The 57,671-nt window shown below is 37.0% G+C and carries 44 protein-coding genes, 1 tRNA gene and 1 other RNA gene (2 of these 46 only partly in view); 24 read left to right on the forward strand and 22 right to left on the reverse strand.

Going from position 1 to position 57,671, the window contains the following annotated elements; genetic code table 11:
- A protein-coding gene (locus HSM_RS05205; protein WP_011609256.1) for an ammonium transporter crosses the window boundary here: on the forward strand, positions 1–89 show its end. The gene continues 1,210 nt to the left of window position 1, outside the view; only the last 89 of its 1,299 coding nucleotides appear in the window; the start codon falls outside the window, past its left edge; its stop codon occupies positions 87–89.
- Positions 90–958: 869 nt separating this feature from the next.
- Here the strand turns inward: HSM_RS05205 and HSM_RS05210 are convergent.
- Positions 959–1,034 (reverse strand) — tRNA-Gly (locus tag HSM_RS05210).
- Positions 1,035–1,133: 99 nt separating this feature from the next.
- Positions 1,134–1,688 (reverse strand): oligoribonuclease, encoded by a 555-nt coding sequence (orn, locus tag HSM_RS05215; RefSeq protein ID WP_012340205.1) that lies wholly within the window; start codon positions 1,686–1,688, stop codon positions 1,134–1,136.
- Between the two features lie 69 nt (positions 1,689–1,757).
- Here orn and rsgA point away from each other — a divergent pair, with 69 nt between their 5' ends.
- The 7 genes from rsgA (at position 1,758) to lpdA (ending at position 12,092) form a co-directional block, all read left to right on the forward strand.
- Positions 1,758–2,810, forward strand: coding sequence for a small ribosomal subunit biogenesis GTPase RsgA (gene rsgA / locus HSM_RS05220; RefSeq protein WP_012340206.1), 1,053 nt, complete (start codon positions 1,758–1,760; stop codon positions 2,808–2,810).
- A 222-nt stretch (positions 2,811–3,032) separates the two neighbouring features.
- Positions 3,033–3,290 carry a phosphocarrier protein Hpr gene (ptsH, locus tag HSM_RS05225; protein WP_011609253.1) on the forward strand — a complete coding sequence of 86 codons (258 nt, stop codon included), beginning with the start codon at positions 3,033–3,035 and terminating at the stop codon, positions 3,288–3,290.
- 104 nt (positions 3,291–3,394) lie between these two features.
- Entirely contained in the window at positions 3,395–5,122 is a 1,728-nt protein-coding gene (gene ptsI / locus HSM_RS05230) for a phosphoenolpyruvate-protein phosphotransferase PtsI (protein WP_012340207.1), read from the forward strand.
- 62 nt (positions 5,123–5,184) lie between these two features.
- Entirely contained in the window at positions 5,185–5,685 is a 501-nt protein-coding gene (gene crr / locus HSM_RS05235) for a PTS glucose transporter subunit IIA (RefSeq protein WP_012340208.1), read from the forward strand.
- 294 nt (positions 5,686–5,979) lie between these two features.
- On the forward strand, positions 5,980–8,643 hold the full coding sequence (gene aceE / locus HSM_RS05240; protein WP_012340209.1) for a pyruvate dehydrogenase (acetyl-transferring), homodimeric type: 2,664 nt from the start codon (positions 5,980–5,982) through the stop codon (positions 8,641–8,643).
- A 54-nt stretch (positions 8,644–8,697) separates the two neighbouring features.
- The gene (gene aceF, locus HSM_RS05245; RefSeq protein ID WP_012340210.1) at positions 8,698–10,584 is read left to right on the forward strand and encodes a pyruvate dehydrogenase complex dihydrolipoyllysine-residue acetyltransferase; all 1,887 of its coding nucleotides are present in this window, start codon (positions 8,698–8,700) and stop codon (positions 10,582–10,584) included.
- Between the two features lie 83 nt (positions 10,585–10,667).
- Positions 10,668–12,092, forward strand: coding sequence for a dihydrolipoyl dehydrogenase (lpdA, locus tag HSM_RS05250; RefSeq protein ID WP_012340211.1), 1,425 nt, complete (start codon positions 10,668–10,670; stop codon positions 12,090–12,092).
- A gap of 88 nt (positions 12,093–12,180) precedes the next feature.
- Here lpdA and HSM_RS05255 read toward each other — a convergent pair whose 3' ends face one another.
- Entirely contained in the window at positions 12,181–12,633 is a 453-nt protein-coding gene (locus HSM_RS05255) for a LexA family protein (protein ID WP_012340212.1), read from the reverse strand.
- Positions 12,634–12,891: 258 nt separating this feature from the next.
- On the opposite strand from HSM_RS05255, the gene sstT reads away from it, so the two are divergent.
- Together sstT and trpR are read left to right on the forward strand one after the other, a co-directional pair.
- Positions 12,892–14,133: a serine/threonine transporter SstT gene (sstT, locus tag HSM_RS05260; protein WP_011609246.1), complete on the forward strand. Its 1,242-nt coding sequence runs from the start codon at positions 12,892–12,894 to the stop codon at positions 14,131–14,133.
- Positions 14,134–14,446: 313 nt separating this feature from the next.
- Positions 14,447–14,767, forward strand: a complete 321-nt coding sequence (gene trpR / locus HSM_RS05265; RefSeq protein WP_012340213.1) for a trp operon repressor — start codon at positions 14,447–14,449, stop codon at positions 14,765–14,767.
- A gap of 173 nt (positions 14,768–14,940) precedes the next feature.
- Here the strand turns inward: trpR and tsf are convergent, their stop codons facing one another.
- The 7 genes from tsf to HSM_RS05300 form a co-directional block, all read right to left on the reverse strand.
- Positions 14,941–15,792: a translation elongation factor Ts gene (tsf, locus tag HSM_RS05270; RefSeq protein ID WP_011609244.1), complete on the reverse strand. Its 852-nt coding sequence runs from the start codon at positions 15,790–15,792 to the stop codon at positions 14,941–14,943.
- Between the two features lie 122 nt (positions 15,793–15,914).
- The gene (gene rpsB, locus HSM_RS05275; protein ID WP_011609243.1) at positions 15,915–16,634 is read right to left on the reverse strand and encodes a 30S ribosomal protein S2; all 720 of its coding nucleotides are present in this window, start codon (positions 16,632–16,634) and stop codon (positions 15,915–15,917) included.
- 254 nt (positions 16,635–16,888) lie between these two features.
- Complete coding sequence (gene ppiD / locus HSM_RS05280) at positions 16,889–18,745, reverse strand: peptidylprolyl isomerase (protein ID WP_012340215.1); 1,857 nt, start codon at positions 18,743–18,745, stop codon at positions 16,889–16,891.
- Between the two features lie 291 nt (positions 18,746–19,036).
- Positions 19,037–20,476: a pyruvate kinase gene (gene pyk, locus HSM_RS05285; RefSeq protein WP_012340216.1), complete on the reverse strand. Its 1,440-nt coding sequence runs from the start codon at positions 20,474–20,476 to the stop codon at positions 19,037–19,039.
- Between the two features lie 285 nt (positions 20,477–20,761).
- Positions 20,762–32,011, reverse strand: a complete 11,250-nt coding sequence (locus tag HSM_RS05290; protein ID WP_012340217.1) for a YadA-like family protein — start codon at positions 32,009–32,011, stop codon at positions 20,762–20,764.
- Between the two features lie 522 nt (positions 32,012–32,533).
- Complete coding sequence (gene pgsA, locus HSM_RS05295; protein ID WP_012340218.1) at positions 32,534–33,100, reverse strand: CDP-diacylglycerol--glycerol-3-phosphate 3-phosphatidyltransferase; 567 nt, start codon at positions 33,098–33,100, stop codon at positions 32,534–32,536.
- Positions 33,101–33,190: 90 nt separating this feature from the next.
- Positions 33,191–34,063 carry a ferritin-like domain-containing protein gene (locus tag HSM_RS05300; RefSeq protein ID WP_012340219.1) on the reverse strand — a complete coding sequence of 291 codons (873 nt, stop codon included), beginning with the start codon at positions 34,061–34,063 and terminating at the stop codon, positions 33,191–33,193.
- Positions 34,064–34,190: 127 nt separating this feature from the next.
- Between HSM_RS05300 and ffs the strand changes: the two genes are divergently transcribed.
- An RNA gene (gene ffs / locus HSM_RS10430) (signal recognition particle sRNA small type) lies at positions 34,191–34,289 on the forward strand.
- A gap of 65 nt (positions 34,290–34,354) precedes the next feature.
- On the opposite strand, the gene HSM_RS05305 is transcribed toward ffs, so the two are convergent.
- From HSM_RS05305 to pflA, 5 genes are all read right to left on the reverse strand, one after another.
- Positions 34,355–34,696 (reverse strand): carboxymuconolactone decarboxylase family protein, encoded by a 342-nt coding sequence (locus tag HSM_RS05305; protein WP_011609306.1) that lies wholly within the window; start codon positions 34,694–34,696, stop codon positions 34,355–34,357.
- 104 nt (positions 34,697–34,800) lie between these two features.
- Positions 34,801–36,531, reverse strand: a complete 1,731-nt coding sequence (gene cydC, locus HSM_RS05310) for a heme ABC transporter ATP-binding protein/permease CydC (RefSeq protein ID WP_012340220.1) — start codon at positions 36,529–36,531, stop codon at positions 34,801–34,803.
- On the reverse strand, positions 36,531–38,294 hold the full coding sequence (gene cydD, locus HSM_RS05315; protein WP_012340221.1) for a heme ABC transporter permease/ATP-binding protein CydD: 1,764 nt from the start codon (positions 38,292–38,294) through the stop codon (positions 36,531–36,533). The genes cydC and cydD overlap by 1 nt, the downstream gene beginning before the upstream one ends.
- A gap of 65 nt (positions 38,295–38,359) precedes the next feature.
- Positions 38,360–39,313: a thioredoxin-disulfide reductase gene (trxB, locus tag HSM_RS05320; protein ID WP_011609303.1), complete on the reverse strand. Its 954-nt coding sequence runs from the start codon at positions 39,311–39,313 to the stop codon at positions 38,360–38,362.
- Between the two features lie 128 nt (positions 39,314–39,441).
- A complete protein-coding gene (gene pflA, locus HSM_RS05325) occupies positions 39,442–40,182 on the reverse strand; it encodes a pyruvate formate lyase 1-activating protein (protein WP_012340222.1) in 741 nt (246 codons plus the stop codon).
- Positions 40,183–40,446: 264 nt separating this feature from the next.
- Here pflA and HSM_RS05330 point away from each other — a divergent pair, with 264 nt between their 5' ends.
- The 7 genes from HSM_RS05330 to HSM_RS05360 all read left to right on the forward strand — a co-directional run bounded on the left by HSM_RS05330 (position 40,447) and on the right by HSM_RS05360 (position 46,751).
- Positions 40,447–41,400 carry a tagatose 1,6-diphosphate aldolase gene (locus tag HSM_RS05330; protein ID WP_012340224.1) on the forward strand — a complete coding sequence of 318 codons (954 nt, stop codon included), beginning with the start codon at positions 40,447–40,449 and terminating at the stop codon, positions 41,398–41,400.
- Positions 41,401–41,413: 13 nt separating this feature from the next.
- Positions 41,414–42,679: a tagatose-bisphosphate aldolase subunit GatZ gene (gene gatZ, locus HSM_RS05335; RefSeq protein WP_011609300.1), complete on the forward strand. Its 1,266-nt coding sequence runs from the start codon at positions 41,414–41,416 to the stop codon at positions 42,677–42,679.
- Between the two features lie 12 nt (positions 42,680–42,691).
- Complete coding sequence (gatA, locus tag HSM_RS05340; protein ID WP_011609299.1) at positions 42,692–43,138, forward strand: PTS galactitol transporter subunit IIA; 447 nt, start codon at positions 42,692–42,694, stop codon at positions 43,136–43,138.
- Between the two features lie 23 nt (positions 43,139–43,161).
- Complete coding sequence (gene gatB / locus HSM_RS05345; protein ID WP_012340225.1) at positions 43,162–43,446, forward strand: PTS galactitol transporter subunit IIB; 285 nt, start codon at positions 43,162–43,164, stop codon at positions 43,444–43,446.
- Between the two features lie 4 nt (positions 43,447–43,450).
- Positions 43,451–44,809, forward strand: coding sequence for a PTS galactitol transporter subunit IIC (locus HSM_RS05350; RefSeq protein ID WP_011609297.1), 1,359 nt, complete (start codon positions 43,451–43,453; stop codon positions 44,807–44,809).
- 13 nt (positions 44,810–44,822) lie between these two features.
- Entirely contained in the window at positions 44,823–45,866 is a 1,044-nt protein-coding gene (gatD, locus tag HSM_RS05355; protein WP_011609296.1) for a galactitol-1-phosphate 5-dehydrogenase, read from the forward strand.
- A 93-nt stretch (positions 45,867–45,959) separates the two neighbouring features.
- Positions 45,960–46,751 (forward strand): DeoR/GlpR family DNA-binding transcription regulator, encoded by a 792-nt coding sequence (locus tag HSM_RS05360; RefSeq protein WP_011609295.1) that lies wholly within the window; start codon positions 45,960–45,962, stop codon positions 46,749–46,751.
- A 249-nt stretch (positions 46,752–47,000) separates the two neighbouring features.
- Here HSM_RS05360 and HSM_RS05365 read toward each other — a convergent pair whose 3' ends face one another.
- The 6 genes from HSM_RS05365 to focA form a co-directional block, all read right to left on the reverse strand.
- The gene (locus HSM_RS05365; protein WP_012340227.1) at positions 47,001–47,717 is read right to left on the reverse strand and encodes an HvfC family RiPP maturation protein; all 717 of its coding nucleotides are present in this window, start codon (positions 47,715–47,717) and stop codon (positions 47,001–47,003) included.
- Positions 47,702–48,622 (reverse strand): DUF692 domain-containing protein, encoded by a 921-nt coding sequence (locus tag HSM_RS05370; RefSeq protein ID WP_012340228.1) that lies wholly within the window; start codon positions 48,620–48,622, stop codon positions 47,702–47,704. The genes HSM_RS05365 and HSM_RS05370 overlap by 16 nt, the downstream gene beginning before the upstream one ends.
- 45 nt (positions 48,623–48,667) lie before the next feature.
- On the reverse strand, positions 48,668–48,901 hold the full coding sequence (locus tag HSM_RS05375) for an HvfA family oxazolone/thioamide-modified RiPP metallophore (protein WP_012340229.1): 234 nt from the start codon (positions 48,899–48,901) through the stop codon (positions 48,668–48,670).
- 22 nt (positions 48,902–48,923) lie between these two features.
- Positions 48,924–49,382 (reverse strand): HvfX family Cu-binding RiPP maturation protein, encoded by a 459-nt coding sequence (locus HSM_RS05380; RefSeq protein ID WP_012340231.1) that lies wholly within the window; start codon positions 49,380–49,382, stop codon positions 48,924–48,926.
- A gap of 134 nt (positions 49,383–49,516) precedes the next feature.
- A complete protein-coding gene (gene pflB / locus HSM_RS05385) occupies positions 49,517–51,841 on the reverse strand; it encodes a formate C-acetyltransferase (protein WP_012340232.1) in 2,325 nt (774 codons plus the stop codon).
- Between the two features lie 94 nt (positions 51,842–51,935).
- Positions 51,936–52,787: a formate transporter FocA gene (gene focA / locus HSM_RS05390; protein WP_012340233.1), complete on the reverse strand. Its 852-nt coding sequence runs from the start codon at positions 52,785–52,787 to the stop codon at positions 51,936–51,938.
- A gap of 243 nt (positions 52,788–53,030) precedes the next feature.
- Here focA and hinT point away from each other — a divergent pair, with 243 nt between their 5' ends.
- The 5 genes from hinT to metF all read left to right on the forward strand — a co-directional run bounded on the left by hinT (position 53,031) and on the right by metF (position 56,432).
- Positions 53,031–53,381 carry a purine nucleoside phosphoramidase gene (gene hinT, locus HSM_RS05395; RefSeq protein ID WP_012340234.1) on the forward strand — a complete coding sequence of 117 codons (351 nt, stop codon included), beginning with the start codon at positions 53,031–53,033 and terminating at the stop codon, positions 53,379–53,381.
- Entirely contained in the window at positions 53,381–53,737 is a 357-nt protein-coding gene (locus HSM_RS05400) for a YcfL family protein (protein ID WP_012340235.1), read from the forward strand. Before hinT ends, HSM_RS05400 begins: the two co-directional genes overlap by 1 nt.
- A gap of 6 nt (positions 53,738–53,743) precedes the next feature.
- Complete coding sequence (nagZ, locus tag HSM_RS05405) at positions 53,744–54,790, forward strand: beta-N-acetylhexosaminidase (RefSeq protein WP_012340236.1); 1,047 nt, start codon at positions 53,744–53,746, stop codon at positions 54,788–54,790.
- 28 nt (positions 54,791–54,818) lie between these two features.
- Positions 54,819–55,337: a ClbS/DfsB family four-helix bundle protein gene (locus HSM_RS05410; protein WP_012340237.1), complete on the forward strand. Its 519-nt coding sequence runs from the start codon at positions 54,819–54,821 to the stop codon at positions 55,335–55,337.
- Positions 55,338–55,547: 210 nt separating this feature from the next.
- Positions 55,548–56,432, forward strand: coding sequence for a methylenetetrahydrofolate reductase (metF, locus tag HSM_RS05415; protein WP_012340238.1), 885 nt, complete (start codon positions 55,548–55,550; stop codon positions 56,430–56,432).
- An 86-nt stretch (positions 56,433–56,518) separates the two neighbouring features.
- On the opposite strand, the gene HSM_RS05420 is transcribed toward metF, so the two are convergent.
- Positions 56,519–56,983, reverse strand: a complete 465-nt coding sequence (locus HSM_RS05420) for a single-stranded DNA-binding protein (protein WP_011609284.1) — start codon at positions 56,981–56,983, stop codon at positions 56,519–56,521.
- A 178-nt stretch (positions 56,984–57,161) separates the two neighbouring features.
- Here HSM_RS05420 and uvrA point away from each other — a divergent pair, with 178 nt between their 5' ends.
- Positions 57,162–57,671, forward strand: partial view of an excinuclease ABC subunit UvrA gene (gene uvrA, locus HSM_RS05425; protein WP_012340239.1) — the beginning only. 2,322 nt of this gene lie beyond the right edge of the window; the window shows 510 of its 2,832 coding nt (coding positions 1–510); its start codon is at positions 57,162–57,164; its stop codon lies off the right edge, out of view.

Consider the following 57,671-nt stretch of genomic DNA (forward strand, 5'->3'; position numbering starts at 1 on the left):
TAATTGACAAAACCGTAGGGTTACGAGTGGAGCGAGATGAAGAACGTCAAGGTTTGGATTTAAGTTGCCATGGTGAAAGAATAGAATAGTTAAAAAATGACCGCACTTTACGCTTTATAAAGTGCGGTCAGATTATAGTAACTATATAATTTGAAGATGAAATTCGAACACCTATTATTTGGTGTTAATTAAATAATTTTTCCCTCCAGTATCCAAATTCTTTTAACAATTGTGAGTTTATATTCAAAGAAATTGCTTGTATTTGTACTTAAATCGTGAAGTTAGTCGTTGATGGTTGTAGAAAAAATAAAAGTTACATTCTAAAAGAAGATCCAAAATTTAAACACGTGATAGATAGTTTTGAATGGACAGCTTAGCCTGTGGGTAGGGGCTTGTCACCGTTCTCTGTTTTTTGCTATCAACCTATTTTCAGGTAAATACAGAGAACCCTTCTCGACTAGTTTGGATTTACTGAGTAATCAATAAGGGTATATGCCTGAAAAAATGGTTCATTTCTTAATTGTTAGCATACTATTATCAAGCTGCATGAGTACTGCCATAAAATTTTAGGATAATTTAGGATAATAATGGGGTAACTCTCTCAAAAAGAAGCTAAAATTTTTGATCAATGCCAAGAGGGGGTAATCAATTAAAAAGTAATAACAGATTTAACCATTAACTTTTAATTTACGGAGATATATGATGAACAGCGTGAACAACTCAATTTTTTAACGAACTAACCCATTCGTCAAATGTAATATCACTCAAATTAAGAATTTTGAAAAAGATTTTTCAATCAAAAGCCCTGAAGATTATAGAAATTATTTATGCTATTTAATAATAGCGGAGCTAGTGTTCATCATATGTATGGATTGCATAATTATGAGACATGTAGATTTTGAATGGAAAAAGGCATATTGGAGTATGAACAGGGAACTTTATATCGGTTATTATGATTTGGAGCGGGAAACGAGGCTCGAACTCGCGACCCCGACCTTGGCAAGGTCGTGCTCTACCAACTGAGCTATTCCCGCTTATTCCTGAAGAACGGAGCGTATTATACAAATATTTTACTAAGAAGCAAGGTTAAAATTTAAAAAAATGCAACCTTGCTTGATTATTGGTTGAATTAATTATTTGTTTGTTAAGTTAATAAAGGTATTCCTATAATGAGCTAATTCAGCAATGGATTCACGAATATCATCTAACGCCAAATGTGAATTCTTTTTTTCAAAGCTATTTAGAATTTCAGGTTTCCATCTTGATGCGAGTTCTTTTAGTGTGCTTACATCTAAATGACGATAGTGAAAGTATTCAGCTAATTCAGGCATGTAGTTGATTAAAAAACGTTTGTCTTGAGCAACGCTATTTCCACAAATAGGAGAAACACCTTTAGGAACCCATTTTTTTAGAAAATCCAAGGTTTGTAATTCTGCAGCCCGTTCTGTTAATTTGCTGTTTTTTACCCGTTCGATTAAGCCGTTAGATGTATGAGTTTTCACGCACCATTCATTCATGTTATTGAGAAGTTCGTTTGATTGATGAATGGCTAAAACAGGACCTTCAGCTAAAATATTGAGATCTTTATCTGTTACAATTGTTGCGATTTCAATAATCCGTTCTTTATCAGGATCTAAGCCTGTCATTTCCAAGTCAATCCAAATAAGATTTTGTTTATCTAATTGCATAATAAGAGTATCCTATACAAGATTTCTTATATTCTAACTGAAAAATGACCGCACTTTAAGGATTTCTCTTTGAGCAAACGTAAATTAACCCAAAATCAACAACGTCGAATTCAATCTAATAATGCAAAAACATTACATCGTCATCAACATCGGCACAAATCAGATATTGATTGGCAAGATGATATGCTTGGTGATTTTCAAGATGGAACGGTTGTGACAAGATATGCTGTTCATGCAGATGTAGAAAATGAGCAAGGTGAAATTATTCGTTGTAATTTACGCCGCACATTGAAAAGTGTCGTTGTGGGCGATCGTGTCGTTTGGCGTAAAGGAAAGGAACAACTGCAAGGTGTAAGAGGTGTCATTGAAGCTGTTCAACCACGACATAATCAGATTGTACGCCCGGATTATTATGATGGTTTAAAGCCGATTGCGGCTAATATTGATCGTATTATTATTGTTTCAGCGGTATTACCAAATTTATCTCTCAATATTATTGATCGTTATTTAGTTGTTTGTGAAAGCTCGAATATTCCAGCCGTTATTGTTGTAAATAAAGCAGATTTATTGAGTAGTGAAGCTCGAATAGAAGTTGGCTTACAACTCGAAATTTATCGGAAAATAGGGTATGAAACGTTATTAATCTCTGCCAAGAGCGGTGAGAATATGGAGAAACTGACCGCACTTTTGTCTGAGGGGACGTCTATTTTTGTTGGGCAATCAGGTGTGGGTAAATCAAGTTTAATTAATTATATTTTGCCTGAAGTGAATGCACAAACTGGTAAGCTCAGTCAAGTATCTGGTCTAGGTCAGCATACCACAACATCTTCTCGCCTATATCACTTATCACAAGGAGGAAATTTGATAGATTCTCCCGGTATTAGAGAGTTTGGTTTATGGCATTTAGATCGAGAGCAAATCACGAACGGTTACCGAGAATTTCAGTATTTTTTGGGAACTTGTAAGTTTCGAGACTGTAAACATTTGCATGATCCGGGGTGTGCTATTCAGCTTGCAGTGAAAGAAGGAAAAATCGATCCTTTACGTTTTGAAAATTATCATAGACTAATTACAAGTTTGTCCGAAACTAAATCTCAACGGCATTTTATATCGGCGAATTAAGTTAAAGAAGATATTTTGTATACTTAATAAACAACTTGGAGCTTTTTTTGTGATGTAGTTCAAATTTTAATGTGGTTTACCTTGATTATTCTGATTTGAAACTTGATACTATGCCTCTGATTTATTTTTTTATTTAAAATAAATATGAACTGACACTAACGAATTGTTTTTGAAGCGTTAGGATACTACATGTAGAATGATTTAAATTAAGAGGATACAGTTATGTACTCAAAAGATGTTGAAATTACTGCACCAAATGGTTTACACACTCGTCCAGCTGCACAGTTTGTAAAAGAAGCCAAAGCGTTTGTTTCTGATATTACAGTAACTTCAGCGGGCAAAAGTGCTAGTGCAAAGAGTCTATTTAAGTTACAAACCTTGGGATTGACTCAAGGTACAGTTATTACGATTTCTGCTGATGGTGAAGATGAACAAAAAGCGGTTGAACACTTAGTTGCATTAATTCCTACTCTAGAATAATCAATATATTTATTAGCCATAACTTAATGTTTTCATAAATAATAAGTTTATGGCTATTGTGTTATTTAGCGTATTGTAATTTAAAATTATTTTGGAAGGTTAATATGATTTCAGGTATTACAGCATCACCAGGTATTGTATTTGGTAAGGCACTGGTGCTTAAAGAAGAAAAGATTGTTCTTGATACGCAAAAAATAAAAGATGAGCAAATAGACATTGAAGTTGCTCGTTTTTATAGCGGGCGTACGGCAGCTATAGAGCAATTGATTGCGATTAAAGATCGTGCTTTAGTCTCTTTAGGTGAGGAAAAAGCTGCAATTTTTGAAGGACATTTAATGATCCTTGAAGATGAAGAACTGGAAGAAGAAATTTTAGATTACTTACGTTCAAATAAGGTCAATGCAGGCGTTGCTGCAAGTAAGATTATTGATCAACAAGTTGCTATGTTGTCTGAAATTGACGATGAATACCTACAAGAGCGTGCCGGAGACATTCGTGATATTGGTAATCGTTTGATTAAAAATATTTTAGGTATGAAAATCGTTGATTTAGGGGATATTAATGAAGAGGCGATTTTGGTTGCTTATGATTTAACCCCTTCTGAAACAGCACAATTAAATTTGGATAAAGTATTAGGCTTCATTACAGACATTGGTGGGCGAACATCACATACTTCTATTATGGCTCGTTCTCTTGAATTGCCGGCTATTGTAGGAACCAATGATATCACTTCAAAAGTCAATACCGGTGATTATCTCGTTCTTGATGCGGTTAATAATGCGATTTATGTTAATCCGACACAAGAAGAAATTGAGCGTTTGAAAGCTTTAGAGCGACAATTAGCCGAAGAAAAAGCGGAATTAGCTAAATTGAAAGATTTGCCAGCATTGACTTTAGACGGACATCAAGTAGATGTGGTAGCTAATATTGGCACTATTCGTGATTGTGAGGGAGCTGATCGTAATGGTGCTGAAGGCGTCGGATTATATCGGACAGAATTCTTATTTATGGATCGTGATCAGTTACCAACGGAAGAAGAACAATTTATTGCTTATAAAGAAGTTGTTGAAGCAATGAATGGTCGTTTAGTTGTGTTACGCACAATGGATATTGGTGGAGATAAAGATTTACCGTATTTGAATTTACCTAAAGAAATGAATCCTTTCTTAGGTTGGCGTGCGATTCGAATTGGTATGGATCGTCGTGAAATTTTACATGCTCAATTACGTGCAGTATTGCGTGCGTCAGCTTTTGGTAAATTAGCTGTTATGTTCCCGATGATTATTTCTGTTGAAGAAATTCGAGAATTGAAATCTGTGATTGAAAGTTTGAAACAAGAATTACGTGATGAGGGTAAGGCTTTTGATGAGAATCTTCAAGTTGGGGTAATGGTTGAAACACCGGCGGCAGCAATAAATGCAAAATTTTTAGCAAAAGAAGTCGATTTTTTTAGTATCGGGACGAATGATTTAACCCAATATACTTTAGCGGTTGATCGTGGGAATGAATTAATTTCACATTTATACAATCCGATGACACCGGCTGTATTAAACTTAATTAAGCACGTGATAGATGCATCTCATGAGGAAGGTAAATGGACTGGAATGTGCGGTGAGTTAGCAGGCGATGAAAATGCCACATTGTTATTGTTAGGTATGGGATTAGATGAATTTAGTATGAGTGCAATTTCGATACCTCGTATTAAAAAATTGATTCGCAATGTGAATTATCAGGATGCTAAATTACTTGCTGAGCAAGCATTACAGCAACCAACTGCGGCAGGTATTTTGAGCTTAGTTAATGATTTTTTAGTGGAAAAAGCACTTAATTAATATCATTTGATAAAAAATTACGCTAGAATAGTGCAATTATTCATGAGTAGGAGAAAGTTTAAATGGCTTTTTTTGATAAATTATTTGGTTCAAAGGAAAGCAAATCTATTGATGTTGAAATTTATGCACCTATATCAGGTACAATTGTAAATATTGAGGATGTACCGGATGTGGTTTTCTCTGAGAAAATAGTAGGTGATGGCATAGCAATTCGTCCTACGGGGAATAAGATTGTTGCACCTGTAGATGGAGTAATCGGTAGAATATTTGAAACTAACCATGCATTTTCAATAGAGTCCAAAGATGGCGTCGAGTTATTTGTTCACTTTGGTATTGATACAGTAGAATTGAAAGGTGAAGGTTTTACTCGTATTGTTCAGGAAGGTCAACAAGTAAAACGTGGTGAAACAATTATTGAATTTGATTTGGCTTCATTGGAAGCAAAGGCAAAATCAGTATTAACTCCGCTGGTAATTTCAAATATGGATGAAATTAATAGTATGGATAAAATGTTTGGCGAGGTTGTGGCTGGCGAATCAGTTGTGCTCTTGTTGAAAAAATAATGAATAGTGTTATTTAAAACGGATTGGTAGTGGCTAATCCGTTTTTTTATATCAATAAATTTTTAAGGAAGAACAGCATGTGTTTTTTCTATTTTCATATAAAAACTACTATCTTTATTTCAAAAAATCTAATAACATTTACGAAATTTGTTAAGATTTGTGGCGTAAACTAGATTTGATTAGTTTCGTTGTGAGTTTTGCTAACATTATCAGAATTTTAGTTATCAATCCGTTGTTTAATTTAGTGTTATAAATTAAACGTACCTTTTAACTTAACACAATAAGGAAAAGACTATGTCAGATATATTGAAAAATGACGTAGATCCGGTCGAAACCAATGATTGGTTATTAGCGATCGATTCAGTAATTCGTGAAGAAGGTATTGAGCGTGCTCAATATATTATAGAACAATTGATGCAACATGCCCGTGCAAATTCTGTGTCATTACCAACGGGTGTAAGCACAGATTACATTAACACAATTCCTCCATCAGAAGAGCCTAATTACCCTGGTAATTTAGACTTGGAGCGTCGTATTCGTAGTGCAATTCGTTGGAATTCGATAATGATGGTATTGCGTGCTTCGAAAAAAGATTTGGATTTAGGTGGACATATGTCTTCTTTTCAATCTTCAGCAACTATTTATGAAGTTTGTTTTAACCATTTCTTTAAAGCTCGTACAGAAAAAAATGGTGGTGATTTAGTTTTTTTCCAAGGTCATATTTCTCCGGGAATTTATGCCCGTGCATTCTTAGAAGGTCGTGTAACAGAAGAGCAATTAGATAATTTCCGTCAAGAAGTTGAAGGCAAGGGGTTACCTTCTTATCCACACCCTAAATTAATGCCTGAATTCTGGCAATTTCCAACTGTATCAATGGGACTTGGACCATTGAATGCAATCTATCAGGCACGTTTCTTAAAATATTTACATAATCGTGGCTTGAAAGACACTTCAGAGCAAACTGTTTATGCGTTTTTGGGCGATGGTGAGATGGATGAAGTAGAATCTCGTGGTGCAATTGCGTTTGCTGCTCGTGAGAAATTAGATAACTTAGTTTTTGTTATCAACTGTAACTTACAACGTTTAGACGGTCCGGTAACCGGTAACGGTAAAATCATTCAAGAACTTGAAGCTCAATTCAATGGTTCTGGTTGGGAAGTTATTAAAGTTATTTGGGGACGCCGTTGGGATCGTTTATTACAACGTGATACATCAGGTAAATTATTACAATTAATGATGGAAGTTGTTGATGGCGATTATCAAACTTTCAAATCTAAAGATGGTGCTTATGTTCGTAAACACTTCTTTGGTCGTTATCCTGAAACAGAAGCATTAGTTGCGGAAATGACAGACGATGAAATTTTTGCACTTAATCGTGGTGGACATGATCCATTAAAAGTGTTTGCAGCATTTAATAAAGCAAAACAAGTTAAAGATAAACCGGTTGTATTATTGGTTAAAACGATCAAAGGTTATGGCATGGGAGAAGCAGCCGAAGGTCGTAATATAGCTCATCAAGTGAAAAAAATGGATATGTCAGGCGTTAAGCATGTACGAGATCGTTTCAATGTTCCGGTATCTGATGCAGAAATTGATAACTTACCTTATGTTAAATTTGCAGAAGGAACAGAAGAATATAAATATCTTCATGAACGTCGTCAAGCATTGAACGGTTATTTACCGACTCGTTTACCTCGCTTTACACAACAAATGGATGTTCCTGCATTAGAAGAATTTGCACAATTATTTGAAGAACAAAGTCGTCCTATTTCCACTACAATGGCATTTGTTCGTTCATTGAATGTATTACTGAAAAATAAATCTGTAGGTAAACATATTGTTCCGATTATTGCTGATGAAGCCCGCACTTTTGGTATGGAAGGTTTGTTCCGTCAAATCGGTATTTATAACCCACATGGACAAAATTATACTCCGCAAGATCGTGAACAGGTATCTTACTATCGTGAAGCAATTGATGGACAAGTATTGCAAGAAGGTATCAATGAACAAGGTGCAACAGCATCTTGGTTGGCTGCAGCAACGTCATATTCAACAAATGATATGCCAATGATTCCATTCTTTGTGTATTATTCTATTTTTGGTTTCCAACGTGTAGGTGATTTAATGTGGTTAGCAGGCGATCAACGTGCTCGTGGGTTCATGATTGGTGGTACTTCGGGACGTACAACCTTAAATGGTGAGGGATTACAACATGAAGATGGTCATAGCCATATTCAATCTTCTGTTGTTCCAAATTGTATTTCTTATGATCCGGCTTTTGCTTACGAAGTTGCTGTTATTATACAAGATGGCGTGCGTCGTATGTATGGGCCTGAACAAGAAGATGTGTATTACTATATCACCACACTGAATGAAACTTATGATCAACCTGCAATGCCTAAAGGTGCAGAAGAAGGTATTCGTAAAGGTATCTATAAATTTGAAACAGTAACTGGTCAAGGCAAAGGTAAGGTTCAGTTATTAGGTTCAGGGTCAATTTTACGTCATGTTCGTGAAGCGGCTAAATTACTTGCTGACGATTTCGGCGTTACATCTGATGTGTACAGTGTTACTTCATTTACTGAACTTGCTCGTGATGGTGCGAATGCGGATCGTTGGAACTTATTACATCCAAAAGCAGAAGCTAAAGTACCTTATATTGCTCAAGTAATGAATGATGCTCCGGCAATTGCTTCAACAGATTATGTTAAACTATTTGCAGAACAGGTTCGTCCATATATACCTGCACAAAGTTATCGTGTATTAGGTACTGATGGTTTTGGTCGTTCAGATAGTCGTGAAAATTTACGTAAACATTTCGAAGTAAATGCACATTATGTTGTTATTGCTGCGTTAACCGAGTTGGCACAGCAGGGTACTATCAGCAAAGATGTAGTTGCTCAAGCAATTAGTAAATATGGTATTGATGCAGATAAAATCAATCCTTTATATGCATAATCAATATTTGAACTGAGCGGATATAATCCGCTCGTAAGAAAAGGATAAGATAAAATGGCTAAAGAAATTCAAATTCCAGATATTGGTGGAGATGAAGTTACTGTCACTGAAGTTATGGTTAAAGCTGGGGATACTATTATAGTTGATCAATCTGTGATTAACGTTGAAGGCGATAAGGCATCAATGGAAGTTCCATCACCGGAAGCGGGTGTCATTAAGGAAGTATTAGTAAAAGTAGGCGACAAAGTTTCTACTGGAACTCCTATGTTTGTATTAGAGAATGCAGAATTAGCATCTACTGAGACAGCATCTGAAAGTATGCAAACCGAAAAAACACAAAGTGCGGTAGCGTCTATCATTGAAATTTATGTACCTGACATTGGTGGTGATGAAGTCAATGTAACTGATATTATGGTTTCTGTAGGTGAGACAGTTGCAGAAGAGCAGTCTATTTTAAATGTTGAGGGTGATAAAGCCTCAATGGAAGTGCCTGCCCCTACTGCCGGTATAGTAAAAGAAATTTTAATCAAAGTGGGAGATAAAGTGTCGACCGGTTCTCTTGTGATGAAATTTGAAGTTGCAGGTGTTGTATCTGTAGCCGAAACAGCTCAAGTTTCTTCTTCAGCTCAAGTAACAGGTGAAAGTGCGGTGCAAGATGTACACGTTCCTGATATCGGTGGTGATGAAGTCAATGTGACAGAAATTATGGTTGCAGTGGGCGATAGTGTTACAGAGGAACAATCTTTAATTACTGTTGAAGGTGATAAAGCTTCAATGGAAGTGCCTGCTCCTTTTGCTGGTGTAGTGAAAGAAATTTTGGTGAAATCAGGGGATAAAGTTTCAACTGGTTCATTAATTATGCGTTTTGAAGTGCAAGGAAAAGCCCCTACTCCAAAAGCATCATCGGCTGTGACAGAGGCTAAAGTGGCTCCATCTCCAGCTGCACAAGAAAATCAAATGACGCCAGTGTCTCAAGCTGATGTGACTGCAAGTGCGGTGTTTGCTCATGCAACTCCGGTTGTTCGTCGTCTAGCTAGAGAGTTCGGCGTGAACTTAGACAAGGTAAAAGGGACGGGGCGTAAAGGTCGAATCTTAAAAGAAGACGTTCAGGCTTATGTAAAAGCGGCAATTAAAGCGGTTGAAAGTGGCAATGTTTCTCCTACATCAGCAGGTAATGGTGCTGTCAATGGAGCAGGACTAGGCTTGTTACCTTGGCCGAAAGTCGACTTCAGTAAATTTGGTGATATTGAGCAAGTTGAGTTGGGTCGTATTCAGAAAATCTCCGGTGCAAATTTACATCGCAACTGGGTAATGATTCCTCATGTTACGCAATGGGATAAAGCAGACATTACGGAACTGGAAAAATTCCGCAAAGAACAAAATGTGTTGGCGGAAAAACAAAAACTTGATGTAAAAATTACGCCATTAGTATTTATTATGAAGGCCGTTGCTAAAGCGTTAGAAAATTACCCACGCTTTAATAGTTCATTATCAGAAGATGCTCAAAGCCTGATTCTGAAAAAATACATTAATATTGGAGTGGCGGTTGATACACCTAACGGCTTGGTTGTACCTGTGTTTAAAGATGTGAATAAAAAAGGCATTATTGAATTATCTCGTGAATTAGCGGAAATTTCTAAGAAGGCTCGAGCTGGTAAATTAACCGCATCAGATATGCAAGGTGGTTGTTTTACTATTTCAAGTCTAGGAGGAATTGGCGGTACACACTTTACGCCAATTGTAAATGCTCCAGAAGTCGCAATTTTGGGTGTATCTAAATCTGAAATGACACCGGTATGGAATGGCAAAGACTTTACTCCTCGCTTAATGCTTCCGTTATCTTTGTCTTATGATCATCGTGTAATTGACGGTGCTGATGGAGCAAGATTTATTACTTTCATTAATAGTGTATTAAGCGATCTTCGTCGTTTAGTTATGTAAATACTACGCCTCTAAATCTTATTAGGGGGCGTTAAAACTGTTAAAGTGCGGTTGAAAACCGCCAACTTTTAACGAGGTAAAAAATGAATAAAGAGATTAAAACACAAGTTGTCGTCTTGGGAGCAGGTCCGGCTGGTTACTCAGCAGCTTTCCGTTGTGCAGATTTAGGCTTAGAAACTGTTATTGTAGAGCGATTTTCGACGCTTGGTGGAGTATGTTTAAATGTAGGCTGTATTCCGTCTAAAGCGTTATTGCATGTAGCTAAAGTGATTGAAGAAGCTAGGTCCTTATCCGCTCATGGTATTGTTTTTGGTGAACCAACAACGGATATTGATAAAATTCGTGGTTGGAAAGAAAAAGTAATTAATCAATTGACTAGCGGTTTAGCCGGTATGGCTAAACAGCGTAAAGTACAGGTAGTTAATGGTTATGGTAAATTCTCAGGACCAAATGCAATTATTGTGGCTGGTGATGAAGGTGAAACGAAAATTACTTTTGATAATGCAATTATTGCTGCCGGCTCTCGCCCTATTCAGTTACCATTTATTCCACATGAAGATCCTCGTATTTGGGATTCTACTGATGCGTTAAAGTTAAAAGAAGTACCTGAAAATCTCTTAATTATGGGGGGCGGTATCATCGGTCTTGAAATGGGAACCGTTTATCATGCTTTAGGTTCTAAAATTGATGTGGTTGAAATGTTTGATCAAGTTATCCCTGCAGCGGATAAAGATATGGTTCAAATTTATACTAAACGCATTGAAAAAAAATTCAATTTATTACTGGAAACTAAAGTAACTGCTGTTGAAGCAAAAGAAGACGGTATTTATGTATCAATGGAAGGTAAGGCTGCAAGTGAAACTCGTCGTTATGATGCAGTATTAGTTGCAATTGGTCGTGTACCAAATGGTAAATTAATTGATGCAGGTATTGCTGGCGTCGAAGTTGATGATCGTGGCTTTATTCGCACTGACAAACAAATGCGTACTAATGTACCTCATATCTTTGCTATTGGTGATGTTGTTGGTCAGCCAATGCTAGCACATAAAGGCGTACATGAAGGTCATGTAGCTGCAGAAGTAATTGCAGGACAAAAACATTATTTTGATCCGAAAGTTATTCCATCTATTGCTTATACCGAACCGGAAGTAGCTTGGGTGGGGAAAACTGAAAAAGAATGTAAAGCTGAAGGGATTAATTACGAAGTTGCTAAGTTCCCTTGGGCAGCGTCTGGACGTGCAATTGCATCCGACTGTGCTGATGGTATGACGAAATTGATTTTCGATAAAGATACACATCGTGTTATTGGGGGAGCAATTGTCGGTACTAACGGTGGTGAATTGCTAGGTGAAATTGGCTTGGCAATTGAAATGGGGTGTGATGCTGAAGATTTAGCACTAACAATCCATGCTCATCCAACTTTACATGAATCTGTTGGGCTAGCCGCTGAAGTTTTTGAAGGCTCTATTACAGATTTGCCAAATCCAAAAGCGAAGAAGAAAAAATAATAATCTTGCTCGATGAGACAATAAGGCGATCTTTTCTGAGATCGCCTTATTTTTTTGCAAAAAAGTGCGGTAAAAAATACGGCACTTTTTAGGCGGCAAATTTTATTTGATTTTCTTTTGGTTTTATTTGATGGATTGTATTGGTTACTGTACCAATAATAGGCAAATTTTGCCAATTAGATGTTCTTATTGAATGTACTTTATTATCTAGTGGGAAAAAAATAAATTCATTATTTTCATGCATCATGAATTCATAAATTTGAAATTGGTTATTAAGATCTAAAACGACAAGATCATTCATTGAAAGGTAATTTTGTTTTTCTACAATAAGAATATCACCTTGCTCAATATTCCAAGCGAGCAGATTAGGATTGTTAACTTGAATAAAACAAGTTTGTTGTGGGTGTTTAATACAGTAAAGATTGAGATCTAGTTTTTTGTGTGAACTTCTATTACGTTCCTCAATATCAATGAAGAATGGCATAGGTTGGTAAGAAAGTGTAGTGTTTATATTGCTGATATTCTGATTTGCGTAACCCATCTTTTTCTCCAATCTAAGTATGTTATATATTAACTGATTATTTATACAGGTATATATTACTGTTTTTATATACATATAGTCAATAGCATAATAGAAATTTTTAGAAATTTGCAGATTAATAAATGTATTTTATTTTATAAAAATTCAAAAAATGTTTATTTTAATATTTTCTTTATAATCAATTTACGTTATCTTTACTAAACCTTGGTGGATCTATAGATCTGTATTTTTAACTCAAAAAACACAACATTTATTATTATGAATAAGTCATATTTATACTCCTTCTTTTTTCATGGAAGTTTGGTCAAGCGAATTTCTGTTGGTCTTTTATTGGGATTGCTGTTAGCATTAATCGCTCCATCATTGCAAGGTGTATTAGGTTTTAATCTTGCAGAAAAAGCCGGTTTTTTAGGAAAAATATTTGTGCGTTCATTGCGTGCAGTTGCTCCAATTTTAGTTTTTTTATTGGTTATTTCTGCAATTGCTAATAAGCAATTAGGCACAAAAAGCAATATGAAATCTATTGTTGTCTTATATTTGCTAGGAACTTTCTTAGCTGCATTGACATCAGTATTATTTAGTTTTGCATTGCCGACAGAAATTGCTTTAAAAACGCAAGAAGGCTCTCTTTCTCCGCCAAACGAAGTATCTGAAGTTTTAAGTACTTTAGTACTGAACGTGGTAGATAATCCAATTAATGCTTTATTTAATGCAAACTTTATTGGTATCTTATTTTGGGCAATAGGTTTGGGGATAGCCTTACGCTATGCGTCAGATACGACTAAAAATGTCATGAATGATTTTTCAGAGGCTGTATCTAGAATTGTTCATTTTATTATTAGTTTTGCACCTATCGGTGTTTTTGGTTTGGTAGCTGAAACTTTAACTGATAAAGGTTTGGGTGCATTGCTTGATTATATGCAATTACTAGTTGTTTTAATTGGGTCTATGCTATTTACTGCGTTTGTTATTAATCCAATTTTAGTTTTTTGGAAAATTCGTCGTAATCCATATCCCCTAGTATGGACTTGTGTACGAGAAAGTGGATTAACGGCATTCCTTACACGTAGTTCTGCAGCAAACATTCCTGTAAATATGGAATTGTCAAAACGCTTAAAATTAGATGAGGAAACTTATTCAGTTTCAATACCGTTAGGTGCTAATATCAATATGGCAGGTGCGGCGATTACTATTACGGTATTAACATTAGCTGCTGTACATACCTTAGGTATTGAGGTCTCTTTCCCTACGGCTGTATTGTTAAGTGTAGTGGCTAGTATTTGTGCTTGTGGTGCTTCTGGTGTTGCTGGCGGATCATTATTATTGATTCCATTAGCTTGTAGTTTATTTGGTATTCCTAATGATATTGCAGCACAAGTAATCGGCGTCGGTTTCGTCATTGGCGTATTACAAGATTCAACGGAAACTGCATTAAACTCTTCAACGGATGTTATTTTTACAGCTGCGGTATGTTGGAGTGAAGAAAATAAAAATTCATAGAGTTTATCTAATGTGAAATATAGCGGGTATGGGTACATATCCGCTTTTTCGTTATACTTGATAGCCTTCTGCATGAAGTGATAAAGTAGAAAAAATTTCATCTACGATGAGAATGCTTTAGCATCACTGTACTTTTTGCTTTGAAATGGAGATATCCCTCTCATAAAAACACTATAGTTTTCATAAGAATAAGTTATTTTCAAAATATACTAATAATCCATATGGTTATTAATTTTTACAAAAACTTTCTGTTCAATAATTTAAAAAAGAGGAATATAATAGGATACACTAGTTTAATAGTCAGGAGAGAAATATGTATATCAGTCGGAATATGGAACAATGGAATGAATTTCTTGATTTAATGAGAAAAGCATTTGAACAAGGCAAAGAACAAGAACTACTTACTTTGCTACTTACTGCTGATGAGCGAGATGCAGTTGCACTACGCGTTCAAATTGTATCCCAATTACTGGATAAATCTTTGGCACAACGAGAGATACAACAAATTTTGAATACAAGTGCGGCAACAATTACCAGAGGTTCAAATATGATTAAAATTATGCCTCCTGAATTTATGGACTGGGTTAAACAGCAACTAAACCATAACAATAAAAACGAATTAGGTGGTGACTAATAAAAGGGTAGTAAGAGTGAGACCTTAAGTCATTTTTGTTTACTATTTTCCTATACAAATGCACTTCTAAACAGAAAACAGTCTTTACTATAAAAAATTTACGTCAAAAAAATCTGACAGTTTCATACTTAAAGAGAACACTGTCAGATTTAATTTACTGTATAGTATGATGATTATGCGTTATTACCAGTGATTTTAGCCACTTCCGCTGCAAAATCTTCTTCAACTTTTTCAATACCTTCACCAACTTCTAAACGAATAAAGTTTGTTACTGAAGTATTAACTGATTTTAAGTAATCACCGACAGAAACTGAAGGATCCATAACGAATGCTTGACCGGTTAAAGACACTTCACCAGTGAATTTCTTCATACGACCTTCAACCATTTTTTCAGCGATTTCTTTTGGTTTGCCTGAGTTGATTGCAATATCAATTTGAATTTGACGCTCATGTTCTACAACTTCAGCGGAAACATCTTCTGGATTTACGAATTCAGGTTTAGAAGCTGCAACGTGCATTGCTACTTTTCTTAATTCTTCTTCTGAACCGGATCCCGCTACTAACACACCAATTTTTGCACCATGTAAGTATTGAGCAATTACATCACCCTCTAAATACTGAACACGACGAATCGTCATATTTTCACCAATTTTAGCAACTAACGCAGCACGTTTATCTTCAAAATGAGTTGCTAAGGTATCAATCGTTGTTCCTTTGTTTGCCAAAGCGTAATCAGCAACTTCATCAGCTAAACCTAAGAAGCCGGTATCTTTTGCTACAAAGTCTGTTTCACAGTTCAGTTCAACTAGAACACCAAAACCGGAACCAATGCGTACACGAATAACACCTTCAGCAGCTATACGACCTGCTTTTTTTGCAGCTTTTGCCTGTCCCGATTTACGCATATTGTCGATAGCCAGCTCAATATCACCATTTGCTTCAACTAATGCTTTTTTACACTCCATCATACCTGCACCGGTACGTTCACGAAGTTCTTTAACTAATGCTGCTGTAATTTCAGCCATCTTAAATTCCTCTATCCATTTGATTAAATAGTATCGGTTTTAGACCGCACTTTATTGATATAAAAAGCAGGGAACTAAAAGCCCCCTGCGTTTAATTAATAAGGGCTTACGCCTTTACTGAATTATTCTGCTGCTGCAAAAACTTCTTCAGTTACCGTTTCTTGATTACGACCTTCTTTTACTGCTGTGGTAGCTGCAGAAAGATATAATTGAATTGCACGTGACGCATCATCGTTACCTGGAATAACAAAATCTACGCCATCTGGGCTTGAGTTAGTATCAACAATTGCAAATACAGGGATTCCTAGATTATTTGCTTCTTTGATTGCGATATGTTCATGATCTGCACCGATCACAAAAATTGCATCAGGAAGACCGCCCATATCTTTGATACCGCCAAGACTTAATTCAAGTTTTTCCATCTCACGAGTACGTACTAACGCTTCTTTTTTCGTTAATTTATCAAAAGTACCATCTTGAGATTGGGTTTCTAAATCTTTTAAACGTTTGATTGATTGACGCACTGTTTTCCAGTTTGTCAACATCCCGCCTAACCAACGGTGATTTACATAATATTGCTGACAGTCTAACGCTGCTGCTTTAACAACTTCAGAAGCTGCACGTTTTGTACCAACAAATAAAATTCTGCCGTTATTACTCGCAATACGAGTTAATTCAACTAACGCTTCATTGAACATTGGGACAGTTTTTTCTAAGTTGATGATGTGAACACCATTGCGAGGTCCGAAAATGAACGGTTTCATTTTTGGGTTCCAGTAACGAGTTTGGTGACCGAAGTGAACGCCAGCTTGCAGCATATCACGCATTGAAACTTGTGCCATAAGATAATTTTCCTTTTGTTTGGGGTTTAGCCTCCACATATCAAGCAAATCGACCGTTTGGCACCCCGATTTACTTCTCATGATACGTGTGTGATTTCGTAAGTTAATTGTTAAATTGACAACTCAAAATAACGTCGCACTTTATACCACAAAGTGCGGTTAAAAACTAGAAGAAACTCTTAAATTTTGCAAAAAAATAATGCCTGATAACCTCAGGCACTATTTTTGCAATTCGAAGAAATGTAACCCTGCTTTTACTCTTCATTAATGAATTTTGTATTAATTTCAATACTGGCTTTTTCTCTTAAGGCTTGAATAAGCAAATTGCTTAAACTAAATTGCTTAATTTTTGCTATTTGAACGCCAAATAATTGTTTTTGCTCAGGCGTTAATTGGCTATCTTCTACGTTCATTAACTCAACAAAAACAATATCTCCAAACATATTTTTCGCTACAGATATGGTTGTTTTGCCCGGGTCAGGTTTTTTCATTGAGAATATCACTTTGCCTAAAACAGGATCTTTATTATCTACATCTCTATAAACCCACGTTTCTTTTTCTGAAAAATGAATATAAGACGGTAATTTGAAATCAGTCATTGTATTCATCTCTGCAACGATTTTCTCTGCCATATTAAACAACGTAGTTTCGGCTTTCTGACGTTTTAAATAAGTTTCAATATCTGCTGTTGCCTCAGCCAGTGTACGAATACCCTCAGGTTTATAATCAACTACACGCAGAAGCACGGAATGTTGATCGCCAACATTGATTGCCTCTGAGTTTATACCGCCTTGCATAAGATCAGAATTAAAAATGGCGGTAGCAATATGACTATAATTTAATTCTGGCGGTAAATCTTGACGAGAAAAATAATCTGTTTCTTTGATTTCAAGCCCAGCTACTTTAGCTGCTTCTTCTAATGATTGCGGATTTTCAAACGCCTTTTCATTCATTTGTTTTTCTAATGAATAAAAAGCATTTGTTACTAAATCATTACGCAATTTAGTTGCAATTTCCTCTTTAACATCATTTAATTCACGGGTTTTCATATCCAATACTTTAATGATATGGTACGCATTATCCACTTTCACAGGCTGGCTATACTCACCAACATTTAATAACGTCACCGCACTTTCAAAAGCAAGAGGCATCATTCCATTCACAACCCAATCCAAATCTCCACCTTTTTGGGCTGATAATGTGTCCATTGAATATAATTTTGCTAAAGCAGAAAAATCTTCGCCATTTTGTAAATTAGCATAAACTGATTGTGCTTCTTGTTCAGTCGGTAATTGAATATGAGCTAAATGTTTTGTTATATATTGAGCTTTATTATCTTGATAATATTGTGCAATTTCTATATCGGAGATTTTTACTTTCTGATCCGCAATCGCACGAGTTAAGTCTAGATATTGCACTTTAACTCTTTCAGGTACAGCAAAGTTAGCTTTGTTAGCTTGATAATATTGTTCGATTTCTTGCTCCGTTACAGTTTGTTTTTGCATTTCGTCATCTAAAGATAGAACAGCTAAACGAACATCACGACGTTGGAAAAAATTCTTTGCTAATTCATTGAGTTGTATAGGAACCTGAAAATCACTATTTGCAATACCTTGCTGTAATTGCTCTAATACCAAGCCTTCACGCACATATGCAGCATAAGTATCAGAACTAATACCACTTGAAGCTAATATCTGCTGATAAATTTTATTGTCAAATTTGCCCTCATTTTGGAACATAGGTGAGTTCACAATAGCTAAACTTACTTGCTTATCGCTAATTCCTAACTTAAGTTCTTGTGCATATTGACGTAATAATTCTTGATTGATTAAACGATCGAGAACTTCATGTCTTAGATGTTTAGCAGCCGAATCTGCAACTTCAGCAAATTTAGCTCCTAAATTTTCACTTAAACGTTGATATTCATTGTTATATTGCTGTAGAAAAACTTGTTGAGAAATTTCTTCGCCATTTACTTTTGCTACAGATGTATCTGTCCGTATAAACATATAACCTGCTACGCCACTGAGTACAAAAGAAACCCCGATTAAGCCAAAAATAATTTTAGAAACTATACCGCTAGAGGCATTGTTCAATTTTTCCATTAACATTGAAGAAATCCTATAAATGTTAGATTAAAAAGAAATGCGTAAAATTATAATCGAAAGTAACTCAATTCGCACGATTAAAATAATAATTCATCAACAAAACACTTTATTTTATAGATTGAATTAATTCTGTGGTAGTGCATAAGATACGGTATCTTAGAATTATGATAAAAATATTTAACTGATCTAAAGTAGTTTAAAAGTGCGGTGCTAATTCATGACTTTTACGAGTCATACATAAAAAAAGAGTGGATTTCCCACTCTTTTATTAAAAACCAAAGTCTTATCTTTTTATCATTCAACCACTAAAGCACGGCAAGTAGTCGTACCATTTGATGTTAAATGGTCTCCTTGAGTTAATAAAACCAAATCACCGGAAACTAAATAACCTTTATCTTTTAGCGATTGTATTGCTGCTTTTAATCCTTCAAGCGTACGACTATCCTGATCAAAATGAATTGGAATAACACCACGATACAATGCACATAAATTTAACGTACTTTCATTTCGAGAAAGGGCAAAAATTGGTAGTCCGGAACTAATGCGAGACATCAATTTTGCAGTATGACCACTACTTGTCATTGCGATGATGGCTGCAACACCTTTCATATGGTTGGCTGCAAACATCGTAGACATCGCAATAGTTTCTTCAATCGTATCAAATTCTTTATCTAAGCGATGCCGAGAAATATTTACACTAGGCATTTTTTCAGCACCTAAACAAACTTTAGCCATTGCTGAAACAGTTTCTGAAGGGTATTGACCTGCTGCTGTTTCCGCAGAAAGCATGACGGCATCAGTGCCATCTAATACAGCATTGGCAACATCCATCACCTCGGCACGAGTTGGCATAGGATTGCTAATCATAGATTCCATCATTTGTGTTGCGGTAATCACTACACGATTTAGCTGACGTGAACGACGAATTAATTTTTTCTGTATTCCGACTAATTCCGGATCACCAATTTCAACACCCAAATCACCACGAGCAACCATAATTACATCAGAAGCTAAAATAATATCGTCCATTGCCTCATCGTCAATAACAGTCTCCGCTCTTTCAACTTTAGCCACAATTTTGGCTTTTAAACCAGCTTGTTGAGCTAATTCACGAGCATAATTTAAATCAGCACTGGAACGAGGGAAAGAAACAGCAAGATAATCAACACCAATACGTGCAGCTAAAATAATGTCTTCTTTGTCTTTTTCTGTCAGTGCGTTAGCAGATAACCCACCACCTAATTTATTGATACCTTTATTATTTGATAATGGACCGCCAACAATTACTTCTGTAAATACTTTAGTATTGTCTGTCGATAACACTTTTAACTGAACACGTCCGTCATCTAATAATAAAATATCGCCCGGAACAACATCTTGTGGTAATGTTTTATAATCCAGTCCTACGGCTTCTTGATTACCTTCACCTTTGGGTAAATCAGCATCTAAAGTAAAATTATCACCAATATTTAAGAAAATTTTACCCTCTTTAAAAGTAGATACCCGAATTTTTGGACCTTGTAGATCTCCTAAAATTGCAACAGTTTTACCTAATTTTTTAGCAATTTCACGAACTTTTTCAGCACGAGCAAGATGATCTTCTGGTGTACCATGAGAAAAATTCATACGAACAACATTTGCACCGGCTACAATAATTTTTTCTAAATTATTACCTCGATCTGTGGATGGTCCCAGTGTACATACTATTTTTGTTCTTCTTAGTCTTCTAGACATTCGTTACTCCGTTTAATTATTTTGAATAATATAAGATTATTAATTTAGTAAAACCCGCTCATTATATGCTTAAAATAAAATTAGATCGAGATCACATTTTGGAAAATTCTTATTATAGCTGGATAATGGAAATGAATATTCAGATTTTTTCTCTTTTTCTTTTCATGACTGTTGATAAAGTAAGACTTTTATATATTCTTTAAAAACTTTGTTAATCATCAACCGCACCAACACACAAAAAAAGCAGTGATTGCTCACTGCTTTTTCACGGTCATTGAATGAAACCTACCATGTCCAGCCAACCCCTACACCACCGCCGAAATCACCGGCAGAGTTTCTGCTACCATGTAATTTCAGCATTATTTTACCATTATCGCTCAAACGCGAATAACCTAATGCCACCGCATTGTTTCCTTTATAGGTACCTGCAGATAAAGCAAGGCTCGATTTGCCCGGCATCGTTACTGTAGGCAATGCGGCGGCAGCATGTGCTCCAGCAACCCCGGCTCTCAAGTCTTTATTGAATATCTCAATTTTATTGTCGAGATGGTTGAATTTTTGGTCAGTATGTGTCTGCAAGGCATCGACATATTGTTTATTAGCCACAGCATTCGGTGATGAGTTCGGTGTTAAATCAGGCACACGGATTTCACCTTTTGCACCGTCAATCTCAACTTTCTGACCTTGTCCGTTTGTGAACGTCAATGCACTTGATGTCAAAGTAGCCTTGTTATTACCTTCTTTGAGAGTGATCCCCCCCGAACCATAATGTGCAGACTGATTGTTTTTACCTGTCACTGTCAATCCGTTGCCGTCAAGACGGGATTTATTCCCCTCTGCGGTTTCTTTGGTTTCAAACGAGGTCATATTTTTCAAGGTATCGGACAACTTCACTTCCATACCGCTGTCAGAAGCAGTCACTTTAATATTGCCGGCAGCGGTTGTTGCACTGTTAAACTCACCCTCGCCTTTGATGGTCAATTTCTCGCCTAAATTTTTATGGACAGGCACGCCGTCATTGCCCTCAAAATTTAAGCCCGCTTGACCTAAGGCTTTCACGTCTTGCAAGTTTGCCCCACGGTGAACATCGACGCTGTTATCATCCGATAATAATTTATTAATTGCACCATCTTTTGCTTTTAAGGCGATTTGATAGACGTCTTGCTTCGCTTTTAATATGCCTTGTGCCGATTCAACCTCTTTTTTCGCCTTATCCAATTTCGAGTTAATGTCGGCTAATGTTGATTTTTCGCCCTCGATCTTAGCTTTGGCTTTCTCTTTCGCCGCTTTTTCCTCCGGTGTAGTTTCCAGCATGAAAGACAATGCGGTTTCAAGAGCGTCAATGGCGTCCTGTTTCGCCTCTTTTGCTGTTTGTAGCGTCAACATATCGTCTACTTTTTTCGCCACCGCCTGTGCTTCGGTTTTCACTGCTTCGCCCGCATTTTTCACGTTTTCAGCTTGCTCTTTTGCTTTATCGGCATCAATACCCAAACCGCTAGCCACGTTGCCCAGCACTACAGGTTTATCGGTTTCACCACCGGTATTGATCAGAGAAAGTTGCGTATCTACCGCACTTTTATCCGCTTTCGGTGTACCGTTATCCTCAACGTCTTCGGCTTTATAGTACTTACCATCATTGGCTTTGACTAATCTATTGCCTTGATTATCTGTAAATACGACCGTTCCCGCCTCGCCATTGCGTAAAGCGTTCGCTTTGTCGTTGGCATTTTTGCCATTTAAACCGTCTTTGCCGGTTAAGCCTTTCGCCGCCATCGATTCTTTGCCGTCTGATGTTTTTTCAAAACCTGACAATCCATCTTTACCGTCCGCAAAGACCATTATCTTCGGTTTTGGAGCAGTTTCAGAAGAATTTGGATTATCAATCCATTTCGCCCCTGTAGCTTTGACAAGCTGTCCACCATTGATCGCATCTTTGGAGTCAGTCGATAACTTGCCATCAGCAATATTGCTTACAACCATGGCTTTTGGCTCAGCCTTAATCACGACCTCGCTTTGTTTGTCCTTAATAGACGAAACAACATCTTTGCCATCTTTGGTGTATTTACCGCTTGCATATGTCGCATCCTCTAAGTCGGTTGGCTTGTAGAATTTACCATCTTGACCTTTAACCACTTTTTCATCGCCCAGATAATAATCAAATGGTCTATTTGAATTGGCTGATGAAAGTTTTTGATCAAGTTTTTTAACTTCCGTATCCACATAGTTTTTATTGGCGACACTTGAACCATCGGCACCATCAGCTAAATCAGCAAGACCGGTAATCGCACCTATATATTTACCATCAGCACCTTTACCAAAAGATAGGGTCGCTTTCTCTTTCTCTTTACCTTTACCGTCTTTATCTTTGGTAACTTTCAGGCTGATTGCTTCAGTTGAGCCATCTTTACCTTTCACGGTTAAGCCGTCTTTACCATAAACAGTGTGGGTTTTATCGCCATTAGTTGCGTCTTTATCACCCACGGTTAAACCTTTATCGTTCAAGGTCGCAATAGTCGGATTACCATCTTTACCTTTCAATGTAATTGCATTGCCGTTGATATTAACAGTATTACCTTTGTCGTCTTTAAACTCGGCAGACTTCAAGCCTTTTAACTCCTCATTGAGTGAAATTTCTAGCTGGCTCTTAGCACTATCCGCCTTCACCGCAATATTGCCGTCGGTGCCTTTGAATGTAGTAACTTTAGCTTTATCTAAGCCTTTGCCCACAATCTCCAGTTTTTCGCCAAGGTTTTTATGCACAATGCTGTCGCTGTTATTACCGGCAAAATCCAGTCCTGCTTGTGCGACAGCTTTTAAGTCGGCAACATTCACGGCTTTATGCGATGAATCTTTATCAAGCTCGCCTGACACGAGTTTTTTCACCAACTCACGTTGTTTACCTTGTGTGGCTGAAGCAATGCCACTGTCTTTAATATCATCAATACCCAAACCGGATTTGAGGTTATCAATCGCAACAGGTGCAACTGTTTTGCCTGCTTCAGGTTTACCGCCTAAAGTAATCGATGTTTTGTTTTCATCATCATATTTCACCGCCACTTTCTCTGCTTCGGAGTGTTGTGCGGTGACTTTCCCTACAATAGCCTTGGCAACCGCAGACAAGTCTTGAACATTGACCGCATTGTTGGCGATCTTGTTGCCCTTGGTATTGTCCTTATCAGGTGTTCCAGCGAGTACGTTGTTAATAATACTGTCATTATTGGTATCACTGTCTTTTAAGCCCAGCCCACTCGCAAGTCCTTTAATTTGTTTGGTATTTAACGTCAAGCCGGTTCTGTCAAAGACAAAGGTTCCACCATTGGATTCAATGACAACATTAGTTTTTGGTTTTGTACCATTCGCTCCTTGTTTGTTAAATTCAATGCTAGAAGCGATTTTTTTACCCTTACCAGCTCCGATTTCTCGACCTCCAATAGACTTAATGCCTTTCAAATCAGAATTGAGAGCAATTTCTAGCGTAGAAGCACCTTTCTTCGTTGTGGTAGTGATATTTTGATGTGTTTTAGCCGAACCTGAACCCACCTTACCTTTAATTTTCAAGCTGTCATTAACGGTAAATTTAGAGCCTTTATTCCCCTCAACTTCAAATTTTGTTGCATAGTTCGTTAATTTCGCTGCCACCGCTTTGGAGGTAACCGCTCTTTCATCGTGTTCGGAAACATTATCCGCTTTATTCAAAGTTAAGATTAATTTAGCATTGTCTCCTTCCTTTTCGACTTTCGTTTTAATATCCTTTTCTTTCATGCCTCTATCATCTTTCTTGGCTTCCGAACTGTCGATCGTCAACAACTTGTCTAAGTTGACCAGTTGTTCTGTTTGACCTGCGTCATTTCCTTTGAATTTAAGCCCTCTTTCGTCCACATACTTTTTATTGGCGGCGTCATAGTTGTCCGTCGGATCGGCAACAAACACAATTTTCCGCTTATGTCGCATTGACCCGACTGACAATGCATTGGACTTCGCCAGCGAACCTGTCCCCAATACAATGGCATTATGTATCTCATCATCTGCCGTGATATTCGAGCCTAAGATGATGTTTTCGTTTCCTTCAACTTCATTTCTTGAACCGATTGAAATATTCTGTTTACCGGTGATTTTGTTGTCCGATCCCATTACGTAATTTTGTTCTTTCTCAATAACGTTATTATCCCCCACGGCAAATGAGAAGTTGCCTCGTACCGTGTTTTCTCTACCGATACCGATCGAACTCATTCCAAGCACATTGGAATCTTGACCTATTGATACTGCACCGGTATTCAATGCGTTTGCTCCGTACCCCATGGCAATAGATCCTTCATTTCTCGATATCGCACCATGTCCTACAGATACCGAACCATCCCCCAACGCTTCCGTTGTTGGTGAATCCGACACTTTCACGGATTTATCTCCTGTACCTTTTAGATAATCTATTAATGCTTGTGCTTGAACTAATTCCGTTGTGCTTTTTTTACCATTTTCAAGATTTATTTTGCCAATACCGACATTTTTTCCAAAGTCAGCTTGTTTATCATCAATATTCGAGCCATCTACTTTTAAATACGCCGTGCCTAACTTATCAACTAAGTCAGTAGTCTTGGTATAATTTTTCAACGCGTCCGCGACTGCTTTTGAGGTAACGACTTTTCCGTTGTTTTCCTCCACTTTATCAGCTTTATTTAATTTCAGCGTAAGTGTACCCGCACTTTGAGGATCGCTACCATTAGATGGTGCTAATGTTACCGTGATGTCTTTTTCAACAGTCGCACTATTTGCTCCAGTCGTATCGCTACTACTAACAGGCGAGCTATCAATGGTCAATGTTCCGCCTAATTGTAATGTGGTTTGTGTCGACTTGTCGTCATTGCCTTTAAAGGTAACACCTTTATTGACCGCTGTAATTAGCCCATTAATCGCATCTTTATAGGTCGTGTATTTATCTTTTGAAACGGTAGAAGTTGTATCTGTATCTGTATCATCTCCCTTAACTTTAGTAAATGATGGTGCGGTAAAGTTACCAGTTTTATCAACAGAAAGCCCTAAATTACCGACTAAATCGTGAAGTTGTTTACCATTAATCGCATCAGTTGAATTCTCTGCAATCTGTCCACCAGCGACATTTGAGATTTTAACGTTTTTATCCTTGTCAGTTTTTCCATTCACTGGGGTAAAAGTTAACGCATGTCCACCGACTTTTAACTCTGCTGTGTTCGTGCTACTTGATCCATCTGTGTTACTCGTATCATTTTTAAACACTAAAGCGTTGCTGTCATCTTTACCAATCGACTCAATACCTTTTAAGTCCTTATTAAGTGCAATTGTTAACTCACTTTTACTAGCTTTTGTAGTGATATTTTGATGTTTTTTGTTATCTGTAGCTGTAGCATTTTTAGTTTCCGCCCCTTTTATAGATAAAGTCCCACTGATATTATCAGTATTACCCTCATCTGAAGTTACCATAAATGCAGAGGCTTTGTTTGCTAGCAAATTATCCACATATTTTTTGTTGACGGCGTCATAATCTTGCTCTGGATCGCCTACAAATACTATGCGTCTTCTATTTCTAGGTGTTCCTACTGATAACGCATTAGATACCGCTACAGATTGATTTCCTAATACTATTGCATTTTCAGTATCTTCACCAACATTTATACGTGAGCCTAATAATATATTTCCAGTTCCAGAGACTTCATTATTAGATCCTAATAATATATTTTCATCTTTTTCTATTTTATTACTAGAACCAATAGATATATTTCTTTCACCACTTATATTATTATTTGATCCCATTACATAAGTTGATGTTGATTTTGAACCTATCTCATTTTCATCTCCTACTACAAATGAGAAATTACCATTAACTTTATTATCTTTACCTAAACCAATTGAATTTACTCCTAATACATTTGAGCCTTGTCCTATTGATATAGACCCTGAATTTAATGCATTGGCTCCATATCCTAAAGCTATTGAGCCTTCATTTTGTGATTTTGCATCGTACCCTATAGAAATAGAGCCTTCTCCCTCTGCAATTGTTTTTGAAGAATCAGAGACTTTTACAGATTTATCCCCTGTGCCTTTCAAATAATCGACTAAGGCTTTAGCTTGTACTAATTCTGTTTTTTCTTCATCATCAAGTTTTATTTCACTAATTCCCACATTAGATCCAAATTCTTTTTGTTTATCGCCAATATTTTCTCCAGTGATTCTTAAAAAGTCTTCTTCTAATGTTTCTGTAGTAGCGAAATCTTTTAATTTATCTGCTACCGCTTTTGCTACATCTGACAAGTCTTGAACATTTACTACATTATTTTTTATATCTTTTATAGAATCTCCACCAGTTAATACATTATTAACATTACTTGTGGGAGCTCCGCCATCGCTTGGTGTAGTTGAACCTATTCCACTTGCAACATTTTTAATTTGCTTGCTACCCAAATCAAGACCATCTTTATCTAATTTAACTGTTGCCTTATTTTTACCTTCGCCTACTGTAAATGTAATATGATGAGTAGAATCAGCACTACTAAATTCTATTTTAGCCTTATCATCTTTACCAATAGAAGTAATCCCTGTTAAAGCCTGATTAAGCGATATGGTTAATTTTTTATTGCCCTTATCAACGGCGGTTGTAATATTACTATCCCCATTAATAGTTAAGACATTATTGTCCTTATTAATTTCAAGACTTGTGTTTTCTCCCTCTTTAGGCGTGTCGCCTTTTACCGTAAAGTTAGAACCCACATTTTTTAATCTCTTGTCTAAATATTTTTTGTTGACAGCATAGTTATCATAAGTATTTTTCTTAGCACTATCTGACGTATCCTCAGGAATTTCTTCTGTAATTAATACATTTTTAAAAGTAGGGGATTCTTTTATACCTATTAAGATATTTTTATTATTTTTTTCATACTGAGTTCTAATATTATCACTTAAAAATTTATCTTCTTTGTTTAAAGCATCATCTTTAACTGTTATATTCCCAGCCTTAATGATTAATTTATCGCCTAAGTAATGCGTTCCTTGTTCATCGCCATCTCCACTGCCAAAAACAAAGCCTTTATTAATCGCTGTTGTATTTTGAGCGATTGCCGCTTTAAAGGTCATTTCTGTTGGTGTTGTCGCATCTGTATGTCCGCTATATTTAGCGACTTCAAATTCCGATTTCTTAAATCCTGTTTTATTAGCGTCTTCAACTTCCGCACCCAATACATTCACCGCTAATTTTGAAAATTCATCGGCGACGGCGTAAAGTTGGCTGCCGTTGATAGCGTCGGTCGACGTTGCCGTTACCGCACCAGCAGCGACGTGTTTAATGATACGCTCATTATTTTTCTTACCTATGCTTAACACGGATTTTTTATTATTTTCTTGACCATTAGCACTCACTCCACTTTTGAAATTAAATTTAACATTAATAGCCTCTATTTTAGCTTCATTAAGTGCGGTTTCTTTTTTAGTCGCTTCTGACCCTTGTCCCAACGCAATGGAGTTGCCGGCGGCGGTTTCAACTACCGCACTTTCGCCTATGGCGACACCGCCCTCGGCTTTAGATTGGGCTTGATAACCAATAATAACTGCGTTTTTTGCACCATTTTCAGCTTTTGTTTCTGCTCCGATAAGTACGCTGTTTTTTGCATTTTGGGCATTGGCTTTATTACCAATCGCAACTACGTGTGTATTAGCGAATTTGTCAGAACCATTGCCCTCAAATCCTATATTAATATTGTTCCCTAACGCCAGTATATCGGTCCCGTTTTGGATTTTGTTTTTATTCCCGATAGAGGTTGTCCAAGCGGCGTTTTTGATGATAGTACCCTCTGTTCCATTTTTACCGTTCACAAAAACCGCACCGATGGCAATCGAACTCTTGGACTCTTCTAATTTTGTTCCGCTACCGATCACAACAACCGCACTTCTTGTGTTTTTATCACTTTGTGTAACAGTATTATTGGAACCCAACACAAACGAATTAGGTACATCAACACTGACATTTGTCCCTATGACGATAGCGTTTTGAGCTTTTGAGCTTGCCCCATTACCGATCGCTACGCCGGAATCAGCTGTTGCACTCGCACCGACACCGATAGCAATAGCCTTATTTCCCGTTGCCCCTTTGTTATCATAATTTGAACCTTGTTGAGTAGGATTATTCACCGACAAATAATGCAAAGTTCCTACATTTTTTACGCCTTTCATCGCTTCTTTTAATTGAGCAAGGATAACAACGTCGGTATCTTTCGTACCCGGTGCGACGTTGACGATTTGTCTTAGAATTGTTTTTTTATCTCCGTTTTTTTGTTTACTAATATCGCCAATATCTCCACCATTTTTCCCAACAGAAACGGGAGCATACATATTACCATCTAGTTTTCCTGCTAATTCTTTACTAATATACGCAGTGTCATTTGCTTTATTAATACGTTCATGTGCCCTATCAGCAACCGATTGATAACCTAAAGCTACTGCATTCGCATATTTTGTTGAAGTCTCATTTCCTAATAAAATTGAATTACGAGCATCCATCTCATCTATCGTAGCATTTTGTCCTATAACAATAGAGTTTTCAGCATTTGATTTAGCCCCAACCCCGATTGCCATCGAACCTGATTTTTTGGCTCCATCACTAAGGAAGTTACTTTTAGCAAATTTTTCTTTTTGTTCTGGTGTAAATAATTTTTTCAATTCATCTTCGGCTGTATCCTGGTTATAAGCATTTTCAATATCTTTATATGCTTGTTCTAACCATTCCTTGCGTTTTTTCTTTTCTAATTCAGGATCTTGTTTTGCATTCTGAGTTAGAAGTAATTTATAATTTTTTTCATCTTCAGTTTTTAATTTTTCTGCGACATTTTTAAAATCGCTATATTTTCTTTCGTAGGCTTCTACTTTACTTTTTATATTCTCTAAATTAATTTCTTCGTTGTTTCTTTCTTTTCTCGCTTTGAGTTTTAAATATTCCTTTTTAACTTTCGCATAGTTTTTGTAATCCTGTTCTTTTGTGACTAATAGCTTTAATTCATCTAAGCCTTTGACAGAGACATATTTCACGCCGGAATTAATATTATCTTCTTCTAACGTATTTCCATACAGGATAGCTTCTTCTAAGGCTCTTAATTGAGATACGTTGACCGCATCAGTATCGCTCGCACCCGGTGCAACATTGACGATACGTCTTTCCGCATTCTTTCCACCCACTGACAAATAGCCGATTCTTTCTGATGAAGGTATTGATATGGCATTTTTAGGTGCCCATCCGCCTTGTGCCATTTCAGTTTGAGTATAATCAGTTTTTGCATTGACGCCCAATGCGATGGAATCTGAAAAAGAGGCTTCCGCACCATTACCAATTGCCATTGCATTTTTAATGGTAAAATCTGATTTTCCATTGCTCTTATTTTTTTCACTTCGAAGTGCGGTTGGCATTTCAGCTAAAACTTTTGCCTTTATACCTAATGCCATAGAATCATCAGCTTCTACTAATGAATGAGTACCAAAAGCAACTGATTGTTTACCTAATGCTCTTGTGAAATTTCCTATTGAAAATGAAGATTCTTTTTGTGCAAACGCAAATCTACCGAGTGCAACAGTACTATCTTCTTTCGCATAGGCATATCTACCTAATGAGATTGCATTATCCCCCAATGCAACAGAATAAGAACCTATGGCAATAGCACCTTGATTATGTCTTCCCAACTTATCTTTAGATTGCTCTGCTTTTTCTTCGCCCGTTCCTTCTTGGACGGTTGTGTGGGCATTAATATGTTCTTTCATTATATCTTGTATCGCTGCTGTATCACCGAAACGATATAAATCTTCAATAGTGATTTTGTTGTCTGTTAATCCTTGTGGACCGCCATTAGTGTATGTAGGGTAATTTTGTTTACCGTTTACTAATAAGTTATATTGATCAATAGTAAGCCCCTCACCATTAAATACCTTACCCATCTTCACATTGGCAAAGGTGTGATCACCAATCGCTAACGATCCTAAGCCCCCTGCAAAAGAGTCTTTACCATATACCATAGATCCGGCACCGATGGCTTGTACTTTATTCCCGATACCTACAGATCCGTCTGCATAGACATAGCTGTTATTACCCATCACCAATGAACCTTTACCAAAGGCGACGGTGTTTGAGCCGATAGCGGTTGAATAATCTTTAGCCGCTACAGCAAATGCCCCTAAAGCGGTTGAATTATCTCCATAGGCAATCGAACGTGCCCCAATAGCAATGGCGTTATTTCCTCTTGCCCAAGTATGTGTTTTGGTATTTCTATGATCTGCTAAATATTTTTGATAAGCCTCTCCTTCTTTTTTTAGATAGAGTTCATATCTTTTATAGTCTGATAATGCCTTTATTTGTTTTATTTTTTCTTCATATCCTGGGGTGTTAGGATCGATATAATTTTTATGTACGGCGTTTTCTGATTCAACATCATAAAAATTTTCCCCCTCTATGCGGTAATATCCATCTTTATAGTCTTTACCATTTTTTCTCACAAAATATGTGCCGTTTTGATATATTGGTGTGTAACCATCTTTAGCTAATAACTGTCCTTGATCATTAAGCATAGGCTTACCGGCATTATCTGTAGGGATCTGAAAATCAACGGCAGCATATTCTTTGGTATAGTTAAAATCATCTCTTACATTATAAAAAAGTCTAAACATCTCTTTAGAAAGCGGTTTGGCATCATGCCCTGCGGCATTATCGCTTCCGATAGAAATAGAGGAATCTCCCCATGCCACCACATCGTTACCCAAAGCGGTCGCTTCTTCGCCTCGTGCAAAAGATCGATAACCGACAGCCGTACCTTCTTGATTTAAAGCTCTTTTAGGATCTGTTTTGCGTTTCTCTTGCTCCATTTGTACGACTTGAGCAATAATGCTTCGTTTTTTTTCTTCTGCTGTAATTTTCCACTTAGGATCATTGGCAAAATTAAAATACTTTTCCCGTAATTCTTTATACGAATCATCTTCGCCTCTGAGCAGAATAGATTTAGCTTCTTCATACGTAACGGTTGGATTGTTAGCTGAAGTCGCTGTATTTTCTCCGGTAGCGGCTCCAAAACCGATAGCGGTTCCTTTATCACCGCCCACGACTGCTCGAGACCCTATCACAACAGTTTGATTAAAGTCTTTATTGCTATACGAAGCATTTTTTCCTGTTTTATTAGCATAATCCGAGAGGATAACCGCTTCATCGGGAATATCAGATTGTTTATATGGTCGATTCCAAGATCCATACATAATTTGCGTTTTACGGTTTAGGTTGCTTATCGTTTGTCCATCTGCAACATCTTTATCATGAACCCAAACATCATACCCATACGCAACTCCAGACAACAACCCCGACATCACCAACGCCAACGGCAGGACCTTAAACGCCCCTAACATTCCGCCGAAAAACACACCGCACTTCGGCTGACTTCCCGCCGCCTCAACACGGCTCGCCACCTGACGGTTATTCGCTAATTCAGACACAACTTTCGTTTGACCTGTTGTTACATCGTATTTGGTTTTGAATATTTTGTTCATAAATTCACTCTCTTTAAGCTTTTAAAATTAGGTTTTTTAATAATGTATGTTGTCGATTTTTTAACTTTTACGGTTGTTTATTGATTAAACGTGTTACTTTTTAGATAGATTGATAAATAAATCGGCGATGCCTTGCTTTTTAAGACAAAGCAGAAAAAGGCGAATAATACTTTCGCCGAAAGGTTGAGGTTGAAATAGGTGATTTTTATTTTTAAGATGTTGTTTGAACATGTCCAACCTCTCAAAATTAACTTGAAAGGTTGATTTTAGCCAATATACTAGGCTGTAGGCTGTAGGCTGTAGGCTGTAGGCTGTAGGCTGTAGGCTGTAGGCTGTAGGCTGTAGGCTGTAGGCTGTAGGCTGTAGGCTGTAGGCTGTAGGCTGTAGGCTGTAGGCTGTAGGCTGTAGGCTGTAGGCTGTAGGCTGTAGGCTGTCATTTTTTTCGTTCTATTTTATTTGTCAAGTAAAAATTCGGGTTATTCTATCTCAAAATTGTTATGGGAAAAACGATTTTTTATTTTTTTATTCACTTTTTTGTTTGTTATCAGCTAAAAGATATTTTTTGGCGGCGGCTAAATATTGAAACATTGACCAAACTGTCAACATGGCGGCGATATACAAAAAGACAATTGCTGTAATTTCCATTAATGTATTGTAGTGCCATAAAAGACCGCCAAGTGCAAGCATTTGTGAGGCTGTTTTAATTTTCCCCAGCCAAGAAACCGCAACGATGCCACGGCTACCGATTTCTGCCATCCATTCTCGTAATGCTGAAATCACAATTTCACGAAAGATCATAATAATTGCAGGTATCGTTACCCAAAAAACATGTTGATATTCAACAACGAGCGTAAGTGCCGCAATGACCATGACTTTATCGGCGACAGGATCTAAAAACGCACCAAAAGGCGTACTTTGATTCCATCGGCGAGCAAGGTAACCGTCCAGCCAGTCTGTTATTGAGGCAATGAAAAAAATAATAGTTGTGAGAAAAGGTGCCCAATGAAAAGGCAAATAAAATGTTACGATAAAGAACGGGATTAATCCGACTCGAAATAAAGTTAAGATTGTAGGAATATTGAATTTCATAATGCTGTTTTGAGTAGAGTAGGGATACGCTGTATTCTAAAGTATATCCCTTATTTTTAAAAGCCTGATGAAACTAACAAAGTGAAATAATTAGTTGTTTTTGATATGGGATTTTAACGTTTGTTCAATTTCATAAATCCAATCGAGTTCATATTGAGTAAAACCGGCTTGGATACGAGCATCAGTATTAATAACTCCTTTAAAAATCACGATGCGATATTTACGTAATAATTCGCTGAAACATTTCATTGCATCTAATTGACGTTTAGCGGAAAGTGCGTGATACCAATGATTCCCAATAGAAACATGACCAATTTCGTCACGCAAAATAATATCTAAAATTGCCACTGCCTCGACGTCTTTACGCTGTGCAATTTTTTCTTGTAGTATTGGGTTTGCATCTAATCCCCTGGCTTCCAAAACTCTAGGTACCAATGCCATACGCTCCCAAATGTCATGAGCCGTCGCTTGAGCCATTTCCCATAAGCCGGCATGAGCCTCAAAATCGCCATATTGGTATCCTAATGTGTTTAAATGCTCATTAACGAGAGTAAAGTGAGTGCTTTCTTCACGTGCAACTTTGAGCCAATCTTGTATGAACGGCATGCCTTGTTCGAGTTCCTCTTGTGCGTGACGTCCAAATCTCCACGCAGCATCTAAACCAAGGTTTATTGCATTAAATTCAATATGAGCAATGGCATGTAATGTTGCCGCATAACCTTCGTTTGTGGCAAAAGAACGTTTAGGCACATTTTGGGGAGCGACAAGGAAGGGTTTGTGTGGAATACCGACAATTTCTTGTTCAGGTGTAACAAGAGGAAAATCGTCCGTTTGATCTAGATTTATCGTAGGCAAAATTTCATCATATAACTGATTCACTAAACGACATTTTTCATAGGGATTTGTTTCTGCCAGTGCGGTTGTTATTTTATGCCAAAAGTCTTGAGTTGAAAGTGCGGTCATATTTTTCCTTATTTCATAGAATAATTTTTAATCGCTCAAAGTATAGTTATCAGAGAAAGATTTGCAATCGGAATTTGCTTATAGGATAATGCACCCCATTAGCCGTTCGGTTAATTCTATGGAAATCTTTTCGGTTCCTCGCAATAGTGTCCGATTTACTCGGTCAGGTTCGGAAGAAAGCAGCCAAAGTCGGAATTTCTGTGTGCCGAGATCCTGCCGGAAAGGTTTCCGCCCATCTACTACATTTCAATATGTATAAAAAAAGCAACTTTTCAGTTGCCTTTATTCAATTTAGCTTTGTTCTTTTACTGCCTCTAATGCACGCAAGGCATAAGTATAAGCCGCACCAGCGTTCAGTGCAATCGCAGTAGCCAATGCTCCGGCAATTTCACTTTCTGTTGCCCCTGCTTTAGCTGCTTTTTCAGCATGAACACTAATACAACTTTCACAACGTGTTGTAATAGCGACAGCAATTGCGATGAGTTCACGGGTTTTTTCATCAAGTGCTTCAGCCGCAGCAGCCTGATCTAAGTTAATATAGGCTTGTAACATTTTTGGATGAGACTTGCCCAATTCGCCAAAAGATTTTTTTACATGAGCGGTATGCTCTTTCCAATCTGTGAATGTTGTCATAAGAATTTCCTCTTGTTGTTAATCAAGTTAATGTTGATAATTAACCGCACTTTTATAACTTGATTGACTAAAAGTGCGGTGTAATTTGAACATATTTTTTAGATTTAAATTCGTTCAATAAGTTGTTTAAAAAATCCTTTTTCTTGTTGAATCAGTTGATGGTAATGTCCTTGTTCAACTAGATGGCTGTTATCCATGATACAAAGTAAATCGAATTGTTCAAGTGCTGTTAGACGATGAGTAACCATAATGAACGTTTTATTTTGACAATGTTCAAATAATAGCGTTAGAACATGGCGTTCAGTATCTCGATCCAGTCCTTCTGTCGGTTCATCAAGTAGAATAATGGGGGCATTATTCAGTAAAACTCTTGCTAGTCCTAAGCGACGCTGTTCACCGCCTGATAAAGGTCGCCCGCCGTCGCCTAACCATAAATCCAGTCCTTGATCCTGCAGAACTAATTTTTCCAGACCTACTTTTTGTAGTATATGACACATTTTTTCATCGCTGATTTGTTGGCTACCTGCTATTTGTAAATTATTGCGTAAAGTATCACTAAAAATATGTACTCGTTGAGTGAGTAAACAGATATTTTGGCGTAGCGTTTCTTCGGTATAAACTTGAATCGGTGCATTAGAGAGTAAAATTTCCCCTTGGTTGCAATCATAGTTTCGAACCAATAATTGCAGTAAACTTGATTTGCCACTCCCCGTTTTCCCGAGAACAGCCACTTTTTTTCCAGCTTCAACGGTTAAATTAATTTGTTGCAATGCCTGATCATTACGATCCGGATAAGAAAAACTGACATTTTTCAGTTGAATAAGCGGATATTCATTGTTTTGCAATATGTGAGTACCGTTGAATTGCACTAAAGGTCGTTGTGCAAGAAGTTCATTAATGCGTTCTGCAGATGAAATGACTTGTCCAATATGTAAGAATGCGACACTAATAGGCATGAGAAGCTCAAATGAGGCAAGAGCGGCAAACGCAAATAACGCAATAAAAGCATTGTGATAATCTGCAATGGAAAATTGTGCTTTCGCCGCAAACCAAAGGGTTATTACTACCAGTAATCCGTTAATAAATACGACAAGTGCGGTAGATAATCCGACTAAATTTGTTTCTTGTTGTTGGTAAGATTGCCATTCTAATTCGATTGCTTTTAGTTTCTCTTTTGAGCTAAAGGCTGCATTAAAGAGTAACAGTTCCGCTTGCGACTGAATAAATTCGATAAAATAAGTGCGATAAACTGAACGAGATTGAGTTAATTTAGCACCGAATTTACGTCCCAGCCGATAAAAAACGATGGGAATAATTAAAAGTAGCAACAGCAGGCTTATACCAATAAATACGCCGATAGAAACATTAAATAAACTTAAGCCTAATGTAATAAAAGCAATAACAATCATTGCACTGATAAAAGGGGCAATAAGGCGTAAATACAATGTATCTAAAGTATCTACATCAGCCACTAAACGATTAAGTAAGTCACTGTTGCGATAGCGATTAAGTACTGCGGGGCTTAAAGGAATAAGTTTACTGAATACTTGAACACGTAATTTTGCCAATACACGGAAAGTGGCATCATGCGTCACTATTTTTTCAAAATAACGTGTTACAGTTCGACCGATTGCTAAACCTCTGACACTTGCCGACGGGTAGAAAAAATTAAATAATGTGCCAATACCGGCTAACGCCGTGGCGGCGAGAAACCAGCCGGATAGGGTTAATAAACCGATGCTTGAGGCTAATCCCGCAATCATTAATATTCCCCCTAAAATGAGAGTAAATTTAGCGTGATAAAATAAGCGAAGAAAAGGAAGTAAAGCTCGCATTATTGAATTTCCTGTTTTTGTTGAGCCAAAAGTTCGGCGAAGAAACCTTGTTCTTTTAATTGTTCAAAACGGCCTTGTTGCACAATTTTCCCTTGTTGCATCACTAAAATTTGGTCGCATTGTTTTAGATCTTCAATGCGATGCGTAATCATTAAAGTAGTTTGGTTACGGCTAATTTTTTGTAACACTTGTAGTACGGCATTTTCCGATTTTGCATCAAGACTTGCAGTAGGTTCATCAAGTAATAATAAATTGCTTTGACGCAATAATGAGCGAGCAATAACAAGACGTTGTGCTTGTCCGACGGATAAACCAATACCGCCTTCTCTAATTAGAAAATCAAGTCCTAATTTCGCACAAAAAGACGTGGCTTGTGCTTGTTCTAATGCTTGCATAATTTGTTCGTCTGTTGCTTGAATATCACCAAAAAGTAAATTTTCTCGAATCGTGCCTTGTAATAATAAAGGATTTTGCCCTACCCAAGCGATATTTTTTCGCCATTCGTTTAAAGATAAATCATGCAATTCAATACCATTAATTTTTAAACTTCCCTGATAATTTAAGAAACCGAGTAACACGTTGATTAATGTTGTTTTACCTGCACCGCTTTGCCCAACTAACGCAGTATTGCTTTGAGCCGTCAAGCAAAAATTTAACGGAGCGGTTAAAGGATGGCCTTGTGGTGAAAGTGCGATGAGATTTTTCGCTATAATTTCGACCGCACTTTTAGGCTCGATACTATATGTTTGTTCATATTGTTGAGAAGTAACTTCTTGCTCCAAAAATTTAACGATTTCATCGGCTGCACCAATACCTGCTGCACGATCATGGTAATAAGCACCCAGATCTCGTAAAGGTTGGTAAAACTCAGGAGCAAGAATTAAGCAGAAAAAGCCAATAAATAAAGTAAGTTCAGTGTCGTAAGAACCAAAGTTAATTTGTCCTAAATAACTAAAACCAAAATAAACTGCCATTAATGCAATAGAGATAGAAGTAAAAAATTCTAATACTGCGGAAGATAAAAATGCCATTTTTAGCACAGTCATAGTTGTTTCACGAAAATCTTCAGTGCTTTCTTCAATATATTCAGTTTGCTCTTTTGTTTTATTGAAAAGGCGTAATGTTTCTAATCCACGTAAACGATCTAAAAATTGACCGCTAAGTTTTGCTAAGGCGGACATATTTTTTTGACTACTATCTGCGGCGGCTAATCCGGCTAAAATCATAAAAATAGGAATAAGCGGAGCAGTAAGTGCCAAGATTAATCCAGCCGCCCAATTGAGTGGAAAGACAGCGATTAAGATAATGATTGGCGTAATGGCAGAAAGTGCTTGTTGAGGTAGAAAGCGAGCATAAAAATTGTGCAGATTTTCTACTTGTTCCAGCATCAAGGTTGCCCAACTTCCCGCAGATTTTTGGTTGATCATTGCTGGACCAGCTTGATGAATTTTGGCGAAAATTTGTTGACGAATATGATGACGTAATTGTTGACCGCATTTAAAGCCCACTTTTTCCCTTGCCCATAATATTAAACCACGTAGCATAAAACCAAGAATAAGTGCTAGAAAGTGCGGTATTAATTCACTTCGATCCGTATTTAAAATAATGAGTTGATGAAGCAGGTAGCTTAAAATATAAGTTTGTGCAACTAAAATAATGGATGAAATAGTTGCAAGAATAATATTAAGCGAAAGCAACTTTTTGATTGGCTTTTGTTGTTTGCGTAGCCATTTGAAAACATACTTTTGACGTGATTTTTCCATTGTTACTGCTAGAGGTTATGATATATTTGTGGGGCAGATTAGTTGCCCCAATACGACTGAGTTAATTATTTTTGTGTATCCAAAAAACGTTCTGCATCTAAAGCTGCCATACATCCGGTTCCGGCAGATGTAATTGCTTGACGATAGTTGTGATCCATTACATCTCCGGCTGCAAAAACTCCTTGGACAGATGTTGCCGTTGCATTACCCTCCAAACCGGATTTTACGACAATATAACCGTTGTTTAATTCAAGTTGATTGGCAAACAATTCAGTGTTAGGAGCATGACCGATCGCAATAAATACCCCTTCTAATTTAAGATCTTCAACATTTTCTGTTTGTGTGTTTTTTAAACGGATTCCGGTTACGCCCATATTATCACCTAAAACCTCCGCTAAAGTGCGGTTCGTATGCAGGATAATTTTTCCTTCTTCCACTTTTTTATTGAGGCGATCGATTAAGATTTTTTCTGCCCGAAACGTATCACGGCGATGAATTAAATGAACTTCAGAGGCAATATTTGCAAGATATAAGGCTTCTTCAACAGCCGTATTACCGCCACCAACCACAGCCACAGGTTTATTGCGATAAAAGAAGCCGTCGCAAGTTGCACAAGCGGAAACACCTCGTCCTTTGTAAGTTTCTTCTGAAGGTAAGCCTAAATAACGAGCCGATGCACCTGTTGCGATAATGAGTGCATCGCAACTGTAAGCCCCTGCATCACCAAATAGTTTGAATGGACGTTCAGATAAATCGACATTATTAATATGATCGAAGACGATTTCGGTATCAAATTTTTCAGCATGTTGCAACATTCGTTGCATTAATTCCGGACCTGTTGTATCACCAAAGTCTCCCGGCCAGTTTTCTATTTCAGTCGTCGTGGTTAATTGTCCACCTTGTTGTAATCCGGTAACCAATACGGGTTTTAAGTTTGCTCTGGCAGCATAAATTGCGGCAGTATAGCCGGCAGGACCGGATCCTAAAATGAGCAGTTGGCTATGTTTAAAATCTGACATAAAAATCCTTGTTAGTAAAATCTTGCAAGATTGTGGGTTCGCTTATTATAGAGATTTCAATAATTAAATCTATCATTAAATAGAAAACCATAGTGGCTATTATGTTGCTGGAGACACTATTTTTAACATTAATACTTGACTGTGTGTCCATAACTTTCAATGATAGATTTGATATGTTCTAGAGAATCTTTAGTTGGAGGGACTACATCTTCCAGTTCATATTGTTCGCCCATCGTTTTCCATTTATGTGCACCTAGCTGATGATAGGGTAGAAGTTCGACCTGTTCGATATTGCTCATATTTTGAATAAATTGACCTAATAAGTGTATATCTTCATCAGCATCAGTATAACCGGGAACAACTACATAGCGAATCCAAGTTTTTTGATTGCGTTTTTGTAAGTATTTGGCAAATTCTAGTGTACGCTTGTTCGGTACACCGATAAGATTTTGGTGCACTTTATCATTGAGCTGTTTTAAATCAAGTAAAACAAGATCGGTAACATCTAATAATTCATCAATGACATGATCATAATGACGTACAAAGCCATTTGTATCCAAGCAAGTACTTATTCCTTCTGCTTTACAGGCTTTAAACCAATCTCGAACAAATTCAGCTTGTAAGACAGCTTCTCCACCGGATGCGGTTACGCCACCGCCCGTTGCATTCATAAAATGACGATACGTGACCACTTCTTTCATTAAATCTTCTACACTGATTTCTTTGCCATCATGTAGATCCCATGTATCTCGATTATGGCAATATTTACAACGCATTAGGCAGCCTTGTAAAAATAAAATGAAACGAATTCCCGGCCCATCAACAGTTCCACAAGATTCGTAAGAGTGATAACGTGCAAGTACAGACATTCTGCTTTCCTTTTAATTTTAAACATTCTCAAATCGTAATTTGTACATTTTAGCAGAAATAAAAGAAGAAAAACGGATTTTATTATTTCATATAAATACTACATCTTATGATTAAAATTTCGATTTATTTCTATTTGTTTTTTATTTTAAAAATGTGATCAAGATCTAAAATTTCGAAGGTGAATCTTTTTGTTTTTATTTGTTTCGAGTAAAATAAAATTAGAAAATATACGAAAATAAATAAATGTAAGAAATGGAGATAAAATGAACGAATCTCAATCAAAACAGCAACGCTTAAACAAATTGTACGGATCAGAAAGAGTATTTAGAGCACTAGCTATTGATCAGCGTGGTGCGTTAAAAAGAATGCTAGGTGACGATATAAGTGATAGGCAAATGCAAGAATTTAAAAGCTTGGTATCAGAACAACTTACCCCTTACGCTTCGGCAATTCTGCTTGATCCCGAATTTGGCTGGCAGGCAGCTGAATTGAAGGATACAAATTGTGGTTTAATTATGGCATATGAAAAAACAGGCTATGATAGAACCAAAATTGGTCGTTTTCCCGATCTGATTGATGGTATCTCGGTAAAACAGCTTCAAGAGAAAGGAGCTGATGCAGTGAAATTGCTACTTTATATCGATGTTGATGAAGGAAAGGAAATCAATAATGTGAAGACTGCTTTTGTTGAGCGTGTAGGTTCTGAGTGTATTGCTGAAAATATGCCTTTCTTTTTAGAAATTCTGACCTATGATTCAAAAATTTCGGATAAAAAAGAATTCGAAAGGTTAAAGCCTCGTAAAGTGATTGAAGCAATGAAATTATTTTCAGATAAACGCTTTAACGTCGATGTTTTAAAAGTAGAAGTGCCTGTGGATATGAATTTTGTAGAAGGCTTTTCTGGGCAAGAAGCGATTTATAACCAAGAATCTGCTGCAGCATTATTTAAAGAGCAGAGTGAGGCGACCCATTTACCTTTCATTTTTTTAAGTGCCGGTGTATCACCGCAACTATTCCAAGATACATTATGTTTTGCCAAGCAAGCAGGCTCCGATTTTAACGGCGTACTTTGCGGTCGGTCAACTTGGGCAGGTAGTGCGGAATCATTTAAGACTGGAGGTAAAGAGGAAGCCATTGATTGGCTAAAAAATGATGGAATTAAAAATATTACCGAATTAAATAATGTATTAACAAAAACAGCGAAACCCGTTTTTTAACAGGAGAATTAGTATGCAAAACTTACTTAAACGCCATAAAAGTGGTGAATCTGTGGGGATTTGTTCAGTCTGTTCCGCTCATTCAGCGGTAATTGAAGCTGCATTACGCTTTGAGTTGAACACCGAAAATGATGTTTTAATTGAGGCAACATCTAATCAGGTAAATCAGTTCGGTGGTTATACTGGAATGCAACCTGTTGATTTTAAAAATTTTGTTTACAGTATTGCGGATAAAGTTGGATTTCCCAAAAAACGTATTATTTTAGGTGGAGATCATCTTGGTCCTAACTGCTGGCAAAATGAACCAGCTGAACAAGCAATGGAGAAAGCAAAGGTGCTTGTTGCCGAATTCGCTAAAGCAGAATTCACCAAAATCCATTTAGATGCATCCATGTCTTGTGCAGATGATCCGGTTCCCCTACCGCCGTTAGTAGTGGCGGAACGTGCTGCCGTGCTGTGTCAAGCAGTCGAAAATGCTCTAGATTTTGCAAATCGGGATAAAGTTAGTTATATCATAGGAACAGAAGTCCCGGTACCAGGAGGTGAAACTCATACTATCTCAAGTGTTGATGTTACAACAATTCAAAGTGCCAAAGAAACCATTGAAACCCACAGACAAGCATTTGAAGCATTAGGTTTACAAGAAGCATTTAAACGTATTGTCGGAATCGTTGTGCAACCTGGAGTAGAATTCGATCATTCCAACGTTATTTTATATAAACCTGAGTTAGCTAAAGATCTTTCTGCTTTCATTGAAAGTACACCTTATATTTTCGAAGCTCATTCAACTGATTATCAATCTCGAGCGGCTTATCGTAATTTAGTAAAAGATCACTTTGCTATTCTGAAGGTTGGTCCTGCACTCACTTTTGCGTTGCGTGAAGCTCTTTTTGCATTGGCAAAAATCGAAGATGAATTAATCATCCCTGAGAAAAAGAGTTATCTTTTAGATGTGATTAATCAGGTTATGCAAGATGACCCTAAGTATTGGAGTAAATATTATTCTCCACAATATTCAAAAGCAATAATTGAGCTCCATTTCAGCCTTTCAGATCGTATCCGTTACTATTGGCCGAATGAACGGATTAACAGTGCGGTAGAAACACTTATTGAAAATTTATCTGATATTTCTATTCCGCTGGGTTTATTAAGTCAGTATTTACCTAATCAATACCGTTTGATTGTGGATGGCATATTAAAAGCGAAGCCAAAGGAATTAATTATAAACAAAATCCAACAAGTTTTGTCGGATTACGCCTTTGGTTGCTACGGAAAATAACAGGAGGAAATTTTGGTAAGTGAAATCTTAATTAAAACTGGTATTTCTTTTGAAAATTATTCTGAAGCATTAAATCATATTGCTGATGAATTAATTGCAAAAGGTTTTGTGAAAGAAAGTTATAGAGATGCTGTATTCGCTCGTGAAGCAAATTTCCCAACCGGCATCCAACTGGAGGAACATTCTGTGGCAATCCCACATTGTGAAGCTGAACATTCTATAAAGCCAGCTATCTATTTTATCCGTCCTGATAAAACATTAGTTGTTAATCGTGCAGATGATGATGGTACTGTGGATGCTGAAATCCTAATGGCATTAGTCGTTACCAACCCACAACAACAGCTTAGGCTGTTAAGAACACTTTTCGGTAAATTGCAGGATAATTCATTTGTAACTCAATTACTTTCCATTCAAGAAAGCGATTTATCCGAATTTCTCAAACAACATTTTGAAATCTAGTCAATGAAAAGAGGGAACTCATTATGAAAAAGAAAGTTATTGTCGCTTGTGGTGGAGCTGTTGCAACTTCAACATTAGCCGCAGAGGAAATAGAAGAACTTTGTGCTGAAAATAATATTTCGGTAGAACTGGTTCAATGTCGAGTAAATGAAATCGGTAGCTATATCAATGATGTTGATTTGATCTGCACAACAGCAAAAATCAGTCAAATTTACGGTGATATTCCTATTGTTCACGGTATGCCGTTTGTATCGGGTGTAGGTATTGATGAATTAAAAGAAAAAATCTTGGTTATTTTAAGAGGATAAGATTATGTTCACAGAAATTATGCAATATATTTTGGATTTAGGCCCAGCGGTAATGTTACCACTGGTAATTCTCATTCTCTCGCTAGCCTTAGGTATGAAATTCGGAGAGTCTTTCAAAGCTGGTTTATCTATCGGTATCGGCTTTGTAGGGATCGGGCTCGTAATCGGTTTAATGTTGGACTCTATTGGTCCTGCAGCAAAGGCAATGGCACATACCTTTGATATTCAGCTAAATGTTATCGATCTTGGTTGGCCTGGAGCTTCACCGATGACTTGGGCTTCACAAACAGCGTTAATAGCTATTCCTATTGCGATTGCGGTAAATATAGCGATGTTGCTGTTAAAAATGACCCGTGTCGTAAACGTTGATATTTGGAATATCTGGCATATGACGTTTACTGGTGCGTTAGTTCATATTGCGACAGGTTCGTATTGGTTGGGTATTCTTGGTGTTATTGTTCATGCTGCTTTCGTTTATAAACTTGGGGATTGGTTTTCTAAAGACACCAAACATTTCTTTGAATTGGATGGTATTGCTATTCCGCATGGAACCTCAGCTTACTTAGGACCGGTAGCTGTATTGGTGGATACCATTATCGAAAAGATACCAGGGTTAAATAAAATCCATTTTTCAGCCGATGATCTACAAAAACGCTTTGGTGCTTTAGGCGAACCTGTAACCGTAGGTTTTATTATGGGAGTAGTAATTGGGTTACTTGCTGGCTATTCTATGAAAGACGTGTTGCAATTAGCAGTCAAAACTGCAACAATAATGCTGTTAATGCCTCGTGTAATCAAACCAATCATGGACGGTTTAGCACCTATTGCCAAACAGGCCCGTAAAAAATTACAAGCACGTTTCGGCGGTAGCGATTTCTTAATCGGCTTAGATCCTGCATTATTACTTGGTCACACCTCTGTAGTATCTGCAAGTTTAATCTTTATTCCGCTTACTATCCTAATTGCTGTGTTCTTACCGGGTAACCAAGTACTTCCATTTGGTGATTTGGCAACTATCGGCTTCTTCGTTGCAATGGCAGTAGCAGTACACCAAGGTAACTTATTCCGAACCTTAATTTCCGGTCTGATTATTATGTCGATGACCCTTTGGATCGCAACCCAAACCATTGCGTATCATACTCAGCTGGCAGCTAATGCAGGAACATTAAAAGCAGGAGAACAAGTCGCTTCAATGGATCAGGGCGGTTCACCGATCACTTATTTGATGATTCAGGTGCTGACCTTTGAAAATATTGTCGGAATGACTATTATTGCAATCATTTACTTTTGCGGTGTATTCCTTACTTGGCGAAGAGCCAAATCCTATGAAAAAGAAATAGTCGCTCAATCAGCACAAAATTAAGGAATAATAACCAATGAAAGCTATTGTTTTAGAATCTAACCGTAATATGGCTATTTGTGATATTCCTAAGCCTTTAGTCGAAGACCCTGATGATGTGTTGGTAAAAGTGCATTACTCCGGACTATGTGGTTCCGATATTCCAAGGATTTTTCATCATGGTACTCACTTCTATCCTATTGTTTTAGGTCACGAATTTAGTGCTACAGTAGAAGAAGTAGGCTCAGATGTAACGGAATTGGATAAGGGAGATTTAGTTAGCTGTGCTCCTCTCCAGCCCTGTTTTAAATGTGATGAATGTAATAGAGGGTTTTACTCTTTATGTAAAAACTACAATTTTATCGGTTCACGCCGCTTCGGTGCTAACTCAGAGTATCTTTGTGTGAAAAAGAGTAATTTGGTGAAGTTACCTCAAGGAAGTGACACATTGCAAGCATCTTTTATTGAGCCTATCACTGTTGGATTGCATGCTATTCATCTTGCAGGAGGCTGTAAAGGTAAAAATGTGGTTATAGTTGGAGCAGGTACTATCGGGTTACTGGCAGCTCAATCTACAAAAGCATTAGGGGCAAATTCAGTTAGTGTGATTGACATCAACCAAGAAAAATTGGTGTTGGCAAAAACATTAGGTGCAGATTACGTATTTAATTCAATGGATTTGAAAGCTGACGAAATTCTAGCCTGTTTAGATGGTAATCGATTTGATCAACTAATTTTAGAAACAGCGGGGGTACCGAAAACTGTTGAACTTTCCATTCAAATTGCTGGACCTAGAGCTCAAGTCGTATTAGTTGGAACACTACACCACGACCTAAATCTCGATCAAAAAGAATTTGGACTGATTTTACGCAAAGAACTTATCATTTTTGGTTCTTGGATGAATTACTCCAAACCTTGGCCGGGAGTCGAATGGCGAGAAGCAGTTAATCTTATTGCAGAAAATAAAATCTGCTTTGAACCGCTTATCTCGTCGATTAACACTATTGAAGATTATGTGGAAGAAGTGAAATCCTTAGACGGTAAACCGATGAATGGAAAATTGGTATTAAAATTCGACTAATTGTAATACAAAACTAGTATTAAAATTCGATTAATCGTAATATAATGAAAGCGTATGAAACTTCATACGCTTTATTTTTTAGCGGAAAATATTATGAACACTTTTGAAAGACGACATCAAATTATAGAATTACTCAAAGAAAACGGAATTGTGTCCGTCAATGATCTCGCCAAACGATTTAATGTATCGGAAGTTTCTGTGCGTACCGATTTAAGAATGCTGGAAGAACAAGGAATACTTACTCGTTTTCACGGAGGTGCGGCATTTTCAAATTCAAATGAAAAGCCATACGAAAAAAAAGAACGAAACGAAAGTAAAGAGACTTCACTTGAAGAACGCCATGGTCTTTCGCACGATCCGAAATCCCATATTGCCCGTATTGCCGCACAACTGGTTAAGGAAGGTGATACTGTCATTCTTGACAGCGGCAGCACTACCTTGATGATTGCTTACGAATTACTTAAAATTAAGAACATTACTGTTATTACTAACAATCTTCCTGCTGCAGTAGTACTATCCGATTCACCTGATATTACTCTTGTAATTTGCGGCGGTACGCTTCGTCACAAAACCCGCTCAATGCACGGTACTATTACTGAAAATTCATTACAAGGCATTCGGGCTGATATTATGTTTGTGGGAGCCGATGGTGTTGATGCCAAAATAGGACTGACAACCTTTAATGAGGGCTACAATATCAGTTCAATTATGGCAGATATTTCCGCCAAAGTAGTAGCTGTTGTTGATGCAACAAAATTCAACCGTAACGGCTTTAACCTTGTACTTCCAATGCAAAAATTGGATTTAGTCATTACAGATAATAGTCTGACAAAGGAAAAACAGCTGGAATTAATTTCGGTGGGTGTACCGTTACAGTTAGCCTAGTAATCAGCAAAGGCGGTCATATTTTTACTAAGGTTTGTAAATACCTAAATACCGAGCTTGGTATTTGGTTTATTGAACTGTCCGATTTTTAGGAATATAGGACCAAATTGTTTTGTTTTAATCATCGAACTCATGAAGGTATTTCAAAGTGCTGTAAACCCATTTTATTAGCTGAGAAAAACCTCTAAGAAAGATTTAAAAGAGTTTAATTCAAGAGACAAAAAATGGCGGTAATTATATCATGCACTATTAATTTGTAACGTATTCTTTGGATTGTTCGGGAATAATGACCCCTAAATCGATCCATTTGTACCAAGTTTGTTGCAGAAATTGTAGTATGTTCTCGTCAACTGCAAGGTTTTTTAAAGATTCTTTTAGCTTTTGTAGTGAATAGGCTTTTTCTTGTAACAGCATTAATAAAAAGTGATCTAAGTCCGTTAACTTTTGGTAATACACTTCAAATTGAGCATTACGCCAAACAATTGTTTTTGATGGTTGATTCAGTATTTGGTTAAACTGAGTTGAAAGAAAATCCACCGGATATTCTCTTATAAAGCAAACTTCTGAGCATTTCATTGGAGTTTGTTCTGTTATATCGAATTCAGTCGGTAGCTGAAACATTGATACTTCCGCTTGAAGTTGATCAAATTCAAATTGCATTAGGGAGAGAATATTTTCATCGAAAATATTTTTGTGTTGGCAAAATTGTAAAAACTCACCTGCAATATCTTGGAAGTAAGGGGAATGTGCTTTTCCGTTTTTGACAAATTCTTCTTTTGCATTATCCCAATCTTGTCGGTTTAAATGAGCCGGAGTTTCGGTAAAGCATTTTTCGATAAAGCCAAAAGTATTGTTGCGTAATAACCGCACATAAATATTTAAACGTCTAGGATCGTGATTGCTAGGGTCTTTTTCACGAATAGCTTGAACAAATTCTTGTTGCGTTTGTGCTAGATTTTTAGCCATGACAATCCTCTTTTTTTGACATATTTTTGTTGTAAGTGATGGATAATATCGACTTCTTTACAAAGTTTTTCAAAAGGAGGGAAATTGAAATCACGTTCAAGTAGTGTTGGTGGCATATGAGGTAAACGTGCATAAGTATATTCCAGTAAATCCCAAACGGTACCTTTTACATTTTCACCATGTGTATCAACAAGTAATTGAGGAAGATGGCGAAAATCTCCTTTGATTGTATTGAAAGCCTCTGATGTTTGTATTTGCACTTCAGTAGCGGCATGTTCGTCATCATGTCCGGCAATATGAATGTAATTGACACGTTTTAAATCCACATTATCAATAAAGACATGAGGATCAAGTAATCCATGGTTGACCGCATTTACATAGATATTATTAACATCTAAATGAATGCCACAATTTGCCTCTTGTGCAATAGCATTGAGAAATTCTACTTCATTCATCGTGCTTGTTTCAGAATGCAAATAATAAGAGGTGTTTTCTACTGAAATTTGAATTTCTAAAAAATCTTGTACTTCACGAATTCTTGCTGCAGTGTGTTTTACTGCTTCATCAGTAAACGGCATTGGCAATAAATCATATAAATGACCATCGCATTCACAAAAGCTCAGATGATCGGAAAAGAAAGGCGTATTATATTGTTTTATCATGGCTTTAATGCCTGATAATAATTCTTTATCTAAAGGGGCTTGTCCACCAAGAGAAAGAGATAACCCATGGATTAGCATAGGGATTTTTTCTGCCACTTTATCGAATTGATAACGAGCAAATCCTCCCATTTTTAGCCAGTTTTCCGGTGCTATTTCCATAAATTGAATTCGATCATTATTGCGTAATTGTAGAAATCCTTCCGCTAGATCACGTCTGTAGCCTAAACCGGCACCTTGTCGCATATATCCTCCGTGTAAATAAAAAGGGTGCGATGCACCCTCAAAAATTTATTTAGATGCACCGCACTTTCCTTCGCCACATTTGCCTTCGGCAGATTTCGGCATATTTTTCTTAGGAGCGGTTGCACCGCATTTTCCTTCACCGCATTTGCCTTCGGCAGATTTTGATACACATTTGCCATCGTGCATTTCACACTCGGTTGTGTTTTTTTTCATATCTGCATGTGCTGATACAGCCATAGCTAAGGCACCGGCTAAAGCGACTAAAGTTGTTTTTTTCATGGTTTTTCTCCTATATAAATGATTAAAGTAAATTCAGCCGTTTTTGAGCTGAGTATTTTTTCCGTAACAGAAAATCAAGTGAAACTACACCCGCACCTTGTAGGAGCAGAGGAAGTAACGTAATTATGTAAATGAGCGGTAATTTATAACCATTGTTGCATACGTTATAACCTAATCCGCTATGTACTGTTGCCCAAGCTACAGCGGTTAAAATCATCAACCCTAATGCACTAAAGCGGGTTGCAATACCTAAAACCAACAAAATCGGAAACAATAATTCTGCACCGGTTGCAATAGCCCAATTTAAGTCCAGTGGTAAAATTGAGAAAGGAAACGGAAAATTATCTTTTACCGCATAAAACCAATTTTCACCGTTCCATTTTTCTAGTCCTGCTTCGAAAAACTCATAGGCGACAAAAAAACGTAATACGAGTAAGGATAATCCCTGAGTGGATTGTTTAAAAATATGACAATGAGACATTTTCTACTCCTAAAAAATTGCTTTCTAGAAGTTAGACGAATGAGGAAATAAAACCTTACAAAAAAATTTCAAAAATTTAGAAAAATAAAAAGGTCAGATTTTACTCTGACCTTTTAAATATTCTGATTTAAAACTTACATTGACGTTGTGAATGTACGTGTAATTACATCTTGTTGTTGGTCTTTAGTTAAAGAGTTGAAACGTACTGCGTAACCTGATACACGAATGGTTAATTGCGGGTATTTGTCTGGATTTTCTACCGCATCTAATAACATTTCTCGATTTAGTACATTCACGTTTAAGTGTTGACCGCCTTCAATAGTTGTTTCATGATGGAAATATCCATCCATTAAACCTGCCAAATTGCGTTTTTGTGCATCAATATCTTTACCTAACGCATTAGGTACGATAGAGAACGTATAAGAAATACCGTCTTTAGCATAAGCAAATGGAAGTTTAGCAACAGAAGTTAATGATGCTACCGCACCTTTTTGATCACGTCCGTGCATTGGGTTTGCTCCCGGTCCAAATGGTGCACCTGAACGACGACCATCAGGTGTGTTACCTGTTTTCTTGCCATATACCACATTTGAAGTAATCGTTAAAACAGATTGAGTTGGTGTTGCATTGCGGTAAGTTTTGAGTTTTTGAATTTTCTTCATGAAACGTTCAACCAAGTCAACTGCAATATCATCTACTCGTGAATCGTTGTTACCAAATTGTGGATATTCACCTTCAATTTCAAAGTCAATCGCAACATTTTTTGAAATACCGATCACGTCGCCAGCTTTATTTTTCACTTCAATATCACCACGAATAGGTTTTACTTTAGCGTATTTAATTGCAGAAAGTGAGTCGGCGGCAACAGAAAGACCGGCAATACCGCAAGCCATTGTTCTGAATACATCACGATCATGCAATGCCATTAACGCTGCTTCATAAGCATATTTATCGTGCATAAAATGAATAATGTTCAATGCAGTGACGTATTGTTTTGCTAACCAATCCATAAAGCTGTCTAAACGGGTCATGACGTCTTCATAATCTAAATATTCAGTTGTAATAGGATCAGTTTTAGGGCCAACTTGGTCACCGGATTTTTCATCAATACCGCCGTTGATCGCATACAGTAATGTTTTTGCTAAGTTCGCACGAGCCCCGAAGAATTGCATCATTTTACCCACGATCATTGGGCTTACGCAGCAGGCGATTGCATAGTCATCATTTTGGAAATCCGGACGCATTAGGTCGTCATTTTCGTACTGTACAGATGAAGTATCAATTGATACTTTCGCAGCATAGCGTTTGAAACCATCAGGTAAACTTTCAGACCAAAGAATAGTTAAGTTCGGTTCTGGTGAAGGTCCCATCGTGTAAAGTGTATGCAAGATACGGAAACTTGTTTTGGTGACTAAAGTACGACCATCTAACCCCATACCGGCTAAAGTTTCAGTTGCCCACATTGGATCACCGGAGAATAATTGATCGTATTCAGGCGTGCGTAAGAAGCGAACCATACGAAGTTTCATGACCAAGTGGTCAATTAATTCTTGAGCTTCTTGTTCTGTAATTTTGCCTGCTTTGAGATCACGTTCAATGAAAATATCTAAGAATGTGGATACACGACCAAAAGACATTGCCGCACCGTTTTGTGATTTAACGGCAGCAAGGTAAGCGAAGTAAGTCCATTGAACCGCCTCTTGAGCATTTTTTGCTGGAGCGGAAATATCATAGCCGTAAGATGCTGCCATTTCTTTCATTTTGCCTAAAGCACGGTGCTGTTCAGCGATTTCCTCACGTAATTGAATCGTTGCTTGAATATCTTCGCCACTTTCTAATTTCTCTTGTAATGAAGTAAATTGTTTGAATTTATCTTTCATTAAGAAATCTGCACCATAAAGTGCCATACGGCGATAGTCACCGATGATACGACCACGACCGTAAGCATCAGGTAAACCTGTGATTACACCTGATTTACGACAACGTAAAATATCTGGTGTATAAACATCGAATACGCCTTGATTGTGAGTTTTGCGATATTCAGTAAAGATTTTTTCAACTTCTGGATTGAGTTCACGACGGTAAACTTTACATGAGCCTCTAACCATGTTGATCCCACCAAACGGCATAATTGCACGTTTTAAGGGGGCGTCTGTTTGTAAACCGACAATTTTTTCTAAATCTTTATTGATATAGCCCGCTTTATGAGAAGTGATAGTGGATGGAATATCTGTGTCAATATCATAAGGTTCGTGAGTTTTGTTCTCCACTTTGATTTTTTCCATTACATCAGCCCACAGAATTGATGTTGCTTCTGTTGCTTCCGCTAAGAATGCTTCATCACCCTCGTAAGGCGTATAGTTTTTTTGGATAAAATCACGAACATTTACTTCAGTTTGCCAATCTCCACCGACAAAACCTTCCCAAGCTTTTTGTTGAGTTTCTGTTAATTGAGCCATCGCTAATAACTTCCTTTTGAGTAAATAAAAATAAAACTGTTGAACTTTGTAAAAACAATCGAAAAACAGACCGCTCTTACACCCTAATGATTTATTAGTGTCTATGAGGTTTATTGGTAAACCATTGCATTAATGCAATACAAACACCACCGCCGATAATATTTCCTAAGGTAACAGGAATTAAATTCTTAAAGATAAAATGGTAAATATCCAAATCGGCAAATTGCAGAGGATTAAGATTAATTGCTTGCCAAAAATCTGTTGAGCTGGCATGTGAGGTAATTATTCCCATTGGGATCATAAACATATTTGCAACACTATGCTCAAAGCCTGAGGCAACAAATAGACCTATAGGCAAAATCATGATGAATGCTTTATCTGTTAATGTTTTTCCGGCATAACTCATCCAAACAGCAATACATACCATAATGTTACATAGAATACCTAAGCAAAATGCTTCAAGCCATGTGTGGTGAATTTTATGTTGTGCTGTTTTTAGAATGGTTAAACCCCATTGTCCATTTGCTGCCATAGTTTGACCGGCAAACCAAATTAGCAATACGATAATTAATGAACCGACGAAATTACCCAAATAAACAACAAGCCAATTTTTTAGCATTTGAGTTGTGGTAATTCGTTTATTCACACGTGCAATAAGAGACATAGTTGATGATGTGAAAAGCTCTGAACCGCATACTACCGCCATGATAATACCAAGAGAAAAAACCAGTCCGCCGACCAGCTTGGTCAGTCCCCAGGGTGCATTACCTAAATCTGTTTGAGTAGTCGTATAGAAAACAAAAGCGAGAGCGATAAATGCCCCCGCAGAAATTGCAGATAAGAAAGAATAGCATTGATTTTTAGTTGCTTTATAGACACCTACATTCTCACCGATTTGTGCCATTTCTTGAGGTGATGCCACTGTGGTTGTACTTTCGGTTTTCATTACTAACCCTATTAAAATTAAACTGGCGTTATTCTAAGTCATTAACCGGAAACTTTAAACTAAAAAATTTTTTATTTTTTATAAAATTTGTTAAATGAAATTATTTTTAACAAGTTTTTAACATTTAGTTGTTTTACATTTATTAAATGCAACAATTTATTAACATTAGCAATCTAAATTGCTATTTAAAGGGATTTCTGATACAAAATGCACCTATTATTTTTATATCATGGGAGAACAAAAATGGTAGAAGAAACTATTTTTAGCAAAATTATTCGTAAAGAAATTCCGGCAAATATTGTTTATCAGGATGAATTGGTTACTGCATTTCGTGATATATCCCCACAAGCACCTACCCATATTTTAATTATTCCAAATAAAATTATTCCGACAGTTAATGATGTAACATCAGAAGATGAAGTAACGTTGGGACGTTTATTTACCGTAGCGGCGAAACTTGCTGAAAAAGAGGGAATAGCACAAGACGGTTATCGTTTAATCGTCAACTGTAATAAGCATGGAGGACAAGAGGTTTATCACTTGCATATGCACTTGGTTGGCGGTGAGCATTTAGGCAAAATGTTGGCAAAATAATGAAAAATTTACTTATCGCTTTTATTTTGAGTTTGGGATTAATTGCTTGTGGTTCTTTGGAAAAAGTAAATTTAGTGCATTCTCAACAACCAATTATAAATATTAGTACCGAGCTTGCTTCTGATATTGACGTACAAGTCAGCCATTCATCAGCATCGCTGACAAACGTTTCACAAAAGCAAGTGACGCTCGTATATTATTTTTTTTGGTACGATAAAAATGGTGTAACACAAGGTGATGTGACTAATATGAAAAATGCCACTATGCTGATTTTATCGCCAGGTCAAACACGTCAGTTAGTATTACAAAAGCCGACAACAGAAAGTGTGAATTACCGCCTTTACTTGAGTTTATAGAACAAAATGTCGATATTATTAATAGATTTATCGGGTCAAGAGTTACGTCAAGAAGAAATCGAATTACTTGAACATCCTCTAGTCGCAGGATTAATTTTATTTAGCCGCAATTTTTATGATATTGAGCAAATCCGACATCTCATTAGATCTGTGCGTCAAAAGGTTAAAAAGCCTTTATTAATTACTGTTGATCAAGAGGGTGGGCGAGTACAGCGTTTTCGTCAGGGTCTTACGCAATTACCGGCAATGCAGTCCTTTGCCTGTTTACTTTCTGACCCTCAAGAGCAACAGGAAATGGCTTGGCGAGCAGGTTGGCAAATGGCGGCGGAAATGACCGCACTTGATATCGATCTTAGCTTTGCACCTGTTTTGGATCTTGGGCATCAATGTAAGGCAATCGGCGACCGCAGTTTTCATTATGAGGAAAAGAAACTGATTGAACTTGCTGAGAAATTTATTCAAGGGATGAGACAAATCGGAATGTCGGCAACGGGTAAGCATTTTCCCGGTCATGGACATGTGTTAGCCGATTCTCATTTGGAAACACCTTATGATGATCGAGCAAAAGAATTAATTTTTGCACAAGATATTCGACCGTTTCAGTCTTTGATTAAACAAGGGTTGTTAGATGCAGTGATGCCGGCACATGTTATCTACACTCAATGTGATAATCAACCAGCAAGTGGATCGTCTTATTGGCTAAAGGAGGTTTTACGTCAACAATTGGGATTCCAAGGAGCGATTTTTTCTGATGATTTGGGTATGAAAGGTGCCGGTTTTATGGGGGATTTTGTTGCTCGTTGTACGCAATCTCTTCAGGCGGGTTGTGATTTATTGTTGTTATGTAACGAGCCTGAAGCAGTGGTGCAAGTTTTAGATCGTTTTAAACCACAGGAAAGTCAAAATAAACGAATAATACGCCAAACTAGATTGAATAAATTATTCAAAAAACAACGGATTGATTGGCAAACCTTACGCACTCAACGTGATTGGTTGGAAAATCACAAAAAACTTACCGCACTTCAGCAAGATTGGTTAGCCTATAAGGGGTAGGACAATTAGAAATTATGGAGGTGGTTTTTTGAGAGTATACAAAAATAAAGAAGAACTCAAAACTGAAATAAATAAAGCATTTAAGAAGTATATTTTAGAATTTGATAATATTCCAGAAACCTTAAAAGATAAGAGAGTTGATAAAGTTGATAGAACTCCAGCTGAAAATCTTGCTTATCAAGTGGGATGGACAAGTTTGGTTCTTAAATGGGAAAAAGATGAAAGAAAGGGGCTTCAAGTAAAAACACCATCGGATGAATTTAAGTGGAATCAACTTGGTCAATTATATCAGTGGTTCACGGATACTTATGCTCATTTATCCTTGCAAGAGTTAAAAGCAAAATTAAATGAAAATATTAATGCTATATGTACAATGATTGATTCGTTGAGCGAGGAAGAATTATTTGAACCGCATATGAGAAAGTGGGCTGATGAAGCGACTAAAACAGCGACTTGGGAAGTGTATAAGTTTATTCATGTCAATACGGTTGCACCTTTTGGGACTTTTAGAACAAAAGTCAGAAAATGGAAGAAGACAGCATTATAAATTACCTTTTTACAAAAAAATTTCATAAAAATAGTTACCAAAGGCAATAGAGAAAACTATCGTCTTTCTCTTTGCAAATTTAAATTTTATTAAATTAATATGAATTTAATTCATGAAAAGTATAATTTTTCTGAAATTGACACATATTTTCTTTCTCTTTATGATGATTTTAACCGATTTAAAGATAAATTTATTATGGAGTAAATGAATATGAGTTATACCAAAGAATTAGATACATTAAATCACCATATGGTTGATATTAATGGGAAAATTAATGTTTCTTTTGAGTTTTTTCCACCTAAAAATGAAAAAATGGAAACTCTTTTGTGGGACTCTATTCATCGTTTAAAAGTCCTTAAGCCGAAATTTGTATCAGTAACCTATGGAGCAAATTCCGGTGAGCGGGATCGTACTCATACCGTTGTTAAGCGTATTAAACAAGAAACCGGTCTGGAAGCAGCACCGCATTTAACCGGTATTGATGCCACTCCGGAAGAATTAAAGGCTATTGCTAAGGATTATTGGGATGGGGGTATTCGTCGAATTGTTGCTTTACGGGGTGACGAACCTAAAGGTTATATTAAGAAACCTTTTTATGCCTCCGATTTAGTTGAGTTATTACGTTCGGTAGCTGACTTTGATATTTCAGTGGCGGCTTATCCTGAAGTGCATCCCGAAGCAAAATCCGCTCAAGCGGATTTAATTAATTTAAAGCGAAAAATAGATGCAGGAGCAAATCTTGTAATCACTCAATTCTTTTTTGATGTTGATAGTTACTTACGTTTTCGTGATCGTTGTGCCTCAATAGGGATTGATGCGGAAATTGTACCAGGCATTTTACCGGTAACGAATTTTAAACAATTACAAAAAATGGCTGCGATTACAAATGTCAAAATTCCTAGTTGGATGGCGAAAATGTATGAAGGGTTAGATGATGATCAAACTACAAGAAATTTAGTTGCGGCAAGTATTGCGATGGATATGGTAAAGGTTTTATCTTGTGAGGGGGTAAAAGATTTCCATTTCTATACACTCAATCGCAGTGAGTTAAGTTATGCTATTTGCCATACTTTAGGCGTTCGTCCAAGTTTATAAAAAACCGCACTTTGAGCCTAAAAAAGGACTAAATTGTTAAAATTTGGTCCTTTTATTTTTACGGATTTTATTAAGAAATGCACAATTTAAAATGGAATGTCATCATCAAGTGGAGCATCAACAGGTGATGGAGATGCAATGCTCGGTTTAGGTTGAGAATGTGATTGGTAGGTTGGTTGCTGTTGAGGTTCGTATCCTCCCATTTGTCCACGATCTGAACGACTATCCAGCATTTGCAATACATCGCCCTGAATTTCAGTGGTATAACGATCTTGACCATTTTGATCTTGCCATTTGCGTGTTCTTAAACGTCCTTCTACATAAACCTTTGAGCCTTTACGTAAATATTCTCCAGCCACTTCTGCTTGACGACGATAAAACACGATGCGATGCCATTCTGTAATTTCACGGCGTTCATTGGTATTTTTATCAATCCAACTTTCACTTGTTGCAACACTGATATTCGCAACAGCATCACCGTTTGGCATGGTGCGAATTTCAGGAGCGTTACCAAGATTTCCAACAATGATTACTTTATTTACTCCAGCCATAAGTCCTCTAATTTGCTTCAGTTAAAAAGTGCGGTTATTTTGCCTTAAATTAAAAAAAAAAGCTATGCTTAAAATGAACTAAACTGGATATTTGCACAGTTGTTTAGGAATGTGAGATAATGATCGCAAAATTTACTTGATTGGCTTGCTATTATTGTCAATTTATTATTGGTGTATTATGGAAAAAATTGATATTCGTGGGGCAAGAACTCACAATCTAAAAAATATAAGTTTAACAATTCCTCGTAACAAACTTGTTGTAATTACGGGGCTGTCTGGTTCAGGAAAGTCTTCTTTGGCTTTTGATACGTTATATGCAGAGGGGCAACGCCGTTATGTAGAGTCATTGTCTGCCTACGCTCGCCAATTTTTATCTTTAATGGAAAAACCCGATGTTGATCATATTGAAGGATTATCTCCGGCTATTTCTATTGAACAAAAATCCACTTCTCATAATCCTCGCTCAACAGTGGGAACGATTACTGAAATTCATGATTATTTGCGTTTATTGTTTGCTCGAGTAGGTGAGCCGAGATGCCCAGAACATCATGTTACATTAAGCGTGCAAACTATTAGCCAAATGGTTGATAAAGTACTGAGTTTGCCGGAAGAAAGTAAGATTATGTTACTTGCACCGGTGGTCAAAAATCGTAAAGGCGAGCATATCAAAATTTTAGAAAATATTGCC

Origin of the sequence: Histophilus somni 2336, from assembly GCF_000019405.1 — a bacterium.
Classification (GTDB): Bacteria; Pseudomonadota; Gammaproteobacteria; order Enterobacterales; family Pasteurellaceae; genus Histophilus; species Histophilus somni.

What these genes read in the sequence shown, in the direction of transcription:
- orn (WP_012340205.1), bottom strand. Translation starts at nt 1,688, where the DNA reads ATGCAATTAGATAAACAAAATCTTATTTGGATTGACTTGGAAATGACA.
- ptsH (WP_011609253.1), top strand. Translation starts at nt 3,033, where the DNA reads ATGTACTCAAAAGATGTTGAAATTACTGCACCAAATGGTTTACACACT.
- ptsI (WP_012340207.1), top strand. Translation starts at nt 3,395, where the DNA reads ATGATTTCAGGTATTACAGCATCACCAGGTATTGTATTTGGTAAGGCA.
- crr (WP_012340208.1), top strand. Translation starts at nt 5,185, where the DNA reads ATGGCTTTTTTTGATAAATTATTTGGTTCAAAGGAAAGCAAATCTATT.
- aceE (WP_012340209.1), top strand. Translation starts at nt 5,980, where the DNA reads ATGTCAGATATATTGAAAAATGACGTAGATCCGGTCGAAACCAATGAT.
- aceF (WP_012340210.1), top strand. Translation starts at nt 8,698, where the DNA reads ATGGCTAAAGAAATTCAAATTCCAGATATTGGTGGAGATGAAGTTACT.
- lpdA (WP_012340211.1), top strand. Translation starts at nt 10,668, where the DNA reads ATGAATAAAGAGATTAAAACACAAGTTGTCGTCTTGGGAGCAGGTCCG.
- HSM_RS05255 (WP_012340212.1), bottom strand. Translation starts at nt 12,633, where the DNA reads ATGGGTTACGCAAATCAGAATATCAGCAATATAAACACTACACTTTCT.
- sstT (WP_011609246.1), top strand. Translation starts at nt 12,892, where the DNA reads ATGAATAAGTCATATTTATACTCCTTCTTTTTTCATGGAAGTTTGGTC.
- trpR (WP_012340213.1), top strand. Translation starts at nt 14,447, where the DNA reads ATGTATATCAGTCGGAATATGGAACAATGGAATGAATTTCTTGATTTA.
- tsf (WP_011609244.1), bottom strand. Translation starts at nt 15,792, where the DNA reads ATGGCTGAAATTACAGCAGCATTAGTTAAAGAACTTCGTGAACGTACC.
- rpsB (WP_011609243.1), bottom strand. Translation starts at nt 16,634, where the DNA reads ATGGCACAAGTTTCAATGCGTGATATGCTGCAAGCTGGCGTTCACTTC.
- ppiD (WP_012340215.1), bottom strand. Translation starts at nt 18,745, where the DNA reads ATGTTAATGGAAAAATTGAACAATGCCTCTAGCGGTATAGTTTCTAAA.
- pyk (WP_012340216.1), bottom strand. Translation starts at nt 20,476, where the DNA reads ATGTCTAGAAGACTAAGAAGAACAAAAATAGTATGTACACTGGGACCA.
- HSM_RS05290 (WP_012340217.1), bottom strand. Translation starts at nt 32,011, where the DNA reads ATGAACAAAATATTCAAAACCAAATACGATGTAACAACAGGTCAAACG.
- pgsA (WP_012340218.1), bottom strand. Translation starts at nt 33,100, where the DNA reads ATGAAATTCAATATTCCTACAATCTTAACTTTATTTCGAGTCGGATTA.
- HSM_RS05300 (WP_012340219.1), bottom strand. Translation starts at nt 34,063, where the DNA reads ATGACCGCACTTTCAACTCAAGACTTTTGGCATAAAATAACAACCGCA.
- HSM_RS05305 (WP_011609306.1), bottom strand. Translation starts at nt 34,696, where the DNA reads ATGACAACATTCACAGATTGGAAAGAGCATACCGCTCATGTAAAAAAA.
- cydC (WP_012340220.1), bottom strand. Translation starts at nt 36,531, where the DNA reads ATGCGAGCTTTACTTCCTTTTCTTCGCTTATTTTATCACGCTAAATTT.
- cydD (WP_012340221.1), bottom strand. Translation starts at nt 38,294, where the DNA reads ATGGAAAAATCACGTCAAAAGTATGTTTTCAAATGGCTACGCAAACAA.
- trxB (WP_011609303.1), bottom strand. Translation starts at nt 39,313, where the DNA reads ATGTCAGATTTTAAACATAGCCAACTGCTCATTTTAGGATCCGGTCCT.
- pflA (WP_012340222.1), bottom strand. Translation starts at nt 40,182, where the DNA reads ATGTCTGTACTTGCACGTTATCACTCTTACGAATCTTGTGGAACTGTT.
- HSM_RS05330 (WP_012340224.1), top strand. Translation starts at nt 40,447, where the DNA reads ATGAACGAATCTCAATCAAAACAGCAACGCTTAAACAAATTGTACGGA.
- gatZ (WP_011609300.1), top strand. Translation starts at nt 41,414, where the DNA reads ATGCAAAACTTACTTAAACGCCATAAAAGTGGTGAATCTGTGGGGATT.
- gatB (WP_012340225.1), top strand. Translation starts at nt 43,162, where the DNA reads ATGAAAAAGAAAGTTATTGTCGCTTGTGGTGGAGCTGTTGCAACTTCA.
- HSM_RS05350 (WP_011609297.1), top strand. Translation starts at nt 43,451, where the DNA reads ATGTTCACAGAAATTATGCAATATATTTTGGATTTAGGCCCAGCGGTA.
- gatD (WP_011609296.1), top strand. Translation starts at nt 44,823, where the DNA reads ATGAAAGCTATTGTTTTAGAATCTAACCGTAATATGGCTATTTGTGAT.
- HSM_RS05360 (WP_011609295.1), top strand. Translation starts at nt 45,960, where the DNA reads ATGAACACTTTTGAAAGACGACATCAAATTATAGAATTACTCAAAGAA.
- HSM_RS05365 (WP_012340227.1), bottom strand. Translation starts at nt 47,717, where the DNA reads ATGGCTAAAAATCTAGCACAAACGCAACAAGAATTTGTTCAAGCTATT.
- HSM_RS05370 (WP_012340228.1), bottom strand. Translation starts at nt 48,622, where the DNA reads ATGCGACAAGGTGCCGGTTTAGGCTACAGACGTGATCTAGCGGAAGGA.
- HSM_RS05375 (WP_012340229.1), bottom strand. Translation starts at nt 48,901, where the DNA reads ATGAAAAAAACAACTTTAGTCGCTTTAGCCGGTGCCTTAGCTATGGCT.
- HSM_RS05380 (WP_012340231.1), bottom strand. Translation starts at nt 49,382, where the DNA reads ATGTCTCATTGTCATATTTTTAAACAATCCACTCAGGGATTATCCTTA.
- pflB (WP_012340232.1), bottom strand. Translation starts at nt 51,841, where the DNA reads ATGGCTCAATTAACAGAAACTCAACAAAAAGCTTGGGAAGGTTTTGTC.
- focA (WP_012340233.1), bottom strand. Translation starts at nt 52,787, where the DNA reads ATGAAAACCGAAAGTACAACCACAGTGGCATCACCTCAAGAAATGGCA.
- hinT (WP_012340234.1), top strand. Translation starts at nt 53,031, where the DNA reads ATGGTAGAAGAAACTATTTTTAGCAAAATTATTCGTAAAGAAATTCCG.
- HSM_RS05400 (WP_012340235.1), top strand. Translation starts at nt 53,381, where the DNA reads ATGAAAAATTTACTTATCGCTTTTATTTTGAGTTTGGGATTAATTGCT.
- nagZ (WP_012340236.1), top strand. Translation starts at nt 53,744, where the DNA reads ATGTCGATATTATTAATAGATTTATCGGGTCAAGAGTTACGTCAAGAA.
- metF (WP_012340238.1), top strand. Translation starts at nt 55,548, where the DNA reads ATGAGTTATACCAAAGAATTAGATACATTAAATCACCATATGGTTGAT.
- HSM_RS05420 (WP_011609284.1), bottom strand. Translation starts at nt 56,983, where the DNA reads ATGGCTGGAGTAAATAAAGTAATCATTGTTGGAAATCTTGGTAACGCT.